The organism is Agromyces excoecariae (assembly GCF_051715505.1).
GTDB lineage: Bacteria > Actinomycetota > Actinomycetes > Actinomycetales > Microbacteriaceae > Agromyces.
Map to the genome: position 1 here is coordinate 508535 of NZ_JBPSLA010000001.1, position 56435 is coordinate 564969.

Genomic DNA, 56435 nt, shown 5'->3' on the forward strand with positions numbered 1-56435 from the left:
CTGCCGAAGTCGTGGCGCGAGATGCAGGGCTACGGCTCGCACACGTACCAGTGGACCAACGCCGATGGCGAGCACTTCTGGGTGAAGTACCACTTCCGCTCGCAGCAGGGCGACCTGCACCTCGACGCCGAGACCGCCGAGGCGATCGCCGGCGCCGACGCCGACTTCTACCGCCGCGACCTGTACGAGGCGATCGAGCGCGGCGACCACCCCAAGTGGGACCTCTTCGTGCAGGTCATGCCGTACGAGGACGCGAAGACGTACCGCTTCAACCCGTTCGACCTCACGAAGGTGTGGCCGCACGCCGACTACCCGCTCATCCCCGTGGGCACGCTGACGCTCGACCGGAACCCGCAGAACTTCTTCGCGGAGATCGAGCAGGCCGCGTTCTCGCCCGCGAACACGGTGCCCGGCATCGCGATCAGCCCCGACAAGATGCTCATGGCGCGCGTGTTCAGCTACCCCGACGCGCAGCGCTACCGGGTCGGCACGAACTACACCCAGCTGCCGGTGAACGCGCCGCACGCGGCCCCCGTGCACACCTACTCGCAGGACGGCGCCGCCCGGTACCACTTCAACGCGCCGACCGCGCCGGTCTACGCGCCGAACTCGGTCGGCGGCCCGGTGGCGTCGGCGGATGCCGCGGGCGAGGGCGGCTGGGAGTCCGACGGCTCGCTCGTCCGCACCGCCTACACGCTGCGCGCCGACGACTCCGACTTCGGCCAGGCCGGCTCGCTCTACCGCGACGTCTACTCGGCCGAGTCCAAGGCGCGCCTGCTCGAGACGCTCTCGGGCCAGGCGAACGCGATCACGGTCGACGACATCCGCGAGCGGTTCTTCCAGTACTGGACCAACGTCGACGCCGGGCTCGGCGCCTCGCTCCGCGAGGCGTACGCCGCGGGCGTGAACGCCGACGCACCGCAGCAGCCGGAGGCCGACGAGGCCGCGGCCTAGCCGCCGCGCCAGGATCGGCACCGCGTCCGGGTCGCGTGGAAGCGCGGCCCGGGCGCCGGCCGAACGGGTCGACGCCGTCATCGGCTCGCCCGGTTCGTGCACCGGTGCCGCGGTCGGCGAACCGGGTCGCTACACCGACGTCGCGTCGTCCTGAGCGAGCACGCCACGGGCGCGATCCGCGAGCCGGGCGAACTCGGCGCGTTCATGCGGGTCGTAGTCCGCGGCGGCGACGCTCGCCACCAGGCGATCGAGCTGGTCCTCGAGCACCCGTCGGTGCTCCGGCCGATTCGCGTGGCGCCCGACGTCGTCGACGAGTTCGAACAGCCGCGTCGCGACGTCGGGGTCGGCTGCGCCGTACCGCCTGACCTGCTGCACGCCCACCTCGACGAGCTCGGCGAACTCGTGCCGCACCGGGATGACGCGCGCGCGGCCGTCCGCGTCCGCATACGCCGCCGGAGCATCGGGGAGGTCCGCGAGCTCGCTCAGGACGGCGGCGATGTGGCTCAGCGCGTGCACGGCCGTCGTCGGATCGTTCACCCCGGGCGAGAGGGCCTTCGCCGCGATGTCGGCGAGCTGCCTCAGCCCGAAGCCGATGTCCTGCGGAGAGGTCCGCTCGTACCCCACCCGGTACGCCTCGACGACGGCGGACTCGAGTGCGGCTCGATCGGCGCGCGTGCCGTGGTCGACGGGGGCATCCGCCGCGGCCGCCGCGTCGCGCTCGGGCCACCACTCAGCGACCGGCGTGCCCTCGATGACGCTCGCGCCCACCTGACGGAGTTCGCGGACGACCGCCGCGTGGTCGCTCGCCGCCTCGACCAGCGCGTCGCGATCGATGCCGGTCACGAAGCCGGATCGACGCGCGAACACGGGCCGGGCGTCGGCGGGTCGTTCGGGCGCCGGCACCGTCGGCCGGTCGTCGGCGCCGACGAGCGCGATCGTCCGCGTCGTCTCGCGGTGCACGTCGCGCAGCATCGTCTCGACGCGCAGTCCACTCGCGAGGTGTGCGAGGAAGAGCACGAGCATGAGCACGCTCGCGAGGGTCAGCGCGTAGGCGATGGTCACCGCGATCCGCGGCACGAACTCGCCGGTGTCCGAGACCGTGCGGAGGACGGTGAGCGCGTACGCGAACGTGCCGAGGAACACCGCGAGCGTCGCGTGCACCATCCGGTCGGACGAGAAGGTGCGCAGCAGACGGGGCGAGGCCTGGTTGCTGGCGAGCTGCAGGGCGACGACGGTGAGCGAGAACGTCAGCGACGTCGCGGTGATCAGCGAGCCCGCGATGGTCGTCAGCACGGCTCGCGCGGCGTCGGTACCGCCGCTGAACAGGATCGCGCCGAGCCACGCCGGGAGGTGCGCGTCGACCGTTGCGTCGAGGATCGGCAACAGGATGCCGGCGAGGACGGCGGCGACGATCGCTCCGACCGGGAGCGGCCAGATCCGGGACGAGATCGACTCGGAGAAGGTGGCCCACCAGCGGCGGGTTCCGTCGGACGTCGGCATCGGCACCTCCCGGACGTCAGCCTACGGGAGGTGCGCGGGCGCCCTACGCCTCGACGAGGGTGCGGCGGATGACGCTCGTGAAGAAGCCGAGCCCGTCGACGCCGGAGCGCGTGGCGGCGGCGACCGTGGCCAGGGCGCGGTCGTCAGCCGGCCGTCGTAGCGTCCCCCGGACGGGGTCCTGCCGCTCGGAGGTGGCGTCGATAGGCTCGCCACCGTGCACGCGCGCTCTCGCGTGCCGTCCGCCGGAATCGCCGCGGGCGCGCTCATCTGCCTCTCCGCATGCACGGCATCCCCGGTCGACGTGGTGGTGCCGAGCAGTTCGGCCGTGCCGACGCCCGCTGCCGCGTGGTCGACGTTCACGACTGCCGACGGACTCGCCTCGTGGCAGCTCCCGGAGGACTGGACAGTGCTGCCGCCGCGCACCGACGCGCAAGGCCAGGTGGACTACGAGGTGCTCGACGCAGAAGGCGCGTCGCGACTGTACTACTCGCACAAGATCTGGGGCCTCGGTGGTCCAGGCTGCGTGCCGGGGTCGATGGAGACATATCCGTATGAACGTCTCGACGAGGTGCCGATGTCGATTCCGCCCGACCAGATCTCGGGGGCGGTTCCAACGGTCGCGTTCGAGGTGCTCGACGCAGGAGACCATGTGATCGCGGGCCTTGGCACGACGACCTCGCAGATCGCCGACGCCGAGACCTGCGAGGACTCTTTGAGCCACATCGTATTCGAGGGCGGCGATGTGGGCGCCGTCAGCTTCTCCGCGCACTCCGAAGACGGGCCGACGGCGCTCGTGATCGACTTCCCGAGCCCGGATGCCGCGCAGGCGTACCTCGAGACGCCCGAGTACCGCACCATCGTGCGCATCATCTCGTCGCTCTCATTCGACCCGGCGTCTGCGACTGGTCCGCGCGCGACGGCGGCGCCGGTCGCGGCGACCCCCGAGACGAGCCCGGTGCCGGACGGAGGGTACGAGATCCAGACGCACGCCGAGTGCGGCACCTTCCCGCTGAACGGACAGACGCTGAGCGTGTCGGGCGGCGACGCGAGCGTGACGACACCCGGGCAGGTGCTGCACGGCAGCCTCTCGCGCATCAGCCGGGCGTGGGAAGTGAACGTCGTCGCGGACGACGGCAACACCACGGTCGTGCTGGATGGCAACGTGCTCGACGGATACTTCCGCGGCGCCGGCGAGTACAGCGGCATCTTCCCCGGCGGTGACGTGGGCTGGACATGCCCGGTCGACGACTTCGTCGTCGTCCCGCTCGGAGGCCCGATCTCCTCCGGCGACATCAGCTGCAGCGCCGAGCAGCTCGATGCGGCGCGGGCGCTGTTCGGTGGAGCGGAGATCGACCGCGAGTTCCGCTACTGTGCGGGCGACTGGATGGCACTCGTGGTGCGTGGATCGGTCGACGCGGTCGCGGTGCATCGCGTCGACGGCGTGTGGCGGCAGGAGGACGTCGACGCCATCTGCGCGCCTCAGTACTTCCCGTCCTCGGATCCGGCCATCGGGCCGTGGCCCGAGGACACGTACACCGGCCCGCTCGATCCGCTGCTCGTATCCATGGTCTGCATCGGCCACTGACGTGCCCACGTCCCGCCGCGCGGTATCGCATCGCGACGCCGACGGTACTCGACCGGGCCGGCCGAGCGTTCCACCGAGTACTCGACGGGGCCGCCCGATCGCGCCCTACGCCTCGACGAGGGTGCGGCGGATGACGCTCGTGAAGAAGCCGAGCCCGTCGACTCCGGAGCGCATGGCGGCGGCGGTGTCGGGACCGAAGCCGGGCTCGACCGCGTGCTCGGGGTGGGGCATGAGGCCGACCACGTTGCCGGCGGCGTTGGTGATGCCCGCGATGTCGCGGAGCGACCCGTTGGGATTCACGCCCACGTAGCGGAACGCCACCCGTCCCTCACCCTCGAGGCGGTCGAGCGCCTCCTCCGAGGCGATGAACCCGCCCTCGCCGTTCTTCAGCGGGATGATGATCTCCTGCCCCGCCTCGAAGTCGGAGGTCCAGGCGGTCGACGCGTTCTCGACGCGGAGGACCTGGTCGCGGCAGATGAACGAGCCGTGGTCGTTGCGGATCAGGCCGCCCTCGAGCAGGTGCGCCTCGGCGAGCATCTGGAAGCCGTTGCAGATGCCGAGGACCGGCATGCCCCGGTTCGCGGCCTCGACGACCTCGGTCATGATCGGGCTGAGCGACGCGATCGCGCCGCAGCGCAGGTAGTCGCCGTAGCTGAACCCGCCGGGCAGGATCAGGGCGTCGACGCCCTCGAGGTCGTGCGAGCCGTGCCACAGCGCGACGGGCTCGCCTCCGGCGAGGCGCACCGCGCGCTGCGCGTCGCGGTCGTCGAGCGAGCCGGGGAAGGTGATGACGCCGATGCGCATGCCTGGAGCCCCCGGCCTCAGTGGGTCTCGCCCGCGGGGGCGTCGTAGCCGTCGTGGTGCTCGGCGGCCTCGCCGGCGAGCTCGGCGTTCGACTGCTCGTAGTGGATGCCGACGACGTCCTCGATGACGGAGTTGGACAGGACGTGCTCCGCGAGCGCCGCGACCTCGGCCCGGACCGCGTCGTCGATTGGGCCCTCGACGGTCAGCTCGAAGCGCTTGCCGACCCGGACCCCGCTGATCGATTCGTGCCCGGTGCGGGAGAGCGCGCCGGCGACGGCCTTCCCCTGCGGGTCGAGCAGTTCGGCCTTGGGCATCACTTCGACGACGATGGTGGGCACCGCGGTTCTCCGTTCGGTGTCGAGGGGTGGATGCCTCGATTCTATCCGCCGTCCGGACGCCGCTCGTCGCCCGACGTAGACTGCGGCCGTGGGCAGCCCCGCGGCACGACGCGAACGGCTCTCGGCCGCCGATGCGTCGAACATCGTGATCGACGCGCCCGATCAGGTCAACGCGTTCCTGATGGCCGGCGTGCTCGCGCCCGGCGGCCCGATCGGCCCCGGCGGCGAGGTGGATCTCCGGGCGCTCCGTGCGGCGCTCGGCGCACTGATCCCGTCGGCGCCGCGGCTCTCGCAGCGGGTCGTGCGCGACGGGCGGCGCCTCGCGTGGGAGCGCGTGCCGGTCGACCTGGAGGCGCATGTGCGACTCGCCGACCCCGTCGACGGGCTCCCCGGGTTGGAGTCGCTCTGCGCCCGCCTGATGGTGACCGCCATGCCCACGGACCGTCCGCTGTGGGAGCTCCTGCTCGTGCCCGGGGCGGGGCGGGACCGTCTGGGCGTCGTCCTGCGCATCCACCACGCGATGGCCGACGGGCTCGCCGCGGTCGGCCTCGTCGAGCTCCTGCTCGGTCCGACCGGAAGCTCGCCGGCGGCGGCGGATGTCGCCGCTCGCGGCGAGGGCGTCGAGCCGACCGCGACCGCGGAGTCCGTCGTGCCGGCGCGACGCGGCCTGCGGGCCCGGTTCCGCATGCTCGCCTCGGGCTGGGAGCGCACGGCCGCGGTGCTCCGTCCCGCCGTGCCGCGCACCATCCTCCTCGGCCCCATCGGCCCTCGGCGCGGCGTGGCGTTCGTCGACGTACCGCTCGAGGCCCTCGCCGCCGGCGCGAGCACGATCGGCGCCACCGTGAACGACGCCCTCCTCGCGGCGGCCGCCGCGGCCGCCGAAGACGCGCTCCGCTCCCGCGGCCGGCCGATCCCGCCCGTGCTCCCGGCGAGCGTGCCCGTCGCGCTCGGCGCGCGGGGCCGCTCGGGGAACGCGGTCGGCGTCATGCTCGTGCCGTTGCCGACGGGCGAGTCGGATGTCACGATGCGTCTCGCCCGGATCGCCGCGCTGACGCGGGCGCGCAAGGCCGACGCCCGTTCGCGCGGCCAGTTCGAGCTCACGCGGACTCGCACCGGCACCGCGCTCTTCCGTCGGCTCGTGCGATTCCAGCGGCTCATCGTCATGTTCGTCACGAACGTGCCGGGGCCGCGCCATCGGCTCGCGCTCGCCGGCGCCCCGCTGGAGCAGGTGTGGCCGGTCTCCGCGATCCAGGGCAACGTGCGGCTCAGCGTCGCCGCGCTGTCGTACGACGGCATGTTGCGGTGCGCGGTCCATTGCGATGCGGATGCCATCCCGGCGACGTCGTTCGCCGTCGTGCTCGGGCGGGAGCTCGAGCGGGTCGCGGCACTCGCCTGAACGCCGTCGCGCTAGGCGGGCTCCGGCATCCGCTCGGAGCGCCGGCGGCGCAGGACGAGGACGAGCAGGGCGGCGGCGGTCGCCTGCAGGAGGACGACGAGCCACACCAACGCGGCGAGCTGGGCGTAGAGCAGGCCGGCGACGGTCGCGCCGGCGAGTGCGCCGACGCCCTGGAAGACCGCGAACCAGCCGTACGCGGATCCGCGTTGGCCCGCCGGGACGAGGTCGGCGACGAGCGCCTTGACCGTCGAGTCCTGGATGCCGGTCGCGAGCCCCCAGACCGCCACGCCGGCCACGACGACGCCGACGCTGCCGCCGAGCGCCATGCCCGGCACGAACGCCGTGAGCACCGGCACCGAGAACAGGATGCCGGCGCCGATGCGGTCGTACGCCCATCCCGTCGCGACCGCACCGATCGCCGCGGTCGCCATGCCGACGGCGTAGACGAGCGGCACGCCCGCGATCGGCACGAGCTCGGCGGCGACGAGGTGGTACGACAGGACGCCGAAGCTCAGCAGGCCGAACGTCGTGAGCGCCGCGAACGTGGCGAAGAGGAGGAAGGTCGCGCGAACGTGGGCGGGGACCGCGCCGAGTCCGGCGAGGAGCGCACCGGGCGACCGGCGTGTTGCGGTCGCCGACGGAGGCGCAGGCGCCGACGGAGGCGCAGGCGCCGACGGAGCCGCGTAGACGCGTGTGTCCGGCACGCGTGCCCGCAGCCAGAACAGGAGCACCATGGCGGTGGCGGCCGGCACGGCGAGCGCCAGGAAGGCGGGCCACAGCTCACCGGTCGCCGCCGCGATGGCCGCGACGACGAGCGGCCCCGCGAACGCCCCGACCTGGTCGAGGAACTTGTGCACCCCGAACGCCCGGCCGCGACCGACCGCCTCCGCGGCATCCGCGAGCAGCACGGTCTTCGCCGGCCCTCGCACGCCCTTGCCGGTGCGCTCGGCCAGGATCAGCCCGCTCGCCGTCGCGAGGGCGGCGGCGCCCAGCGAGGGCGTCAGTGCGAGCAGTGGAACGCTCACGGCGCTCATCGCGTAGCCGGTGATCGAGAAGCCCCAGTACGCGCGGGTGCGGTCGGCCCACGGGCCCGTCACGAGCCGCAGCACCAGCGCCACGGCCGTCGCCGTCCCGGTGATGGCGCCGACGAGCGCCGCGGACGCCCCGAGCTGCTGCAGCAGGGCGCCGCCGACCGAGATGGCCCCATCGGAGACCATGTCGATGAACAGGCTCACGAAGCCGAGCCCGAGCACCATCGACCACGGGCGCAGCCCCGGTACGCGGGCTCGGTCCGTGCCTGTCATGCGCGCCGCTCGAGCTGCGGTGCCCGCGTCACGCCGACCTCAGTCGCGCGTGAGCGCCCGGACGATCGCACCTATGCCGACGAGGAGCGCCACGCCGGCCGCAGCCGCGAGTCCGAGAACCAGCGCCGGGTTCTCGCGGTACTTGTCCTGAATCCAGTCCGACGCGTCGTCGATGAACTCGCCCGCGTCGTCCACGGCGTCGGCGGCGAGCGCCTTCGCCTGGCTCGCGGCGTCGGCGGCCGCGGCGGTCGCCTTGCTCGCGGCCTCCGATGCCGCGGCCGTGGCCTTGCTCGCGGCCTCCGACGCCGCGGCCGTGGCCTTGCCGATCGCGTCGCTCGCGGCGTCCGCGAGGTCGTCGATCCGGTCGCCCGCGTCGTCCGCCGCCGCATCCGCCGCTGCCATCGCGTTCTCCACGGCCTCCTCGACGCGGTCGTCGAGGTCGGCGGTCTTCTTGTCGGTCGCATCCGTCATGGAACATCCCTTCCATCGGTGTCGCGTGTGGTGGGCCATGCTACGCGCGACGTGTTCCGGGCGCGTGAACGCGCCGGAGGGATTGCCGAGGGGTGCGTCGCGTGCTAGCCGCGCGAGGTCCCCGACCCGAGCCCCGCCCGCTCCGCGAGCACACTTCGCGGTCCACCTCGCGCGCGGCGTCGAGCTGGAGTGCACGTGGCCGACGCGCGCGCACGCGATGCCTCCGGTGTACCCCCATCGATGGGCGGGGATGACCCCGATGCGGGAGCCGCGGCCGCCGACGATGATCCGGCCATGAAACCCCTCGCACAGGTCCTCGCCGCCATCGAGGCGCTGACACTCCTGGTGATCGGCGTGCTCGAGACCTTCTTCCACCGCCGCCCCGAGTTGCATCCGATCTTCCTGATCGAGCCCGACGAATACGATGCCGTCGCGCTCTGGACGCGGAATGTCGGCGTGTACAACATGCTGATGGGCGTCGCGGTCGTCGCCGGACTCGTCCTGGTGAGCCGGGCGAGGGTCGGTGAGGGGCGTGCCATCATCCTCACGGTCTCCGCCATGCACGTGGTCCTCGGCGTCTCGCTCGTCATCACCGCGCCGGAGCTCTGGCTCTCTGCGGTGTTCGAGTCCGGACTCGCACTCGCCGTGATCCTCGCGATCGTGCTCGGCGAGCCCAGTCGTGCCGTTCCGGCGCCGACCGCCGCGTCCCCCGCTACCCCAGCCCCGCCCGCTCCGCGAGCACCTCGCGGAGCGCCTCGCGCGTGACGTCGAGCCCGCGGTGCACCTCCTCGAAGCTCGTCGACAGCGGCGCGAGGCCGATCCGCAGCCCGCCGACGTCGCGGTAGTCGGGGATCACGTCGCGCTGCCAGAGCCGGGCGGTGACCTCGCGCATGGCGTCGTGCTGGAGGATCACGTGCCCGCCGCGCTCCTCGGCCTCGCGCGGGGACCCGACCGTGACGCCGAGCGGAGCGAGCCACTCGTCGGCGAGCTCGATCGCGTACGCGGTGAGCGCGACCGACTTCGCGCGGATGGCCGGCATCCCGACGTCCTCGATCATGGCGAGCGTCTCCTGCATCGCGATCATCCCGGTGATCGGGGAGGTGCCGCTGACGAACCGGCGGATGCCGGACGCGGGCACGTACTCGGGGCCCATCGCGAACAGGTCGGCCGTGCCGAACCAGCCCTGGATCGGCTGGCGCAGCACCTGCTGCAGGTCGTCGCGCACGTACGCGAACGCGGGGGAGCCCGGCCCGCCGTTGAGGTACTTGTAGGTGCACCCGACGGCGAGGTCGAATTCCCAGTTGTCGGCGTGCACGGGCACGGAGCCGGCCGAGTGGCAGAGGTCCCAGAGGATGAGGGCGCCGGCGTCGTGCGCGATGCGCGTGAGTTCCTGCGCGTCGGCGAGGTAGGCGGACCGGTACGAGACGTGGTTCACGACGACGAGCGCCGTGTGCGGGCCGGCGACCTCGGCGAGCTGCTCGGGCGTGACGCCGCCCTCGAGGTCGACGTCGATCCAGCGGAGCCGGCAGCCGGTCTCGTGCGCGATGCCCTCGAGCACGTACCGGTCGGTCGGGAAGTTGTCGCGATCGACGACGATCTCGCGGCGCTGCGGGTCGCGAGCGATCTGCGCGTCGACGGCGGCGCGCGCGAGCTTGTAGAGCAGCACGGTCGTCGAGTCGCCGATGACGGTCTGGCCGGCCTTCGCCTCGATCACCGCGCGGCCGATGCGGTCGCCGATCTCGTAGGGCAGCTGGAGCCACGACTCGTCCCAGCCGCGGATCAGTCGTCCGCCCCACTCCTCGCGCAGGAAACGCTCGACGCGTTCGATCGCGGCGACCGGCGGGCGCCCGAGCGAGTTGCCGTCGAAGTAGACGAGGTCGGTGTCGGCGCCGACGAAGCGCTTGCGCAGGTGCGCGAGGCCGTCGGCGCGGTCCTGGCGGCGGGCGTAGGCGAGCAGCGAGTCCATGTTCAGCGGAGCTCCAGTTCCTCGGTGGGCACGAGGCGCGCGGTGGCGAGCCATCGTGCGACGGCGTCGGGGTCGACGAGGTCGTCGTCGGCGGGGGCGGGGTCGGGGACGAAGGTCGCGACGCCGGCGTCCGCCCAGCCGGGCGACGCGTCGGGCCACGGGTCGGCGAGGGCCGCGATGACGTCGGATGCCGCGAGCCCGGCCCGCACGAGCGCGGCGACCTCGGCGGGGTTCACGCCCGGTTCCAGTTCGCCGTTGCCCGCGTCGGTGCCGTAGAGCACGCGCCCACCGGCCGCGTGGAAGCGGCGGACGTTGTCGATGGCGGTCTCGGCGACGGAGGCGTCGTCGCGCACGTGGATCGCGAGCGTCGAGATCCACGCCTGGCCCGCGGCCACGGCGCGCGCGATCACGTCGTCGTCGAGCCGCTGGGTGAAGGGCGCGTGCACGAGCACCTCCGCGCCGGCGTCGATCGCGAGTTCGGCCATCCCCGCCCCTTCGGCGTGCACGGCGACCGGGAGTCCGGCGGCATGGGCCGCTGAGATGACCGCGTCGAGCGTCGCCCGGTCGAAGACGGGTCCGGTGGTCGAGTTCAGCGCGACCTTGACGACGGATGCCCCGAACCGCCGCTGCTCGTCGACCGCCGTCTCAACGGGGCTGCTGAGCGCGTGATGCCGCTGCTCGCGCTGGTCCTCGGCGTCTCCGGAGACGGGGTCGAGCTCGCGCACGCTTCCGCTCGGGGCCCACGGGCGCCCGGACGGGTAGCCGCCGCGGGCCGTGAGGAACGCGCCGGCGTATCGTACGCGGGGCAGCCCGTCGGCGCGGGCGATCGTCGCGACCGCGCCGGGGTCGGCGCCGAGGTCGACGACCGCCGCGATGCCGCGAGCGACGGCGGGCGCGGCATCCGACAGCTGCAGGTGAACGTGGTGGTCGATGAACGGCGGCAGCATCGTGCCGGTCTCGCCGGGGTGGGCGCCGTTCAGGGAGCGCCGGACGCGGCGTGCGAGCGGGCCGAGCGGCTCGGACGCGGTGGGGTTCGCGGCATCCGTCATCGCGCTCACCCGGGGATCTCGGTGCGCACCGCGTACAGCTCGGGGAAGAACGTCAGCTCGAGCGCGCGCTTGAGGAACGGCGCGCCGCTCGACCCGCCGGTGCCCGTCTTCGAGCCGATGATGCGCTCGACGGTCTTCAGGTGCCGGAAGCGCCAGAGCTGGAAGTTGTCCTCGAGGTCGACGAGCTCCTCGCACGTCTCGTATGCGGCCCAGTTGTGCTCGGGGTCGGCGTAGATCGCCGCGAACACCGGCACGAGGTCCTCGTGGAACGTCCAGGCCCTGGTCACGTCGCGCTCGAGCACGTCGGCGGGGATGTCGTACCCGGCCCGGGCGAGCAGGCGCAGGAACTCGTCGTACAGGCTCGGCGACTCCAGGGCGCGGCGCACGATCGCGCTCGCCGCGGCGTCGGCCTCGAAGACCTGCAGCATCTTGGCGTTCTTGTTGCCGAGCGTGAACTCGACCGCTCGGTACTGGTACGACTGGAAGCCGGACGCGTTGCCGAGCACGCCGCGGAACTGCGCGTACTCGCTCGGGGTGAGCGTCGCGAGCACCGACCACTGCTCGGTCAGCGTCTTCTGGATGTGCTTCACGCGTGCGATGCACTTCAGCGCCGGTGCGAGGTCGTCGGCGCGCATGAGCTCGCACGCGGTCTCGAGCTCGTGCAGCACGAGCTTCAGCCAGAGCTCGGTGGTTTGGTGCTGGATGATGAAGAGGAGCTCGTCGTGGTGCTCGGGTCGCGAGATCGGCCGCTGTGCGGCGAGCAGCGTGTCGAGGTCGAGGTACCCGCCGTAGCTCATGCGGTCGCTGAAGTCGGTGACGACGGATGCCTCGATGCGTCGGGTGTTCGCCTCGACGCCCTGCTCGTCGGCCTCGGTCGTCGGGTCGTCGTTCGGTGCTGCCACGCGGCCAGCCTAGCCATCGGGACCGTGCGGCCGTCAGGCCCGTCCTGCCCGCTGGGTCCGGGGACCCGGACGCGGACGGCGGGCCGTGAGCGCGGTCGCCGGGATCCGGCCGTCGGGGGTCGGGCGTAGGGTCGTGCCATGCCCGAGGAGTACCGGTTCACCGCGGTCGTGTACCGATGGGAGGAGCGCGCCGCCGACTCGTGGTTCTTCGTCGACGTTCCCGAGGAACTGTCCGAGGAGATCAGGGATCGCCCTCGGATGCCGCGCGGCTTCGGGTCGGTCCGGGTGTCGGCCACCATCGGCGCGACCACGTGGCGCACCTCGATCTTCCCCGGCCGGCAGCGGTACGCCCTGCCCCTGAAGCGAGCCGTCCGCGACGCGGAGCGCATCGGGGCGGGCGAGACGGTCGACGTGCACCTCGAGACGCTCGAATAGCGACTCGACGGCGTGGGAACGGGTGCGGCGGGCATCCCCCGGAGCAGGGCACCCACCCCGTGCCCGCCGCACCGACGCCCCTCCCCCGAGTGGGCGCGCGTCTCCCGCCTAGGGAAGCGGAGTCGACACTCCGTATCCTATTCGATCCGGAGAACCGCTGCCGTCACGAAGGCTTAGGTCCCGTCGTCCGTCGACCCGCCGGGCGTACGCTGGTGTCGTGACCACGACCGTGTCGTCCCGGCGGGACGCCCGCCGCAACCATGAGCGCCTGCTGGTCGAGGCGCGACGCCTCTTCGCCGAGCGCGGCATCGAGGCTCCGCTCGACGAGCTCGCCACGCGCGCCGAGGTCGGCGCAGGTACCGTGTACCGCCACTTCCCGACGCGCGACGCCTTGGTCCGCGAGCTCTACGACACCGGCGTCGACGACCTGCGGGCCTTCACCGCCGAGGTCGTCCAGGCCGAGAGCGGATGGCGAGCCATCGAGATCTGGCTCGAGGCCCTGTCGTCGTGGCTCATCGAGCGCCCGTACCTGCCGGCGGTCATGCGCCGCGTCGCCGAACTCGACCCCGAGCACCGCCCCGGCGCCGAGTTCCAGGCCGTCGCCGACAGCATCGTCGCGCGGGCGCAGGCCGAGGGCGCACTTCGCCCCGACGTGACATCCGTCGACATCAGCGTCGTCGTCGACATGCTCGGCTCGCTCGGCCAGTACGGCGGAACCTACCTGCCGTTCTGGCGTCGGCAGCTGGCCATCGTGCTCGACGGGTTGCGTGCTCGACCCGGTACGACCGAACTGCCCGGCGCCGCGCTCGACTTCGGCGAGTTCCACGACATGTCGCACCGGAAGCGTCCCGAGGACTGAGCTCGCTCGTCGCGCGCGCCGCTACTCCGCCGAGCGCACTTCGACGACGTTCGCCCACGGGTCGTCGAACGCGAGTGTCCGGCCGTCGTCGCGCGACGGAACGCGGAAGTGCGCCATCCGCTCGCCCAGCTCGCCGAGGTCGTCGGCGGTCGGCACCAGGATCTCGACCTTGCCCAGGCCGAGCGCGAGCTGCCGGCGCCCGGCGCCGAGGCTCTTCCACGTGTTCATCGCCATGTGGTGGTGGTAGCCGCCGGCGCTGACGAAGAGCGCCTGGTCGCCGTAGGTCGCGGTCTGGTCGAAGCCCAGGCGGTCGACGTAGAACTCGCGCGCGCTCGCGACGTCGCCGACCGACAGGTGGACGTGGCCGACGCCGGCGCTGCCGAGCCCGGTGCCTGCCGCCGCGGCATCCGCCCCTCGTTCGGTCAGGTGCTCGCGCAGGTAGCCGTTGGGGTCGAGGAAGATCGTGGCCATCTCGACCGTGCCGTGCGTCCAGCTCCACGTCGAGCGGTCGCGGTCGAAGTAGAGCTCGACGCCGTTGCCCTCGGGGTCGTCGAAGTAGAACGCCTCGCTCACGAGGTGGTCGGCGCTGCCCGTGAAGGTGCCCGGGTACTTCGACGCGACGGAGAGCAGGGCGGTGGCGAGCGCTTCGCGGGTGTCGAACAGGATGGCGGTGTGGAACAGCCCCGCGCTGCGGGGCGACGCGTGCCTCAGCTCGGGCGCGTGCTGGAGGATGACGGCGGGCAGGCCGCCGCGGCCGAGGACCGCCACGGGCCCGTCGTGGCTCAGGAGTTCGAGGGTGACGCCGTCGCGGTAGTACCGGATCATGGCGTCGAGGTCGGCGACGCGGAGGGTCACGGGCCCCATCGCGGTGTCGGCGGCGAGCCGGTCGGAGGCGGCGCCGGCTGCGGCACCAGAATCAGTTGTAGGCACAACTATTTCAACCACGTCCTCTCGGCGGCTATTCCCGCTCGCGGGAACGCGTCTCCGCCCGACCCGACCGCGCTACAGCCCGAGCGTCAGCCGCTCCACGAGCGCCCGGTAGCGTTCGGCCGTCTGCTCGACGATCTCGGACGGAAGGCTCGGCGGCGCCGACTGGGACGCCCGGTCCCAGTTCGCCGCGAGCCAGTCGCGGACGATCTGCTTGTCGAAGCTCGCCATGCGGATCTCGGGCGTCGCCCCGGTCAGGTACGCCTCCAGGTCCCAGTAGCGACTCGAGTCGCTCGTCAGCACCTCGTCGGCGAGCGTCACGATGCCGAGCTCCCGGTCGGCGCCGAACTCGAACTTCGTGTCCGCGAGGATCAGGCCGCGCTCCTCGGCGACCTCGGAGGCGTGCTGGAAGACCGAGAGCGAGATCGCGCGCAACTGCTCGGCGACGGTCTCGCCGACGAGTTCCACGGTGCGCTCGTACGAGATGTTCTCGTCGTGCTGGCCGAGGGGGGCCTTCCACGCCGGCGTGTACACCGGCTCGGGGAGCCGGTCGCCGTCCTGCAGCCCCTCGGGCAGCGGCAGCCCGCCGATCGCGCCCGTGGCCACGTACTCCGCGTAGCCGCTGCCGGTGAGGTAGCCGCGCACGACGCACTCGATCGGGAACATGTCGAGCGTCCGGCAGAGCATCGCGCGGTCGGCGACCGAGGCCGGGATCTCCGGCAGGTCGTGGTAGCGGTCGTCCTCGGCGTACGCGAGGTGGTTCGGCACCTCTGGCAGCCGGTCGAACCACCACCGCGTGAGCGAGGTGAGCAGCGCGCCCTTGCCCGGGATCTCGGGCTCAAGCACCTCGTCGAACGCGCTCACGCGATCGCTCGCGACGACGAGGACGACGGGTGAGAGCCCCATGGGGTCGCCGGTCCAGGTGTCGTCGTCGGTCATGAGGTCGGTGGGCACGTAGAGGTCGCGCACCTTGCCCGAGTAGACGAGGGTCCAGCCGGTGAGGTCGTTCACGTCGGTCATGTCCGTCTCCTTCGCGTCGCGGATGCCGTCGCCCGGCACGCTTCGCACCCGTTCAGTCCGCGACTCGCGCGGCGATGTCGGTGCGGTACTGGCCGCCGTCGAGGCGGAGCTGCCCGATGGCCTCGTACGCGCGTCGGCGCGCCTCGGCGAAGTCGTCGCCCAGGGCGACCACGTTGAGCACGCGGCCGCCCGTCGCGATGAGGTGCGGCTCGGCGTCGTCGCTGGTCGAGCCGACCGCCGTCGCCGCGTGGGCGAGGTGGACGCCCGGCACCGATGCCGCGGCGTCGAGGCCGTCGAGCCGGCGCCCGGTCTCGGGGGACTCGGGGTAGCCCTCGCTGGCGAGCACGACCGTGACGGCCGCGTCGGGCCGGAACTCCGGCCGCGGCAGCTCGCCGAGCCCGCCGGTGGCGGCCGCGTAGAGCAGACCGGAGAGCGGCGTCGCCAGCCGCGGCAGCACGACCTGCGTCTCGGGGTCGCCGAAGCGCGCGTTGAACTCGATGACGCGGATGCCGCGGCTCGTGAGGATCAGTCCGGCGTAGAGCAGCCCGATGAACGGCGTCTGCTCCTCGGCGAGCTGCTTCACCGTGGGCCGGGCGATCGTCTCGATGACCTCGTCGACGAACGCCTCCTCGCTGCCGAACCGCTCGTCGAGCCACGGCAGGGGCGAGTACGCGCCCATGCCGCCGGTGTTCGGACCCTCGTCGCCGTCGCGGAGCCGCTTGTAGTCCTGCGCGGGCGAGAGCGGCAGCACGTTCGTGCCGTCGGCGAGCAGGAAGAGCGAGACCTCCTGGCCGTCGAGGAACTCCTCGATGAGCACCGGGCCCTGCTGCAGGTAGTGCGCAGCGTGGGCGAGCGCCGCCTCGCGATCGTCGGTGACGAGCACGCCCTTGCCGGCGGCCAGGCCGTCGGCCTTCACGACGTAGGGCGCGCCGAACTCGTCGAGCACCGCGGTCACCTTCGGCAGCGAGTCGACGAGGCTCGCACGGCCGGTCGGCACGCCCGCCGCCTCCATGACGCGCTTGGCGAACGTCTTCGAGCCCTCGAGCGCGGCGGCGGCCTTGCCCGGACCGAACGCCGCGATGCCCCGCGTGCGCAGCGCGTCGGCGACGCCGGCGACGAGCGGCGCCTCGGGGCCGATGACGACGAGCTCGATGTCGTTGTCCATCGCGTAGTCGGCGACGATCACCGGGTCGGTCGGATCGAGCGCGATCGTCTCGACGCTGCCGCGCGCCGACGAAGTGGGGGACGCCGCGATGCCCGCGTTGCCGGGCGCCGCCACGATCTCGTGGCCGGCCTCCTCGTCGAGCAGGGCGAGGATGATGGCGTGCTCGCGCGCGCCCGAACCGAGGACGAGGATTCTCACCCGCTCAGGCTACCGGACCCCCTCCCGCCGGATCGGGCGCGTGACGGCGGCCGACTGGCCGCCGCCGGCCGCCGTGCGTGGGGGAGGATGGGAGCATGCCGCGCAGGATCGGAGACGTCGAGGGCCGCGACGCGGTCGCCGCGTTCATGAGGGCGGATGCCGCGGCATCCGTCGACCGGAGCACGCTCGCGCTGGCGGTGCGATACACGCTGCAGCTGCTCGCCGACCGCGCACCCGGCAGCACCGTCGAGGTGCGCGTGCCGCCGTTCGGGGCGGTCCAGTGCATCGAGGGCCCGCGGCACACGCGGGGCACACCGCCGAACGTCGTCGAGACGGATGCCGCGACCTGGCTGGGGCTCGCGACGGGTTCGCTCGCGTGGGTCGACGCCCGTGCCGCGGGGCGGGTGCACGCGTCGGGGCAACGCGCCGACCTCGAGGGCGTCGTGCCCGTGATCGACGCCGCACGCCTCGCCTGACGCGCTCGGGGCGCCGGCCGCATGCGGGAGAATGGACGGGTGAGCGATGCGAACCGTCCCGAGCCCGCCGATTCCGCAGAGTCGGGGCCAGTCGAGCCCGACGCATCCGTCGAGCCCGACGCATCCGTCGCTCCCGTCGACCGTGACGTCGCCGGCGACGCATCCGGCCCCAAGGTCGAGCGCATGGATGTCGACCCCGAGGCGGTCGAGCACCTCGAGACCGCGTTGACCAGCGATGCCGTGACCGTGCGGCGCTCGCCGCGATACGGCAGCTTCCTCCTGCTCGGCGCCGCGCTCGGGGTGCTGGTCGCGCTGGTCCTCACGTTCGCGTTCCCCGAGAACGAGCAGTTCGACCGCGGTCAGGTGTTCGGCTTCCTGCTGCTGTGGTGCGGTGCCGGAGGGCTCGCGCTCGGCGGCGTCGCCGCGCTCGTCATCGACCGGATGCTCGCGAGGCGGCGCGGCACGGCCGTCGCCGAGCACGAGTCGACGCGCTACGTCGACGACGACCCGACGTCCTGATCGCGCCGGCCGCGACCTCGCCGTCCGGCCGTCGCAGGGCCCCGGCAGGGCCGACCGTCAGCTGAGCTGGGTGCGCTCGACCCAGTCGAGGTACTCGGGCGTGACCGTGCCGGTCACGTACTCGCCGGTGAAGCACGACAGGTCGAGGCGGTCGATCGACGTCCCCTCGGTGATCGCGGCCTGGAGGTCCTCGACCTCCTGGTAGATCATGTGGTCGGCCCCGAGCTCGCGGGCGATCTCGGGGATCTTCCGGTCGTGCGCGACGAGCTCGGCACGGCTCGGCATGTTGATCCCGTAGACGTGGGGGAAGCGCACCGGCGGAGCGGCCGAGGTGAACGTGACCTTGTTCGCGCCCGCGGCGCGGGCCATCTCGACGATCTGCTTCGAGGTCGTGCCGCGCACGATCGAGTCGTCGACGATGAGCACGTTCTTGCCCTTGAACTCGGTGCCCATGGCGTTGAGCTTCTGCCGCACCGAGCGCTTGCGCGCGGCCTGGCCGGGCATGATGAACGTGCGACCGACGTATCGGTTCTTGTAGAAGCCCTCGCGGTACTCGATGCCGAGCTTCTGCGCGACCTGCATCGCGGCCGGGCGCGACGAGTCGGGGATCGGCATCACCACGTCGATGTCGCCCTGGTCCATGTGGGTCGCGATCGTGTTCGCGAGCCGGTCGCCCATGCGCAGGCGCGCCTCGTAGACCGAGATGCCGTTCATGATCGAGTCGGGGCGCGCGAGGTAGACGTACTCGAACGAGCACGGCACCAGCCGCGGGTTCGCGGCGCACTGTCGCGAGATCATCTCGCCGTCGAGGGTGATGAACACGGCCTCGCCGGGCTCGACGTCGCGCACGATCTCGTAGTCGCCGTTCTCGAGCACGAGCGACTCGGAGGCCACGATCCACTCGTCCTTGCCGGCGTCCGTGGTGCGCTTGCCGAGGATGAGGGGCCGGATGCCGAACGGGTCGCGGAACGCGAGCAGGCCGTAGCCCGCGATCATGGCGATGACGGCGTACGAGCCCTCGACGCGCTCGTGCACGTGCGAGACGGCCTGGAAGACCTGGTCGGGATCGAGGTCGAGTCCCGTGATCTGGCCCTGCAGCTCGGTCGCGAGCACGTTGAGCAGCATCTCGGTGTCGCTCGTCGAGTTGACGTGGCGTCGGTCGATGCGGAACAGGTCCTCCGAGAGCTCGCGCGTGTTCGTGAGGTTGCCGTTGTGGACGAGGATGATGCCGTACGGCGCGTTCACGTAGAACGGCTGGGCCTCCTCCTCGCGCTCGGCGGCGCCCTTGGTCGTGTAGCGCACGTGGCCGAGGCCCATGGATCCGAGCAGCGAGCGCATGTCGCGGGTGCGGAACGCCTCGCGCACCTGGCCGCGAGCCTTGTGGATGTGGAACACGGGGCCGTCGGCCGTCGCGATGCCCGTCGAGTCCTGCCCACGGTGCTGCAGGAGGAGGAGGCTGTCGTAGATCTGCTGGTTGACGGGCTCGGTGGAGACGATGCCGACGATGCCGCACATGCGAGCGATGGCTCCTCGGGAGGTGTGGTGAAGCGTCCGAGCTGGACGATACATCCTCGCATACGCGCGCGTGTGAGCCGGCTGAACGGATGCCGCTGCTCACGTGAGCGGCGGGGAGCCCGAGGGAGCGAGCGAAGCAAGCTCGGCGGTCGATGAGGGCCGCCGACGGCCAAACGATGAACCTATCCCGCGCGCCATCGTCCTGCGGGAGATTCCTCGGATCCCTCTGGCGAGTTGTCGATTTCCCCGAAGGATGCCTGCGGCTCTCCCCCCGAACGGGGGACGTGTGCCACGCTCTCCCGCATTCGCACATCTGCGGCGCGGCGACCTTTGGGGGGACCGCCGCCGCCTGCTCAGAAAGGGCTCACCATGAAGCTCACCTCCTTGCGCGCGGCGCTCGCCGGCGCCGCCCTCGTCGCCTGCGGGCTCCTCGCCGCGCCGACCGCCGCGTCGGCCGCGCCGCCCGCGGTGCCGCCGGGCGTCGACCAGCGCGCGGTGCCGGCGGCCGAGCGTGCGGCAGCCGCCGGGTACTGGACGGCCGAGCGCATGCGCTCGGCGACTCCGGCCGAGGCGCTGCTCGCCGGCAAGTCGGCGTCGACGCCGGCCGCCGACGTCGCCGCGGGCGCACCCGTGACGTACGGCAAGCCCGCGCCGACGCCCGAGGTCACCCCGATGGCGGCGAGCGAGTCGCCCGTGCCGAACATCGGCAAGGTGTTCTTCACGCTGAACGGCCGCAACTACGTGTGCTCCGGCAACTCGGTGAGCTCGGCGAACGGCAGCGTCGTCGCGACCGCCGCGCACTGCGTGCACGGCGGCAAGGGCAAGTACGCGACGAACTGGACCTTCGTGCCGGCCTACGAGAACGGCGCCGCGCCCTACGGCCAGTGGGTCGCGACGAAGCTCGCCGCGCCGCAGCAGTGGACCAAGGGCGGCGACATCACCTACGACACGGCCTTCGCCACGGTCGGCACGGTCGGCGGCAGGACGCTGCAGGCCACCGTCGGCGGCACCGCGATCTCGTTCAACCAGGCTCGCGGGCTCTCCTACGAGGCGTTCGGGTACCCGGCCGCCGCGCCCTTCAACGGCCAGACGCTGAAGTCGTGCGCCGGCACCGCGACCGCCGACCCGTACGGCCAGACGCAGTCGCAGGGCATTCCGTGCGACATGACGGGCGGCTCGTCGGGTGGTCCCTGGTTCCTCGGCAACGGCTCGCAGAACTCGCTGAACAGCTTCGGCTACAACAACATCCCGAACGTGATGTTCGGGCCGTACTACGGCTCGGTCGCCCAGTCGACGTACGCCACGGCGGCGGCATCCTGATCGCACGCAGAGGCCGCTGAGCGCGGCCGTCCGATCGCGGAGCGCCCCGCACCGAGGGACCGGTGCGGGGCGCTTCGTCGTCAGGAGCCCGCCTCCGCCGACTCCGCACGTGCGGACTCGAGATCGGTGAGGTGCCATGGGTCGTGGGTCGTCTCGACCTCGACACCGCACTGGGAGGCGTTCACCCAGACCGTGGCGCCCCACGTCGGGGTGCCATCGTCGGCGAAGCCGCTGTGCGAGCCGCTGGCCGCCTGGTCGAGGCCGGCGTTGACGGCGTGCACGGCACTGCCGTGCCACTCCCGCCAGTCGCTCTCCCCCGTCTCGACCGCGTGGAGCGAGGGGAGGATGCGCAGGTGCCCGGGCGCCGTCGTGCCGTGGATGTAGAGGAAGGCGTGGTCGGTGAAGCCGAACGGGGTGACAGGTGTCTCCTCGGTCCAGCGGTCGACGGCTCCGACGAGCCATCCGCCCTCGTCCATGCCGAAGACCCGGCCCCACCCGCCGCCGTCGAGGACGCCGAGTCCGACGACCTCGTCGTAGGACGGCCAGAACACCGGTTCGACGTGGCCGGTGTCGATGCTCCACCCCCACCATCCGTCGCCGGCAGCAGTCCGGTCGTCCTTGACCATCCGGGCGACGGCGTCGATGCCGACGCGAGGAAGGGGCGTGGTGCTGCCGTCGGCGTGCCAGACGACCGGGTTGTAGTCCGTCCAGTGAGGGTACTTCGGCTGCTTCCCCTTCGCCATGAAGCCGGAGCGGTCGCCGAGATTGTTGATGCCCCAGCCCTGGCTGGCGAAGGAGGATGCATCGAGGCGCACCGCGTCGCCGGTGAAGTGCTCCCAGCCGTACGCCCGCATGTTCCCCTTGGAGCCGACCCCCGGTGCGTCGCTTCCGACGACCGCCCCGGCGTCGTTGATCCGTCGCACCCACATCTCGCTGCCGTCACCGGCCGATCCCCGAGTCGTATCGATCAGCGCGACTGCGCCGGTCGCGAGGTCGATGACCCACGGCTTCGGGTTGCCACGGTCCGCGTCCTCGCTGACCCCGCTGATGAGGCCGGACTCCGTGAGTTCGAACGCGATGTCCGACCACGCCCCGAAACCCGGGTCCACCGGCTCCGGCCCACCCTCGAGCCCGCGCCACAGTGCGACCCGCTGGTGCTCCTCGCCGCTCTCGTCGCGGACGTGGTAGCTGCCGTAGTAGACGGTCTCGCCGTCCACGACCTCGATATCCATCACGCCCCCGTCGTATCCGCCCTCGGGCAGGGGGAGCTCCACGAGCCGGCACCCGTCCACCGTGGCGCTCAGGGGGTCGGCGCTCGCGCTGGTGGCCGCAGCCAGCCCTCCGCCGGCAACCACTGCCACGACGACCACCGCTCCGGACCGGAGCAATCGCATGCGTCTTCTCATCTGTCGCTCTCCTCGCGTCTGGCCCCGCCCCTGCGGCGGCGCTGATCCCAGCGTGGATGCGGGCGGTCGCGGCTCGGTCGCGACCTGGTCGCGGTGACGCGCGGGCGACGGGCGGTTCGCGATGCGGGTCGACTCACTCCTCGGGGCAGCTCGGCTGGAGCGGCCGATCCGGGACGATGACGGCCGCCTCCTCTGCCGTGAGGTTGCGCCCCGCGGCGGCGCACGCCGCGGCCACCCAATCGGACGGGTCCACCGAGACCTGCACCAGGTCGCCCTCCTCGAAGAACGCGCGGAGGCTCCGCCCGTCCTCCGAGAAGGTCAGCCACCCCCACGTGCGGTCGTCGGTGACGGGTTGGCCATACGGCCGCCAGGTCGAGGTGTCCCAGAGGATGATGTCGCCGTCGGAACCCATGCTCGCCAGCGTGCGGCCGTCCGGTGCCGTCTCGAGGTCGATCACCCATCCCCCGGTGATGAGCCGAGACGGCGCCACCGGTTCGAGCGTCGCGGCGGAGACGACGTGGAGCCGACCGTCGTCGGCCCCGGCCACGAGCGTGCGGGAATCGTTCGACCACGCGAGTGCCTGCACGAACTGGTCGTCGTCGCTGGCGACCGCCGCCCGGCGGACGACGTGCCCGTCCTCCATGCTGATGAGCACGATCTCGTCGTTGCGCGCGAGCGCCGCGAAACGGCCGTCCGGCGAGACCGCCGTCGCCGTGGTGCCGTCGATGCCCTCCGACTCCTCGAGCTCCGTCGGCCCGTAGGTCAGGGTCGCATCGGCGAGGTCGATCACGGCGAACCCGCCCCGACCGTTGACGACCGCGTGTCGTCCGTCCGGGGTGACGGCCACGCTGTGCACCATCCAGGGGACCTCGATCACGGAGAGCTGGTGCTGCGTCGCAGCGTCGAAGAGGACGACCGCCCCACGGTCCTCGAGATAGGCGAGGGCCGGCGTGTACGCGTTGACCCCGACGACCGCCACGTCGCCGTCCGGGGTGATGGCGACCGAGCCCGGCTCGAACCCGGTGTCGGGCGGCCATGCGCCGCCGGGTCCGCCGATGTCGGGGAGCAGTTCCCCGAGATTGGAGCCGGTACGCAGGTCGGTCACGTAGGCGAGGTGAGGGGTGCCCGTGAAGACGAGCTTGATGTGCGCACCTCGCTGTGCCGAGTGGCTCGAGGCGCCGAGGGAAGGGCTCAGGCCGACCGTGCTCGTCGCGATCGGCGTCGTCCGGCCCGAGAGGTCGAACCCGACCGACGTCCCGTCCCGTCCCGCGGTCCAGACCATCCGGCCGTCGAGTCCGGCGAACCGGGCGTCCAACACCGAACCGCTGTGCGCCACGGCGGTACGACCGAGCCGCATGGTCGCGACGTCGAGAACCTGGATTCCGCGTTCCGCGGTCAGGGCGACGAGCGTACCGTCGGATGACCACGGCGCTCCGCGAACGTAGCTCTCGACGCGCACCGTCGGCGTCTGCGCCTCGACGTCGCCGGTCGGGACGATCTCCACGTTCGACCCGGTGTCGTCGTGGTGGACCATGACGAGTCGTGAGCCATCCGGCGACACCGAGGTCGGGATCCCCGCGACCTGCACGGAACCGAGCTCCGGGCGGCGGAGGTCGAAGACCTCGCCCGTCGCCTCATCCTCGTCGGCGCGGCTCACCCGACCGTCCGGCCAGACGAGGAAGAAGTCGGTGAAGGGCGCCGCCTCGGGCCACGGAACCGCGTCGAGAAGCTCCCCGGTGGCGGCGTCGATCGTGAGGACATGGCTGCCGTTCGCCGCGAGGTACCGCCCGTCGCTCCGCATGCCGCCACCATCGATCTCCTCGACCGAGCCGGGGACCAGGGCGTCGACGCCACGGAGTTCCCAGTCGACCTCGCCCGTCTCCGCGTCGAGGCGGACGAGGCCCGGCTCATCGGAGAACTCCGGCACGATGACCCCGGCCCCGTCGGCGGTCACGGTCGGCTGGCCGGCCTGGCCGCGCTGCGGCATCTCGACGTTCCACAGCGTCTGACCGGTGTCGGCATCGATCGCGCGGATGAACGGGTGGTTCTCGGTGACGACGACGAAGCCGCCGTCCGGGCTCGCCGCGATGCGGAGGAACCGGTTCTCGGTGCGCACCCGGTGGGCGACGGCGGGCTGTCTGGCCAACAGGGTGAGCAGGGCGCCGTAGGTCTCCGGGCTCTGCTCGATCCTCGTCGACTCGACGGCGGCGAGCAGTGCCAGGTCCGGGTACTCGATGTTGAGCGCCGTGGCGGCCAGTCCCTTCGCCTCTGCCGAGAGCGAGGCGGCCTGGGCGCTCTGCTGGGCCCGCCACGCCGCGACGCCGGCCACGAGGGCCACGATCAGCACCAGTGCGATTCCGGCGACGAGTCGGCGCAGTCGGCGGTTCTGGCGGGTGCTCTGCCTGGCGCGTTCCTCGGTCGCTCGTCGGTCGGCGTCCAACGCGTCGTGCCCCGCTCGCAGGAAGTCGTGCTCGACCGGGGTCAGTTCCTCGGGGCGCGACTCGGCGATCTCGAGGCCGGAGGCGAGCCTGGTGCCGGACCACAGCGCGGACGGTTCCCGTCCCTCGGCCTCCCACTCGGCGGCGGCGACCGCGAGCCGGCGCTGGATCGCGCGCCCCGTGGCGTCCTCGACGAGCCACGTGCGCAACCGCGGCCACTCCCGGAACAGCGCCTCGTGGGCGACCTCGACGGTGCCGTCGGAGACCGTGAGGAGGCGACCTCGGGACATCGCCTCGACGGCCTCGCGCACGTCGGGGCGGGACAACGACTCCAGTTCGCTGATCGCGACGCGTCGGCGGGTCACCCCTGCTCCGTCGCCCGGACCGGTCAGCCGCATGAGCACGAGCCGGGCCGCATCCCGCTCGGAGTCGGTCATCGCGGTCCAGCACTCCTCGGCGAGGCTGGCGATGGAGCCGCTCAACCCACCCATCCGGACGTACGCGGCGTAGGTCAGGGCGCGCTCGTCCCTCTGCTCCCAGAGCTGGGCGAGGGTCACCGAGAGCAGCGGAAGCAGTCCGGGTTCCTCGCCGGCGTCGCTGACGACGGTGTCGACGAGGCCGTCGTCGAGGACGAGGCCGGCCGCGCGGGCGGGACGTTCGACGGCACGGTGCACCTCGGCTCGGGTCATCGGCCCGACGAGGACCGTCCCGTCGCGCACGAGGCCCCGCAGGGCCTCGTGCTCGGCCAATCTCCCCATGAAGTCCGCCCGCATCGCGAGGACGATGCTCACGTTGGAGCGGGCGTCGGTCGCGAGTTCGCTCACGGAGTCGAGGAACTGGCGCCGCTCGGACTCGTCGGTGCAGACCGTCCACACCTCCTCGAACTGGTCGATGACCACGACGACACGACTGAGGTCGTCGACCGCGGCGGTGACGAGGTGGGTGAGGAGCTCGCCGACCGACTCACGTCCTGCCTGCCCGAGTGCCTCGCGGGCGAGCTCGCGCATCGGGTGCTCGCCCGGCCGCAGTGCGACCACCCGCCATCCGGAGCTGCCGGGCAGGGCGTCCGCGCCGAGCGCAGCCAGCAGGCCCGCACGGAGCAGGGACGACTTGCCCGAGCCGGAACTGCCGACGAGGGCGAGCACTCGCGATGCCGCGAGGCTCGCGACGAGTTCGGCGACGAGGCGCTCGCGGCCGGCGAACCAGCGCGCGTCTCCGACGTCGTAGGCCTCGAGGCCGCGCCACGGACACCTGCCGGGGTCGGGAGCGCTGAGTGCGGACTGTGCCCCTTGCAGCACCTCGATGCCGTCGGCGAGCTCGGTCCGAACTCGCGAGAGCTCGGCGCCGGTGGAACCGAGGGCGCCGGCTGCGACCTCGACCCGGCGCATGGCGCGCTCGCGTGCGGCCTCGAGCGCCGCCGCGTGGATCGCGCCGGGCCAGCCGCCGCTTCGCTCGAGCACCTCGGCAGTGACCGAGGTCACCTCGTCGACGGCGACGTAGTCGGCGACGATCTGCCGCGTGTCCTGCGGTGAGAGCGGGCCGAGGTCGAGCACGTCCGCCCCCGCGGGCACCGGTCCGAGTCGCCCGGTCAACCGGATCGTCAACGTCGCAGGGAGGACGGCGTCGGTGTGGTCGGCGACGACCAGGACCGCGGCCCCGGGGACCGTGACGGCCGCGCCGTCGTCGCGGATCGATGAGGAGAGGTAGTGCACGGTCGCGCCGTCCCGGACGACCTCGGCGGCGAAGGTTGCGGCGAGCGCTCGTCCCCCGCTTCCTCGGGGACCGCGCACCACCACGATCCGAGAGGCCCCCCGGATCGCGTCGTCCCAGAGTCCGTGGAGACGGGCCAGCTCGGCCTCTCGCCCGACGAACCGACTCGGCGGCTGAAGGGCTGGAGGAAGTGCGGAGCGAAGGTTCGGCCGCCCGAGTGCCGGGTCGTGGGCGAGCACACGGGCGTGGACGGCCCTCAGGCCGGCATCGGGGTCCACTCCCAGTTCCTCGGCGAGGATGGCGCGGGCCCGATCGAAGGCTCCGAGCGCCTCGCCCTGACGGCCGCTGCGGTACAGCGCGGTCATGAGCATCTCCCAGAGCCGTTCCCGGAGGGGGTGCTCGAGAACCATGCGCTCGAGGTCCGGGATGGCACCGGACACCTCGCCGAGTGCGAGCTGGGCCGCGAGACGCACCTCGGTCGCCGTGATGCGCAACTCCTCGAGGGTGCGTGCCTCGGCCGCGATGGCCGGCGTCGACTCGAACCCGGCGTATGCGGGGCCGCGCCAGAGGTCGAGCGCTTCGCTCACGGCGGCGATGGCCCGCTCGGGGCGCGCGTCGGCCAACGCGCGCTCGCCCATCCGGGCGAGCCTGGTGAAGCGCTCGGCATCCACCCGGCCGGCGTCCACGGCGAGCCGATATCCGGGACCGTCGGTGAGCAGCAGCCGGGGACTGCCCTCGCGGTCCGGCTCGAGGGTGTTGCGCAGGCGCAGGACGAAGGTCTGCAGCGACTTGGCGGCCGACGTCGGCGGTTCCTCTCGCCAGAGGCTGTCGATCAGGTCGCTCGTGGGGATCACCCTGCCGCGCGCGGCGAGGAGCCGGGCGAGCAGGAGTCTCTCCTTGGCTCCCCGGATCTCGATCGCCCCGTCGGGCCCCTCCACCCGGAGGGGACCCAGTACACCGAAGTCCACGGTGTCACTGTAAGGTCTCCCGGCCGCGAGCATGCGTCCTCCTCGATGGCCGGTCGCACGTCCGCGGGTCCGGCTCGATCCGACCCTCCGCGATCCCGGTCGCGATCCGCTCGCGGTACGGTCGCGACCGTCGAACGGCGTCGCCTTCCCGACTACGGCCGTGCCCTACCGCGCGTGCAGCTCCACGAACCGCCGCAGCATCCGGCTCGGCTCCGACACGACCGCGCGCGCGGCGGCGGCCAGCGTGAGCTCGAGCTCGTCGGGCGCGAAGTAGCCGTAGCTCGCGTAGGCGCGGATGCGCACCTGGATGCCCTCGAGGTCGAGTTCGGGGTGGAACTGCGTCGCATAGACGTTGGCGCCGACGCGGAACACCTGCACCGGGCAGGTCGGCGACGATCCGAGCAGCGTCGCCGACGGGGGCAGCGCACGAATCGCCTCCTTGTGCCCGACGAACGCGTTGAACGTCCCCGGCATCCCGGCGAGCAGCGGGTCGTCGGCACCGGCCTCCGTCATCGTCACGGGGACCACGCCGATCTTCTCCGAGAAGTGGTCGTCGATCAGCGCGCCCTGGTGCGCGCCGAGCGTGCCGACGCCGTAGCAGGCGCCGAGGAACGGGAAGTCCCGGGCGACGACCTCGTCGAGCAGCGTCGCGAACTCGGCCTCGACGCGGCGCTGCACCGCCGACTTGCGCTCGGCGGGGTCGGACGCGTTGAACGGCCCGCCGCCGACGAAGATTCCCGACAGCGCATCGAGGTCGAGCCGCGGCATCGGCTCGGCCTCGAGCCGGACGCGGATGAGGTCGCGCTCGTCGAGCCCGGTGCCGCGGAGGAAGAGCGCGTACTCCTCGTCGGCGGGCTGGTCCTCTGCTCGGGTGGCGAGGAGCACGAACGGCTTCACGGCCCCACGATACGCGCGGCGCTCGCCGCGTGTCAGTACTGCGAGGGCGTGGGCAGCACGGCCATGGTGCAGCGCGACACGCACACGAGCCGCCCCTGCTCGTCGGTGATCCGGATGTCCCACACCTGCGTCGTGCGGCCGCGCGTGATCGGGCTCGCCTCCGCGTACACCCACCCCTCGGAGACCGGGCGGACGTGGTTCGCGTTGATCTCCATGCCGACGCAGTAGTTCTGCGCCGGATCGACCGTGAACGATGCGCCCCAGCTCGCGAGCGTCTCGGCGAGGGCGACGGATGCGCCGCCGTGCAGCACGCCCCCCGGCTGGCGGGTGCGGTGGTCGACGGGCATCCGCCCCTTCAACGAGCCGTCCGTGATCTCGGTCATCTCGATGCCGAGGGCGCGGATCAGGGCGTGCTCGCCGCGCGAGTTCGCCCACTCCAGTGAGGGCTCGCCGAACCAGATGCTCATGGGCATCGAGTCTGCCATGCGCCGATGCTGCGCCGGCGGCGACCGGGCGGCCATGATGGTGCCGTGGGAGACGACGACGACCTCCGCGCGCTGCATGTACCGGTGCGCGCTCCGGTGCCGGCCGCGTCGTCGGCGTCGCGCGATCCGGTCGTCGACCTCGCGCGGGTCGCCTGCATCCTCCTGGTCGTGGTGGCGCACCTGCTCATGGTCGGGGTCGGCCTCGATCCGTCGGGTCGCATCGTGCTGTCCCGCCCCGTCGAGGAGCAGCCCTGGTTCGTCCCGGCGACGTGGGTCGGGCAGATCATGCCGCTCTTCTTCGCGCTGGGCGGCTTCACCGCGGCGACCTCGTGGCGCCGTCGGCGGGCACTGGGCGACACCGCCGCCGACTTCGTCCGCTCGCGCACGCTGCGACTGGCGGCGCCGGCACTCCCGTTGTTCGCCGTCCTCGCGGCCGCCCTGCCGATCGCGACCTTCACCGGCGTCGACCCCGCACTGCTCGGCGCGATCGCCGCCGGCATCGGCGTGCCGCTCTGGTTCCTCGCCGCGTACCTCCTCGTGCAGTGCCTCGTCCCGTGGCTCCTCGCGCTGCACGAGCGCGCGCCGCGCGGCACGCTCATCGTGCTCACCGGAGCGGCCGCGCTCGTCGACCTCGCCCGGTTCGCGACGGGCAGTCGTGAGATCGGCCTGATCGACCTGCTCTTCGTCGGCGGCTTCGTGCAGCAACTCGGGTTCTGGTACGCCGACGGGTGGTTCGCGGGTCGCCGGCCCGTGCAGCTCGCGGCCATCGCGGTGGCGGCGTACGCGCTGGCCTGGCTCGGCGTCGCCGCCGGCTGGCATGCGCCGAACATGCTGACGAACCTCGACCCGCCGACGGTCTCGCTCATGCTGCTCGGCATCGCGCAGGTCAGCCTGCTGACGCTGTTCCACTCCGCGCTCGGGCGGCTCATGGCGTCACGGCCCGTTCGGGCCGTCGTGGGATTGGTGGCGAGCCGGGCGCTGACGCTCTACCTCTGGCACCTGCCGGTCATCGTGGTCATCTCGGCGACGTCGCTGCTCGTGCCGGCCCTCGCTCCCGCGCCGACGCAGGTCGCGTGGTGGATCGGACGACCCGCCGTGTTCGTCCTCGTGCTCGTCGTGGTGTGGCTCATCTCGTACCCGCTCGCGCGATTCGAGCGGTTCGCCCGGGCGGCCCGTCCCGGGTCCCGCCGGCCGTCGGCGACGACGATCGTGGTCGCGGCGGTGCTCGCGCTCATCCCGCTCCTCGCGGTGATTCTCCGGGGGCTCGACCTCGCGCTGGCCGCCGGGGGGACGGTGCTGCTCGCGGCCGCCGTCGCGCTCGACCGGGCACGCCCGGCCGCTTCGGCGTCGCCGGGGCCGCGCGAGGTCAGGCGAGCTCGGCGATGATCGGGTGGATGGCGTCGTCGAAGGCCGCTGCATCGGACCGCAGGGTGTCGGTCACGGCCACGGTCTTCTCGCCGATCCACCAGATGCCCGATGCCGCGAGCGGCAGCACCTCGACGTTGAGCTCGAACGAGTGCGCGCGCCGACCGACCTCGCGCTCGTGCTCGGCGATCGAGCCCGCGTAGGCGCGGTACGTGTCGCCCGAGCGGGCGGCCGAGGCCGTGCGATAGCGCTCGTGCGCCCAGTCGGCCCAGGCCAGCCCGGCCTCGGCATGCGGGCGGATGGCGGCCGCGAGGGCCTCCGCGCCGGAGACCGGAAGGGCGACGGCGGTGCCGAACTCCTCCACGAGTTCGAGCGGCACCGGCGAGGGGTGCGATTCGGGCTCGACGGTCATCGACCACCACGCGCGCCACTGCTTCTCGAGCGTGTCGTGCGCGTCGACGTCGCGCGACCCCTCGGGACCGATGCGGCCCACGTCGCGCAGCCGCGGGAGTTCGGCGGGCGACGCGACGCCCAGCACCTCTCGCAGGTAGAGGGCGAGGAGGGCTCCGGTGCTCGCGTTCTCGCGAATCACCCACGATGGCGTGGACCCCGCGTGCATGCACGGATTCTACCGCCGTCCCCCGACAGCCGGCCCGAGCGGCGCGCGCCGCGCGGGTACCCTTGACGGGTGAGCGCGAACTCGTCCTATGCCGCTGCCGGAGTCGACACCGCCGCCGGCGACCTCGCCGTCGAGCTGATGAAGGAAGCGGTCGCGAAGACGCACGGGCCGAACGTGCTCGGCGGCGTGGGCGGCTTCGCCGGTCTCTACGACTTCTCGTTCGCGAAGGACTACTCGCACCCCCTCCTCGCCACCTCGACGGACGGCGTCGGCACCAAGATCGCGATCGCGCAGGCGCTCGACATCCACGACACGATCGGCCAGGACCTCGTCGGCATGGTCGTCGACGACATCGTCGTGGTGGGCGCGACCCCGCTCTTCATGACGGACTACATCGCGTGCGGCAAGGTCGTGCCCGACCGCATCGCCGCGATCGTGACCGGCATCGCGCGCGCCTGCGCCGAGACCGGCACGGCGCTGGTCGGCGGCGAGACCGCCGAGCACCCCGGCCTCATGGGCGTCGACGACTACGACGTCGCAGGCGCCGCGGTGGGCGTCGTCGAGGCCGACCGCGCCCTCGGCGCCGAGCGCGTCCGAGACGGCGATGCCGTCATCGCGATCGAGTCGTCCGGCCTGCACTCCAACGGCTACTCCCTCGTCCGGCACATCCTCTCCAACGCGAAGCTCTCGTACGCGGATGCCTCGGCCGACCTCGGCACGACCTGGGGCGAGGCCCTCCTCGAGCCCACGCGGCTCTACTCCGGGCCGCTCGTGAAGCTGCTCGCCCACGACACGCTCGGCGGGGCGGTGCACTCGCTCTCGCACGTCACGGGCGGCGGCATCGCGGCGAACCTGGCACGCGTCCTCCCGCGCGGCTCGTGGGTCGAGGTCGACCGTTCAACCTGGTCGCCCCAGCCGGTGTTCCGCGTGCTCAACGACCTGGCGGGCACGACGCTCGAGTCCACCGAGGGCACCTGGAACCTCGGCATCGGCTTCTTCGCGGTCGTCGCAGCGGATGCCGCGGCATCCGTCATCGCCGAACTCGACCGGCTCGGCCTGCCCGCCTGGCAGGTCGGCACGGTCTCGACCGGCGAACGCGACGCGGCGGCATCCGGCTGGGAGCAGGGCGCCAAGGGCGTCGACGGCGGCGCGGTCCGCCTCGTCGGCGGCTACGCGAGCTGATCGGATGCGCGCCGCCGTCTCGATCGGGCTCCCGGGCACCACGGCCCCGGAGACGCTGCGGGCGCTCGCCCCGCGGCTCGAGCGCCTCGGCTTCGACGGGCTCTGGCTGAACGACGTCCCCGGCGGCGACTCGCTCGCCGGCCTCCGCGTCGTCGCCGAGACGACCGAGCGGCTCCGACTCGCGACGGGCGTGATCCCGGTCGACCGACGACCGGTCGCGAACCTCGACCTCGCCGGCATCCCGGCCGAGCGCACGACGTTCGGCATCGGCTCCGGCGGCGCGCACCACCCCGTCGGCACGATGGCCGACGCCGTCGCCGAGCTCCGAGGCCGCACCGATGCCGGCATCGCCGTCGGAGCCCTCGGTCCGCGCATGCGGCGACTCGCCGCCGAACTGGCCGATGCCGTCGTGCTGAACTGGCTGACCCCCGCCGCCGCGGCCGACGCCATGGACGACCTGCGACGCGACGCGGGCGATCGTTCCGGGGAGGTGCGCGGCGTCCTCTACGTCCGCACGATCTCCGACGGCGCGGCGCGCGCGGCGCTGCAGAGGGAGGCGGACCGATACGGGTCGTACGTGTCGTACGCGGCGAACTTCGCCCGGCTGGGCGTGGAGCCGATCGATGCGACGATCAATCGCGAGTCCGCTCTGCGCGCGTACGACGGCGTGGTCGACGAGGTCGTGCTCCGGGCGATCACCGCCGCGGGCACGCTCGACGAACTCGAGCGGTTCGCCGAGACCACGGCGGAGTGGCGCGCGGCGCATCCGGGCGACTGACTCGGCCGCCCGCGCCGACCCCTGGGCGACCGGCTGCGGCCCGCGCCGTCATCCCGGGGGACCATGGGCCGCGCCTCGCTGCGGTGCAGCGGCTAGCGTCGGCGCCGTGAGCGACCTCTCCCCGACACGATTCGAGACGGTGCCGGCGGTGCGCGGATTCCGCCTGGTCCGCTGGGTCGTCGGCACGGTCCTCGGCGAGGGCGTCGGGTTCCTGGTTCCGGTGACGGGCTTCGCGCTCGCCGACGCCGCCGGCCTCACCGCGTGGTCCGCCTGGCTCCTGCTCGTCGTCTTCGGCGCAGGGGAGGGCGCCCTGCTGGGACTCGGCCAATCGGTCGCGCTGCGCGGGGGACCGGTCGAGGTGTCGGTCGGCCGGTGGGTCGCGGCGACGGCGGGCGCGGCATCCGGCGCCTGGGCCATCGGGATGCTGCCCTCGACGCTCGCCGATCTCGGGGTCGCGATCGACTGGACGCTGCCGAGCACCTGGCTGGTGATCGGCGTCGCCGGCGTCGTGCTGCTCGCGAGCATCCCGCTCGCGCAGTGGCCGATGCTCGCCGCCGCCCACGTCCCGCGCGCATGGCGGTGGGTGCCGCTCGGCATGGCCGCCTGGCTCGCGGGCCTGCCGTTCACGTTCGCGCCGTCGCCGTTCGTCGACGTGGGCACGCCTGCACCGATCGTGTTCGCCCTCTTCGCGGCATCCGGCGTGCTGATGGCGGCCACCATGGCGCTCGTGACCGGCGCAGGCCTCAGGCGGATGCTCCGGGGCTGACCCGGCGCGAACCGACCCCCGCATCGCCGGGACGCGGTACTGGGGCGATCGCGCGGGCACGTGAAGAACCCGGCGCGGCGGCCCCTCGGGGTGCGCCGCTCAGCCGGGGATGATCAGGAGCGGTGGGACCCGTCGTCGTGGACGTAGGAGTCGTCGTCGGCGTATTCCGCCCACTTCGACATCTCTTCGTCGGTGTGGTCATGCGAAGCCGTGAGCTCGCGCTCGAGCGCGCTGTAGTCGGTGGCGGGGCTGAAGTACTTCAGCTCCCGAGCGACCTTGGTGTGCTTGGCTTTCTGACGGCCGCGCCCCATGCGTGACCCCCTTACGACGTCTGGCCGGATGGGATGGACGTCACCCGGCTCTTTGATATGAACAATCCCGGCTGGTAGTTTACCACCGCCTCGGGGGCCGATCGGATGCCACGGCGGCGCTGTGGAGGGCGTGAGGACGCCGTGACGTGGCCCGAAGCACCCCTTCCGACATGGTGGGATGGTGGGGTGGATGCGATCCCCGACCGCGTGAAGGTCGCGGTGATCGGTGCCGGACAGGCGGGGCTGTCTGTCGCCTTTTACCTGCGACGCTTCGAACTCGTCGCCGACGAGGACTTCGTCATGCTCGATCGCGCCCCCGGACCGGGTGGCGCGTGGCAGCATCGTTGGTCGTCCCTGCGCCTGGGCACCGCCCACAAGGTGAACGACCTGCCGGGCATGGGGGAGCTCGGCATCAGCTTCGAGACCGCCGACCGCTCGCTTCCGGCCAAGGAGGTCGTCGCGGACTACTACGGCCGGTTCGAGGAGCACTACCGGCTGAACGTGCACCGCCCGGTCGACGTCCGGCGGGTGACGAACGACGGCGTCGACCTGCGCATCGAATACGAGGACCTCAGCCCGCAACCCGTCGAGGAGCTGAGGAGCCGCGGCTTCTTCGGCCGGCGGCGCAAGACCTTCGAGGCGGCGCCGCCGCCGGGCGCTCCGCGCGGTGAACTGCGGGCCCAGTTCCTCGTCAACGCGACGGGAACGTGGGGGTCGCCGTTCGTTCCGTACTACCCGGGCATGGGCGAGTTCCGCGGCCGTCATCTCCACACCTCCGACTTCGGGACGGCCGAGGACTTCCGCGACCAGAACGTGATCGTCGTCGGCGGCGGAACCTCGGCGATCGGCTTCATGCTCGAGCTCGAGGGCGTGGCCTCCGGGCTCACCTGGGTGTCGCGCCGCCCGATCGACTGGCTCGATCGGCAGGAGCTCGACCTCGAGGGCGCATCGGCCGCGGTCTCGCGGCAGGACGAGGCGGCACGTGCGGGGCGCGCGCTGCCCTCCGTCGTGAGCGGTACCGGCGTACCCAAGAACCGGCGCATCGCGGCCGGCATCGATCGGGGCCTGCTGGTCGCCAAGCCCATGTTCGACCGCATCGAGGCCGACCGCGTGGTCTGGTCCGACGGCAGCGAGGCGAAGGCCGATGCCATCATCTGGGCGACCGGCTTCCGACCCGAGCTGCGTCACCTCGCTCCGCTGAAGCTCCGCGAGCGGGCCGGCGGCGTCACCGTCGGGCAGGGCGCCGCATGGCAGGATCCGCGGATCTTCCTCGCCGGCTACGGGCCGCAGGCCTCGACGATCGGTGCGAGCCGAGCCGGCCGCATGATCGCACGCCAGATCATGGCGATGATCTAGCGCGCGATCAGCGCACGAGCAGGTAGAGCCCGAGCGCGGCGCCGATGCCGAGCGCGAGCGTCACGAGCACGTTGAGGATCGCGGCGCGCCAGCGCCCGCCGTCGGCGAGCTCGATCGTCTCGACGCACCACGTGCTGAACGTCGTGAGCCCGCCGCAGAAGCCGGTGACGAGGACGAGCCGGAGGTCATCGGAGACGGCGGTGCGCTCGGCGAGCCCGATGACGGCCCCGGCCAGCGCCGACCCCACGACGTTGACGACGAGGATGCCGCCCGGCAGGTGCCCCGGGCGGACGGGATAGGCCTTCGAGAGCAGGTAGCGGATGACGGCGCCGACGGCGCCCGCGACGAGCACCGCCGCGACGACGAGCGCGCTCACAGGGTCGCCCCGTCGTCGGTGACCTCGGTCGGCATGGGCCGGTGCGCCAGCGACGACCCGAGCTTCAGACCGGCGGCGGCGAGCGCGAGGCCGGCGACGAGCGAGACGCCGAGGTAGAGCACGGCGACGGCCGTGGCACCCTCGCGGTCGAGGATCGCGATCGCGCCCATCACCGCGGAGAGCGTGGTGAACGAGCCGATGAGCCCCGAGCCGATGCCGGCCTTGAGCCAGGGCGGCGTCGACGGCCTCGTCCAGAGCCCGCCGGCGAGCCAGCCGAGTACGAACGTGCCGACGAGGTTCGCGATCAGGGTCGACCACGGGAAGCCGTCGTCCGCATGCGGCAGCACCGTGTCGAGCGCGAGGCGGAGTCCCGTGCCGGCGAGGCCGCCGACGAAGACCGCGAGGGAGGGGGGCACCCGACGAGGCTACGCCGTGCCCGGGTCGGAGGCGGGCAGCACCCACACGTTCGAGGCGAGCCACGTGCCCGCGGGGTACTCGAACTCCTCGACGCCCTCGAGCACGAACCCCGCGCCCCGGCAGAGCGCGTTCGACGGCGCGTTGTCGAGGCGCGGATACGCGGCGATCGGGCGGGACGGGTCGGCGGCGCGCGCCTCGTCGATCACGAGTGCGAGCGCGGCGCGCGCGAACCCGTGCCCCTGATGCGCTGCCTGGACGGTCCAGCCGACCTCGAACAGCGCCCGCCCGCCCTCGTCGCGAGGCCAGAAGCCGATCGCGCCGACGCCCTCGGGGTGCCCGGGTGTCACGATCGCGTACATCTGCGACGAACCGTCGTGCCATCCGCGCAGGTACCGATCGTGCCGCGAGACGACCTTCTCGTCGGACTCGGCGCCGCCGAGGTGCTCCATGAGCTCTGGCGCGTTGTTGCGCCGGAGCAGGTCGAGGTCGCCCTCGGACCATGGGCGAAGCGCGACATCCGTCATGCCCCCATGCAAGCCGATGCCGCCGACATCGGCGCTCGGGATCAGCGCTGGGCGAGCTCCCGGAGCACCTCGCTGCGCACGTCGGCGAGCCGCGTGCGCAGCAGCGACACCGTGTCGCTGTTCACACGGCCGCGGTTGGCCTGGTTCCGCAGTTCGAGCCGGATCTGCTGGCGGAACTCGGTGATGGCGAGGTCGGCCTCGTGCATCGCGCGCGTCGACTCCGCGGTCGGCTGGGGGGTCGCCGGCTCGGTGGTGGCGGCCTTGCGCGCATCGCGGGCGGCGCTCGCGAGTTCGGCCCTGAGCGTGCGCATGGCGGAGTCCACCTCGGCGCGCACGCCCTCGGCGAGGCGCCGGATCGAGTCGGTCACGTCCTCCTCGATGGCGTCGAGCTCGTGGCGACGCGACTCGAGTTCGGCCCGGCCTGCGTCGGTGATCTCGTACACCGACTTGCGGCCGTCGGTGCGCTTGGTCACGAGGCCCTCCTCCTCGAGCTTGGCGAGGCGCGGGTAGATCGTGCCGGCGCTCGGGGAGTACGTGCCGCCGAAGCGATCGGACAGGGCCTGGATCAGTTCGTACCCGTGACGGGGCTGCTCCTCGAGCAGGGCGAGCAGGTAGAGGCGCAGGTTGCCGTGGGCGAACACCGGCGGGGTCATGCGGATGCCTCGTCGGCGGGAGCGCCGGCCGACGCGGGCTGGCGACGGATCACCGAGATGTCACCCGACACGCTGTTGGCGCCGAGGTCGAGCCAGGTGCCCTCGAGCTCGCCAGTGACGCGCTCGAAGCCCTTGCCCAGGGTGCCCTTGATCTGCGTGTCGTCGAGCAGCAGCTTGCCGCTCACCGTGTTGACGCGGTAACGGGCGCCGCTGCCGGCGTCGAAGCGGAGCGTGAGGTCGCCCGACACGCTGTTCGTGTCGACCCGGCTCGGCGTGCCCTTCGCGTCGAGCACCATGTCGCCGGAGACCGTGTCGACGTTGAACGACCCGACCTCGCCGGTGACGGTCACGTCGCCCGAGACGGTGTGCGCGGTGACCTTGCCGGTGTGGTCGCCGACCGAGACCTCGCCCGAGACGCTCGAGCACTCGACATCGCCCGCGTGGTTGTCGATGACGAGGTCGCCCGAGACCGAGCTGAACTTGCCGTCGTTGTCGAAGCCCGACACGAGCGCGTCGCCCGAGACGACGCCCAGCTTCATGGCGACGTGTCGCGGCGCGAGGATCGACACCTCGGCCTTGGCGCTGCCGGTGAAGCCCTTGAAGACCTCGAGGAAGTTGTCCCACCGCAGTTGCGGGTGGTCGATCTCGAGCGAGTCGCCGTCGATCCGGATCATCAGGTCCTTGCCGGTGACGTTCGAGACCTCGACCCGGGCGCCGGGTTCGTCGTGCGCGATGACGTCGACCTTGCCGCCGATGAGGCTGACCTTGAGCTTGCGGACGAGTTCGAGGTCGATGACCCGGCTCTCCCCGGGGTTCACGACCCACTTCTCGATGGCCATGTGCGTGCTCCTTCTCAATCGATTCGAGATCACGATATATCGCGTTTGCGGACGAGTCAAGATATATCGCGTTTGTCGAATTCGGGCGTGCCCCCGACATCCGCTTGACCTTGACGCTACGTCAAGTTCTACCGTGGAACCACGACGATGGGCCGAGCACGGGAGGGGGCACGACGTGGACTGGTCGATCCAGGAGATCGCGAAGCTCGCCGGGACGACGAGCCGCACGCTGCGGCACTACGACGACCTCGGCCTGCTGCCGCCGAGCCGCATCGGCGGCAACGGCTACCGCTACTACGACCGACCCGCGCTGGTGCGGCTGCAGCGCATCCTGCTGCTGCGCGAGCTCGGCCTCGGACTGCCGGCGATCGCCGACGTGCTCGCCGGCCAGACCGGCGAGTCCCGCGCCCTCGAGGGTCACCTCGCGTGGCTCCGGCACGAACAGGACCGGCTGGCGCGCCAGGTCGCGTCGGTGGAACGGACGATCGAGGCATTGGAAGGAGGTGAGGAGATCATGGCGAAGGACATGCTGGACGGCTTCGACCACGCCCAGTACCGCGAGGAGGTCGAGGAGCGCTGGGGCCGCGACGCGTACGCCGCCGGCGACAGCTGGTGGAAGGGCCTCGGCGACGAGGGCCGCGCCGCGTGGAAGGCGCGGACGGCCGAGCTCGGCCGCGACTGGACTGCGGCGGCGGAGTCGGGCGTCGCGCCGGACTCCGCGGAGGCGCAGGCGCTCGCGAAGCGCCACGTCGAGTGGCTGACGGGCATCCCCGGGACGCCGGCGGGCACGCCCGGCGGCGACGTCCGGGCGTACGTCACCGGACTCGGCGAGATGTACGTCGCGGACCCGCGCTTCGCGGCCAACTACGGCGGCGAGCAGGGCGCGACGTTCGTGCGCGACGCGCTCCGCGTGTACGCGGAGGCGAATCTCTAGGCGCCGGTGCGCCGGGCCGACCGGTGAGCCTGCCGAACGACGGATGCCGCGGGGCGCGCGCCCCGCGGCATCCGCTCTTCGACCTCGCGCTGACGCCGCTCGCGCTCGCTCCCCGGCGAGGCGTCCATGCGGCATCGAGTGTCCACGGCCTGCGGATCGGTCGAGCGGGAATCCGCATCGATCGGACACTCGACGCCGGGCGCCGGGCGCAGGCACCGGCCCCCTCGCGAGGTCAGGCCTGCGCGGGCGCGGCGCCCGTCGCGGGGTGCGGGATGTCCCGTTCCCGCGCCCGGCGACGGCCGGCCGGCCCGCGGCGCACGGCGAACAGCGGGATCGTCCATCCGCACAGGGGGCCGATGAGCAGTGCGAAGGCGAGCGTGCCGATGCCGACGTTGCCGCCGAGGAGGAAGCCGGTGATGAGCACCGTGACCTCGATGCCGGTGCGGACGATCCAGATTTTCCACCCGTTCCGTCGGTGCAGGCCCGTCATGAGTCCGTCGCGCGGGCCGGGGCCGAAGTGGGCGCCGATGTAGAGGCCGGTCGCGGCGGCGAGCACGACGATGCCGCCGAAGAGCATGACGATGCGGAGCCAGAGGTCGAGTCCGGTCGGGATCATCCAGAGCGACAGGTCGGCGAACGGCCCGACGAGCAGCGCGTTCATGAGCGTGCCGAAGCCGGGCCGCTGCCGGATCGGGATCCACAGCAGCAGCACGATGCCGCTGGTGATGACGGTGATGAGGCCGAAGCCGAGGCCGGTCTGCTTCGCAATGCCCTGCGTCAGTACGTCCCACGGGGCGACGCCGAGCTCGCCGCGGACGATGAGCGCGATGCCGAGCCCGTAGAGGTACAGGCCGACGAAGAGCTGCACGAGGCGGCGCCCGAAAACGGGCGCGGAGTCGGTGGTTCGCGGGAGACGGAACGGCATGATGGCAATCCAATCCCCGAATTGGCCTTTCGGCAAGAAGCCAATTCGCCTAAAGTGGCCCGCACCATGGAAGCCACCCTCAGCGCCCGCGCCCTCGAGACCCTGCTCGGCGCCTGGCGCGGCGACGGCGGCAGCGCCTACCGGGCGCTCGCCGACCGCATCCGCCTCCTGATCCTCGACGGCCGGATCCCCGTCGACACCCGCCTGCCCGCCGAGCGCGACCTCGCCGAACGGCTCGGGCTCAGCCGCACGACCGTCACCGCCGCGTACCGCGAGCTCCGCGAGCAGCGGATGCTCCGCAGCATCCGCGGTTCGGGCAGTGTCGCGCGCCTGCCCGGCGCACCCGCCGTCCTCCCCGTGCCGCCCGCGGCCGACTATGTCGACTTCTCCAAGGCCGCGCTGCCCGCACTGCCGTGGCTCGCGGATGTCGCCCGCGACGCGGTCGACGACCTTCCCGCGCACCTCGGCGACTCGGGATTCGACCCGATCGGCATCCCGCGACTGCGGACCGCCATCGCTGATCGGTACTCGGCGCGCGGCCTGCCCACCGACCCCGAGCAGGTCATGGTGACCCTCGGCGCGCAGCACGCCATCGCGCTGCTCTCCCGTGCGCTCATCGGGCGCGGCGATCGCGCGCTCATCGAGGCCCCGACCTACCCGCATGCCTACGAGGCGCTCCGCGCGGCAGGCGCGAGGCTCGTCACCGTCGCGACCTCACCGCACGACGGTGGGCCCGACGGATTCGGCGCGGCCGACGAAGCGGGCGACCTCGTGCGCGCGATGGGCCACGCGAATCCCGTCGCCGCCTACCTCATGCCCGACTTCCACAACCCGACCGGGCGTTCGCTCGGCGTCGAGGCGCGCGAGCGCGTGCTCGACGCCGCCGCGCGCCAGGGCACGGTCGTCATCGCCGACGAGACCACGGCCGAGCTCGACATCGACCGCGGGCTCGAGCTCCGCCCGCTCGCCGCCTACGGCCCGGCGGTCATGGTCGGCTCGGTCGGCAAGACGGTCTGGGGCGGCATCCGCGTCGGGTGGATCCGGGCGGATCGACCCCTCATCAGGCGGCTCCTCGCGGTCCGCTCGCCGGGCGACCTCGGCACGCCGATCCTCGAGCAGCTGATGGTCGCGCAGCTGCTCGGCCGGATGGACGAGATCCTCGACCTGCGGCGCGAGCAGCTCCGCGCCGGCCGCGACCACCTCGAGCACCGGCTCGCCGAGGCCTTCCCGGGGTGGCACGTGCCGCACGTCGACGGCGGCATCGCCACGTGGGTCGGCCTCGGCGCCCCGGTCAGCTCGCAGCTCGCGCTCGCCGCGCGCACGGAGGGCCTCATCGTCGCGGCCGGGCCGCGCTTCGGCATCGACGGCGCCTTCGAACGGTTCCTGCGCCTGCCGATCTGCTACGACGCCGAGACGACGGATGCCGCGGTGCAGGCGCTCGCGCGGGCGTGGGGCTCGCTCGCCCGCACGCCCGTCCCCGACCAGAGCGTGCTCGCCGCCGTCGTGTAGTCGGGAGCGAACGTTCACCCTCCGGTAATCCGCGGTTCGCCGGCCACGGCCAGAGTGAGGCGCGTCCCGTCTCCTCCGACCGAAGGTGATCCATGTTCTCCTCCCGACCCCGTCTCCGGCGCGCGGCGGCGCCGATCCTCGTGGGCGCCATCGCCGCCGGCTGCCTCGCGGCGGTGCCGGCCGTCGCGCTGCCCATCCGCACCGCCATCGTCGATGCTCCCGTCGAGGTCGTCGCAGGCGACGCCGCGCTGACCCTGTCGCCCGTCGGCAGCTACGAGACCGGCGTGTTCGACGAGTCCGCCGCCGAGATCGTCGCGTCGTTCGACGGACGCCTCTACGTCGTCAACGCCCAGGCCGGGCTCGTCGACGTCATCGACGTGAAGAAGCCGTCCAAGCCGAAGAAGGTCGGCGAGGTGCAGGGCGGCGGCATCGCCAACTCGGTCGCGGTCCGCGCGGACGGCCTCGGCGTCGTCGCGATCGAGGACGCCGACGACAAGACGGCCCCGGGGCGCGTCGTGTTCTTCGACGCCACGAAGAAGAAGCCCCGCGTGCTCGGCTCGGTCGAGGTCGGCGCCCTGCCCGACATGGTCGCGCTCTCCGCCGACGGCACGCGCGCGGTCGTGGCCGACGAGGGCGAGCCGGCCGACGACTTCTCGAGCGATCCCGAGGGTTCGGTCGCGGTCATCGACCTGCCCGCCACGGTCTCGGCCGCGGCGCAGGCCGACGTCCGCATCGCGGACTTCCACGAGTTCGAGGAGGGCGGCTCGAAGACGCTGCCCGAGGGCGTGCGCGTCTTCGGCCCGACGCCCGAAGCCGACCTCCCCGTCTCGCGCAACCTCGAGCCCGAGTACGTCGCCGTCGACGGCGACACCGCATACGTCGCGCTGCAGGAGGCGAACGCGTTCGCGGTCGTCGACCTCGACTCGGCGACCGTCGAGGAGATCCTCCCGCTCGGATTCGTCGACCACTCGGCGGCCGGGCACGGCATCGACCCGTCGGACCGCGACCCCCGGGGTGCGCCGACCTTCGCCATCCGCACGTTCGACGGCGTGAAGGGCATGTACCAGCCCGACGGCCTCGCCGCGTACCGGGCGGCGGGCGAGACCTACCTGGTCTCGGCGAACGAGGGCGATGCGCGCGAGTGGGGCGACTACGTCGAACCGGCCCGCGTGAAGGACCTCGGCACGGGCGGCCTCGCGCCGATCTGCGCGTCGAGCCCGGCGGCGACCCTCACGGGCGACGCGGACCTGGGGCGCCTCAACGTCTCGACCGCGATGGGCCTCAGCGCCGACGGCAGCTGCTACGAGGAGCTGTACTCCTTCGGATCGCGGTCGTTCTCGATCTGGACGACGGACGGGGAGCAGGTCTTCGACTCGGGCGAGGACTTCGAGCGCATCACGCACGAGGCGGCTCCCGAGTTCTTCAACTCGAACCACTCCGAGTCGAACCTCGAGGGTCGCAGCGACGACAAGGGCCCGGAGCCGGAGGGCCTCGCGATCGGCGAGGTCGACGGCCGTACCTACGCGTTCATCGGCTTCGAGCGCGTCGGCGGCGTGATCGTCTACGACATCACCGACCCGGCGGCGGCCACGTTCGTCACGTATCTGGCCAACCGCGACTTCTCGATCTCGGTCGAGGCCGACGGTGTCGAACTGCTCTCGGAGGCGGGGGACCTGGGACCCGAGGGGCTGACGTTCATCCCCGCGGAGACGAGCCCCAGCGGTGAGCCGATGCTCGCCGTCGTGAACGAGGTGTCCGGCACGACGACGCTCTTCGCGATCGACGCGACCTCGTAGTCGACGCGTCGCGGGCGCGCGCAGGAGGTGAGGGGGCGGTGGGACGAGGTCCCACCGCCCCGTCACCGGATCAGCGTCGCTTCACAGGTTCCCGTTATCCGGACGCCCCCGTCCGCTGCGAGAATCGATGCCATGTCCCTCCTCGCCAGGCTCAGCATGCGCAACCGCGCCCTCATCGCGCTCGTCACCGTCGTCGTCGCGATCTTCGGCGGCATCGCGCTGAACGGGCTGAAGCAGGAGCTGGCGCCGTCGATCCAGCTGCCGCAGCTGTCGATCATCACGGCGTACCCGGGGGCATCCCCCGATGTCGTGAACGCGGATGTCTCGACCCCCATCGAGACCGCGATCCAGGGCATCACCGGGCTCGAGTCCACGTCGACCACGAGCTCGACCGGCGTCTCGCGCGTCGTCGCGAGCTTCACCTTCGGCACCGACCTCGCCTTCGCCGAGCAGAAGCTGCTCTCGTCGGTGAACCGCATCGCGCCCACGCTGCCCGACGACGTCGATCCGCAGGTCGTCGCCTTCAGCTTCGACGACCTCCCCGTGATGGCGGTCGCCGTGACGGGCGCCGAGGACGGGTCGACCCTCTCCGACGAGATCCGACGCACGACCCTCCCCGAAATCCGCGACATCGACGGCGTCAGCGACGCCACCCTCGTCGGCGACCGCGGCCGGCGCGTCGTGATCACCCCGGATGTCGCCGCGCTCGCGACGTACGGCCTGACGACCCAGTCGATCCGCGACGCGCTGCAGCAGAACGGCGTGCTGCTCCCGGCCGGCCAGATCACGGAGGGCGATTCCACCTTCGCGGTCCAGGCCGGCACGCGACTCGGCAGCGTCGACGACCTCAGCGCCCTGCCGCTCGTCGGCGCGACCGAACAGCAGCCGGTGCCCGACGGCACGCTTCCCGACGGCACGCTTCCCGACGGGACGCTTCCCGACGGGACCGGCACCGACACGGGGGTCGACGGCACCGGCGCGGATGGCACGGGCACGACCGACGGGACCGGCGCGGACGGCACGATCGCCACCATCACCGTGCCCGTCGCGCTCACGATCGGCGACGTGGCATCCGTCGAGCTCACCGAGAACCCCGAGACGAGCATCTCGCGCGTGAACGGCGAGCCGGCGCTCGCGATCTCCATCACGAAGCTGCCGTCCGCGAACACGGTCGAGGTCTCGAGCGCGGTCGCCGCAGCACTGCCCGACCTGCAGGCCTCGCTCGACACCACGAACCCGGGCACCGAGTTCACCGTCGTCTTCGACCAGGCGCCGTACATCGAGCGCTCGATCGAGTCGCTGGCGGTCGAGGGCCTGCTCGGCCTCGTCTTCGCGGTGCTCGTGATCCTCGTGTTCCTGATGTCGGTCCGGGCGACCCTCGTCACCGCGATCTCGATCCCGACGTCGGTGCTCATCACGCTCATCGGGCTGCAGGCCGCCGACTACACGCTGAACATCCTCACCCTCGGCGCGCTCACGATCTCGATCGGACGCGTCGTCGACGACTCGATCGTCGTCATCGAGAACATCAAGCGCCACCTCGTCGCGGGCGTCGACAAGGCGTCGACGATCGTGCACGCCGTTCGCGAGGTCGCGGGCGCCATCACCGCCTCGACGATCACCACGGTCGCGGTGTTCCTCCCGATCGCGCTCGTCGAGGGCGTCACGGGCGAGCTGTTCCGGCCGTTCTCGCTGACGGTGACGATCGCGCTGCTCGCGTCGCTGCTCGTCTCGCTCACGATCGTCCCCGTGCTGGCGTACTGGTTCCTGAAGCCCGCGAAGCCGCGCAAGGGCCAGACCGAAGCGGATGCCGCCGCCGCGGCGGCGTTCGTCGACGAGGTGCGGGTCGCACCGACCGGTGCCCCGTCCGCGCCCGTCGCCGGTGGCGCAGCGCCGGCCGCCGGGACGTCGTCGCTCCCCAGCGACGACGTCTGGCTGGCGCCCGAGCTGCGCGACGCCGACGGGTCGACCGGGCTCCACCCGACATCGGAGGCGCCGGTCGCCTCGGGCACGGCCGTCGCCGTCGCCGAGACGGAGGGCGGACCCATCGCGGGCACCGGCTCCACGCCGCCGCAGGACGAGTTGGAGCACCCCTCGCGCCTGCAGAAGGGCTTCCTGCCGATCCTGTCGTGGACGCTGAAGCACTCCGCCGTCACGATCATCGTCGCCGTGCTGATCCTCGGCGGCACCGTGGCGCTCGCGCCCTTCATGAAGACGAACTTCCTCGGCGACAGCGGGCAGAACACGTTCCGCGTGACGCAGGAGCTGCCGGTGGGCTCGAGCCTCGAGTACATGGCCGCGGCATCCGAGCCAGTCGAAGAGGCGATCCGCGGCGTCGACGGCGTCGAGACCGTGCAGACCTCGATCGGCAACTCGACCGGCGGCGGCGCGCTCGCCGCGTTCGGCGGCGGCGGGAACACGGTCGCCTACAACGTCACGACCGATGACGGCGCCGACCAGGTCGCCCTGCAGGAGGAGGTGCGGGCCGAGCTGGCCGACCTGGAGGACGTCGGCGAGATCACCCTCGCGGCGCAGAGCGGCTTCGGCGCATCGAACGACATCGAGGTCGACATCACGGCGGCGAACGAGGCCGACCTCCGCGATGCGACCGACGCCGTCGTCGAGGAGCTGTCGGGACTCGACTCGCTGTCGCAGGTGACCTCGAACCTGGAGGCCTCCCAGCCGTACGTCGCGATCGAGATCGACCGTGCCGCGGCCGCCGAGGCCGGCTACTCGGAGGTCGCGCTCGGCACGGTCGTGTCGGCGGCCATGCAGCCGCAATCGGCGGGCTCGATCGTCATCGACGAGCAGACCGTCACGATCTACCTCTCATCGGCCGAGCCGCCGACCTCGCTCGACGGACTCCGGGCGCTCGCGGTGCCCACGCCGACCGGCACCGTGCGCCTCGACGCGCTCGCCACGGTCGAGCAGGTCGAGGGGCCGTCGTCCGTCACGACCGTTCAGGGGCTGCGCAGCGCGACCGTCGCCGGCACCCCGGCCGGTGACGACCTCGGCACCGCGAGCGCCGACGTCCGTGCCGCGATCACGTCGGTCGACCTCCCCGACGGCACCTCGGCGTCGCTCGGCGGCGTCACGGCCGACCAGCAGGAGTCGTTCTCGCAGCTCGGCCTCGCGCTCCTCGCCGCGATCCTGATCGTCTACGTGGTCATGGTCGCGACATTCCGTTCGCTCCTGCAGCCGCTGCTGCTGCTGGTGTCGGTCCCGTTCGCGGCGACGGGCGCCATCCTGCTTCAGGTCGTCACGGGGATCCCGCTCGGCGTCGCCTCGCTCGTCGGCGTGCTGATGCTCGTCGGCATCGTCGTGACGAACGCGATCGTGCTCATCGACCTCGTGAACCAGTACCGAGATCGGGGCATGACCGTGCGAGACGCGCTCCTGCACGGCGCCTCCCGCCGTCTCCGACCGATCCTCATGACGGCGCTCGCGACCATCTTCGCGCTGCTGCCGCTCGCGCTCGGCATCACGGGCAGCGGCGGCTTCATCTCGCAGCCGCTCGCGCTCGTCGTGATCGGCGGCCTCCTGTCGTCGACCGTGCTCACCCTCCTCGTGCTGCCCTCGCTCTACGACCTCGTCGAGGGCGGGCGCGAGCGTCGGCGCGAGAAGCGCGCGGCGAAGCGGGCGGCGGCGGAGGACTCGGTCCTCGCGCCCGCGATGGCCGGGACGGCCCCGGCGATCGTCGGCGACCGCCCGGAGCGCGACGCCGACGCGGGAGGGGATGCCGGCCCGGGTGCCGCTGCCGGAGCGGACTCGGGCCCCGGCCGCGGTGCGGGCGCGGACGACGACGGCTCCGGCACGGACTCCGACTCGGGCAGCTCATCGGCGGACTCCGGCTCGGGGAGCGCATCCGCGGGCTCCGAGGCGGGCGCCGCATCCCCCGACTCGGACTCCGACTCCGGCTCGAGCTCGGACTCGGACTCGGACTCCGACTCCGGCTCGGACTCGGACTCGGACTCCGACTCCGGCTCGAGCTCGGACTCGGACTCCGACTCCGGCTCGAGCTCGGACTCGGACTCCGACCCGGGCTCGGGCTCGGGTGCGGGTGACGACCCCGCCGCCGGCCCGAAGCCCGTCAGCTGACGGGCCGACCCGGCGTCTCCGCGGGTGCCACCGGGTCGAGCCGCACGATGACCGCCTTCGAGACGGGCGTGTTGCTCTCCTCGGCCGCGCTCGCGAGCGGAACGAGCACGTTGGCCTCCGGGAAGTAGGCCGCGGCGCATCCGCGCGCCGTCGGGTAGGCGACGACCCGCTGGTTCGGCATGCGCCGGTCGGGTTCGCCCGGCCACTCGCTCACGACGTCGACGCGCTGGCCGTCGGCGATTCCGAGCTCGGCGAGGTCGTCGGGGTGCACGAACACCACGTCGCGGCCCTTGCGGATGCCGCGGTAGCGGTCGTTCAGGCTGTAGATCGTGGTGTTGAACTGATCGTGCGAGCGGAGCGTCTGCAGGATCAGCCGGCCCTCGGGTCGTTCGAGGTGCTCGAGCTCGTTGACCGTGATGATCGCCCGCCCGGTCGGGGTGTCGAAGCGTCGCTCGTCGCGTGGGCCGTTGGGCAGGACGAATCCGCCCTTCCGACGGACGTCGTCGTTGAACGACTCGAACCCGGGCACGACCCGAGCGATGCGGTCGCGGATCAGGTCGTAGTCGCGTTCGAAGTCGCGCCAGGGGATGCCATGACGGTCGCCGAGCGTGGCCTCGGCGAGTCGGCACACGATCGCGACCTCGGAGAGCAGCCCGTCGGCCACGGGCGGGATGGCCCCGTGGCTGGCGTGCACGGCGCACACGCTGTCCTCGACGGAGACGAACTGCGGTCGGCCGTCCTGGAGGTCGATCTCCGTCCGGCCGAGGGTCGGCAGGATGATCGCCTCCTCGCCCGTGACGACGTGGGATCGGTTGAGCTTGGTCGAGACCTGGACCGTGAGCTTCGCGCCGCGCATGGCCCGCTCCGCGGCATCCGTGTCGGAGATCGCACCGACGAAGTTGCCGCCCATCGCGATGAACACGTCGATGTCGCCGCGCTGGAGGCCCCGCACGGTCTGCAGCGAGTCGGCGCCGTGCTCGCGCGGCACGGCGAAGCCGAACTCGGCCTCGAGCGCCGCGAGGAACCGCTCGGGCATCTTCTCCCAGATGCCCATCGTGCGGTCGCCCTGCACGTTGCTGTGGCCGCGGATGGGCGACGCGCCGGCGCCCGGCCGGCCGATGTTGCCGCGTAGCAGCAGCAGGTTCACGATCTCGCGGATCGTCGCGACGGCCTTCCGCTGCTGGGTGAGGCCCATGGCCCACGTGATGATGACCCGGTCGGCGGCGAGGTAGTCGGCCGCGAGCGCGTCGATCTCGTCGGGGTCGAGTCCGGTCGCGGCGAGCACGGCGGCCTCGTCGAGGTCGGCGAGGTGCGCCCGGAACGCCTCGAGGCCGACCGTGTGCCGGTCGAGGAAGTCGTGGTCGAGGACGGTGCCGGGCGCGGCGTCCTCCGCGTCGAGCACGCGCCTCGAGACGGCCTGCAGCAACGCCATGTCGCCGCCGGAGCGGATCTGGAGGAAGCGGTCGGCGATCGCCGTGCCCTTCCCGATGATGCCCCGCACCTTCTGCGGGTTCCGGTAGCGGATGAGTCCGGCCTCCGGCAGAACGTTGACGCTCACCACGCGCCCGCCCGCCCGCTTGGTCTCCTCGAGCGCGGTGAGCATGCGCGGATGGTTCGTGCCGGGGTTCTGGCCCATGACGATGACGAGGTCGGCCGTCGCGAAGTCGTCGTAGTGCACGGTCGACTTGCCGATGCCGATCGTGGAGATGAGGGCCGTTCCGGTGGACTCGTGGCACATGTTCGAGCAGTCGGGCAGGTTGTTCGTGCCGAGGGCGCGGACGAACAGCTGGTAGAGGAACGCGGTCTCGTTCGCCGTGCGGCCGCTCGTGTAGAACGCGGCCCGGTCGGGCGTCTCGAGCGCGTTCAACCGGTCGGCGACGATCCGGAACGCGCCCTCCCACGAGATCGGCTCGTAGTGGTCGGACCCCGCCGGCTTGTGGACGGGCTCGACGAGTCGGCCCTGCTGGCCGAGCCAGTACTCGTCACGCCCCTCGAGCGACGTGAGCGAGTGCTCGCGCCAGAACGCGCGGGGCACGGTGATCGGGGTCGCCTCCCACGTCGTCGCCTTCATCCCGTTCTCGCAGAACTCGAGCACGTTGCGGTGGCTCGGGTCGGGCCACGCGCAGCTCATGCAGTCGAAGCCGTCCTTCTGGTTGATCGCCAACGCGAGACGGGCGGTCCGCGAGAGTCCCATGCGCGCGAGCGCGGGCTCCATGGAGTGCAGGATGCCGGGCACGCCCACGGCCCAGTCCTTCGGGTGCCCGACCTCGAGGTCGGGGTACGGCTCGTCCGCGCGCTCGCGGGCGTCGTCGTTCATCGGCCCGCCTCCGCCCGTCCTGCCGCGACGGCGTACGCCTCGGCGTCGGATGGCGCGACGAGGCGCTGCTCGCCCGCATAGACGACCATCGAGTCGCCGCGCAGGAACCCGACGAGGGTGAGGCCGGATGCCGCAGCGTGCTCGACCGCGAGCGACGACGGGGCCGAGACGGCCGCGAGCACCGGGATGCCGGCCATGGTCGCCTTCTGGGCGAGCTCGAAGCTCGCGCGGCCTGAGACCTGGAGGACGACGCCGCGGAGCGGCAGCAGGCCCTCGCGTGCCGCCCAGCCGACGACCTTGTCGACGGCGTTGTGGCGCCCCACGTCCTCGCGGAGCGCGAGCAGGTCGCCCGTGCGGCCGTCGAAGAGCGCGGCCGCGTGCAGTCCGCCCGTGCGCTCGAAGATCGCCTGCCCGGCTCGGAGCCGGTCGGGGAAGCGCGCGAGACAGGCCGGGTCGAGCCGGAGGTCGTCGCCCGCGACGTCGTACGCCGACCGCGTCCGGACGGAGTCGATGCTCGCCTTACCGCACACGCCGCACGAGCTCGTCACCGTGAAGTTGCGTTCGGTCGAGGCATCCGGTGCCGGCACCCCCGGCGCGAGGCCGAGGTCGAGCACGTTGTAGGTGTTCTCGCCCGGGGTGCCGCAGTGGATCGCGGCGGCGACCTGGTCGCCTCGTGAGACGACCCCCTCGGAGACGAGGAAGCCCGTGGCGAGGTCGACGTCGTGCCCGGGCGTGCGCATCGTGACGGCGAGCCGCCGCCCGCCGACGCGGATCTCGAGCGGTTCCTCGACCGCGAGGTGGTCCTCGCGCCGGGAGGCCGCACCCCCGACGGTGATCCGTGTGACCCGCGTCCTCGCGGTGATCCTGCCCATGCCCCCCTGCCTATCACGAGCCGCGCGCGGACGCGCGATCTACAGTGAAGCCGTGGGCCTGGTCGATGCGGTGATCCTGATGGGCGGTCGCGCCGAGCGGCTCGGCGGCATCGCGAAGGGCGACCTGCGTGTCGACGGGACGACGCTGCTCGAGCGCGTCGTGGCCGCGGCCGGGATGGCGCGGCATCGCGTGGTCGTCGGCGATGCAGGCGCGTCCGACCTGCCGGGCGACGTGATCGTGGTGCGCGAGGAGCCGCCGTTCTCCGGACCGGCGGCCGCGGTCGCGGCAGGCGTGAGCGCGCTGCCGACGCGGACCGGCCCCGCCGGGGTGAAGGGCGTCGCGGGCGAGGAGGTCGCCGCCGACGCCGTGCTGCTCCTCGCCGGCGACCTCCCGTTCGTCGCCGAGGCGATCCCGCCGCTGCTCGCCGCGTTGGAGGGGGCGGATGCCGACCGTGCGGACGGCGCGATGATCGTCGACGGGGCCGGGCGTGGGCAGTATCTGACCGCCGTCGTCCGGCGCGCCGCGCTCGACGACGCGATCGCGGCGGCCGGCCCGCTCGAGGGCACGTCGATGCGCCGATTGGTCGCCGCATTGCGCCTCGTCGACGTCGCGCTGCCCGGACGCGCGACGATGGACGTGGACACCTGGGCCGACGCGCGCGCCGCCGGCGCGACCGCGGGCGAGGTCGGCAGTGCGGATCGCGGTTCGCGCAGCGCGACCGACGCGCCGGGCCCGCCGACGGAAGGAGCAGCGACATGAGCGATCAGGACGACCTGCACCGGGTGCTGGCCGACTGGGCCGACCGCGTGCGCGCCGAGCTCGACATCGCCGGCGCACCGCTCGACCTCGACCTCGTGCTCGGTGTCGCCGGTGTCGCCGCGCACGCGGTGGTCCGCCCCGCTGCTCCCGTGACGACGTACCTCGCCGGCTACGCCGCGGGCCTCGCCGCGGCCGCCGGTGCTGATCCGGATGCCGCCGCGACCGATGCGCTGGAGCGGGCGCGTCGGCTCGCCGGCTCGTGAGCAGGCCGGTCGCGTGGAGCGAGGCGCGCGCGCTCGCGCGGTCGGCCGCGCCGGCGCCGACGACCGAGCGCGTGCCGCTCGCCGAGGCGCTCGGGCGCGTGCTCGCCGAGCCGCTGGTCACCGCCATCCCCCTGCCGCACTTCGCTTCCGCGGCGATGGACGGCTGGGCGGTGTGCGGCCCGCCGCCGTGGCGTCTGCGCGCTGATGCCGTCGACGCCGACGCCGGGCACGCATCCGTCATCCAGGGCGGCGCGTCGACGGCCCGAATCGAGACCGGCGAGGCCGTCCCGATCGTCACGGGCGCGCCGGTGCCGACCGGTGCCGAGGCGGTGCTCCGGGTCGAAGCCGGACGGGTGGGCGGCGGCATCCTCGAACCCGTCGACGAGACCGGTCGCCACGACGTCGAGGGTCGGCGGCACATCCGTCCGGTCGGCGACGAGGCCGCGGCCGGCGATCGCCTGCTCGATGCCGGCGCGGTCCTGACGCCGCCGCGTATCGCGCTCGCCGCTGCGACCGGCGCCGACGACGTCGCCGTGCGACGCAGGCCGCGCGTGGCGGTCGTCCTCACCGGTGACGAGGTCGTCGAGTCCGGCGTTCCCGCGACCGGTCAGGTGCGCGACAGCTTCGGCATCGCACTCCCGGCCGCCCTGAGCGCGCTCGGGGGCGAGGTCGTCGCGATCCATCGCGTCGGCGACGACGACTCGACGACCCGCGTCGCCCTCGCGGCCGACGACGTCGACCTCGTCGTGACGACCGGCGGCACGGGGCGCTCGAGCGCCGACCACGTCCGGACGGCGCTCGCCGCAGACGGCGCGACGTTCGTGGTGCCCGGCCTCGCGACGCGACCCGGCGGGCCGACGCTGCTCGCCCGGCTTCCCGGCGCGCAGGGTCGCCTCGTGCTCGGCCTACCGGGCAACCCCCTCGCCGCACTGCTCGGCCTCGTCGCGCTCGGCGCGCCGCTCCTCGGCGCGTGGACCGGGACGGAGGTCGCCCCTCGCACGGTCGCCGCGGCACGTTCGCTGCCCGGCCGCGCGCACTCGACCGGATTGGTGCCGGCTGCCGTCGTCGGCGCGGAGGCGACCCCGGTCGCGCACGTCGGCTCGGGGATGCTCCGCGGCCTGGCCGCCGCCGACGTCGTGCTCGTCATCCCTCCGGGCGGCGTCGCGGCGGGCGGGTCCGTCGAGGCGCTTCCGCTTCCCTGGTCGGGCTGAACACCCGGCCGCCGGACGGGCGGTCGGATCGGCCCGTCCGCGCGTCGGCGGCGAGTGGCCATGCGTCTTAGCTCGGGCGGGTGACGGTCGGCGGGCGGGTCGTCGCTCGAGCGGTTCGTCCGCGGTTCACCGAAGCTTCACCCTCCCGTCGCATCGTGCCCACCCCGAGGCATGCGCCGACTCCGTACGGTCGATGCATGTCAACCGAGGTGCCGCTCCACGAGCGGGTGCACGACACCCTGCGCGAGCGCATCGGTCGGGGCGACTGGTCTGCGGGCATGCGGCTGCCGAGCGAGGCGGCGCTGTGCCGCGAGTTCGGCACGAGTCGGGGGCCGGTGCGCCGCGCGCTCGCCGTGCTGCGCGAGGAGGGCTACGTCGTCGGGGGTCGTGGGCGGCCGCCGCTCGTCGGACGTGTCGTGCCGACGCAGCCGTTCTCGACGTTCACCTCGTTCACCGAGTGGGCGCGGGCGATCGGCCGGCAGCCCGGGCAGCGGACGCTCGAGGCGGGCACGCGCCCCGCGCCGTCGACCGTCGCCGGGTTCCTCGGGCTCGACGAGGGCGCCACGGTGACCCAGGTCGTGCGGGTCCGGCTGCTCGACGGCGTGCCGACGATGGTCGAGCGCAGCTCCTTCCCGCCCGAGATCGGCGCCTTGCTCGATGACCTCGACAGCGATCGCGGGTCGCTGCACGCGCACCTCGTCGCGCGCGGCGTCGACCTCCGTCGAGCGCGGCACACGATCGACGCGGTCGCCGCCAACCCGCTCGATTCCGAGGTGCTCGAGGTCGACGCCGGAAGCCCGCTCCTCCGCGAACGCCGGATCACGTTCGACTCGGCCCGCCGCCCGCTCGCGTACGCCGACGATCGCTACCGGCCCGAGCTGGCGACGTTCACCATCGAGAACGAGGTCGACCGCCGCACGCCGCTCACGCGATCGCACCCGACCGAGGCGGTGCGATGATCACCCTGGCCGTGCTGGCGTTCGAAGGTGCGGTGGTCCGGCGATCGACGGATGCCTCGGCGCCGCCGCTGCTCGTCAAGGGCGTCGAGTCGTCGCTCGCCGAGCTGCGCCGGCGGGGCGTTCGCGTCGTGTTCGTCTGCGAGGGGCGCCACCGCGACGCGGGCGCCGCCCTGGCGGGTCTCGGCTGGTCGGTGTCGGGAGACCTGCGCGCACCGCGCACGGTCGACGCCGTCGTGGCCGTCGACGACGTGGCATCCGCCCCGCCCGCGCCCTTCGCCGTGCACCACGCCATGGAGCTCGCCGGCACGCTCGACGTGCGCCAGGTGCTCGTCGCCGGCGACTCGATCGCGATGCTCGAAGCAGGCAGGGCAGCCGGGGCCGGGTGGGTCGTCGGGGTGCTGAGCGGCGCCGCACGTCGGCCGGAGCTCGCGTCGGTGCTGCATGACGCGATCCTCTCCGACGTCAACGACCTCGTCGCGCTCGCGGTGCCCGCGGCACCGGCACGCTGAACCGGACCGACCCGCTCACCCCACGCGCGGTCCGAGGGGCGTGCCCTGGTGGAACAGCATCCGGGGGCGGTCGCCGGTGATCTGCCAGAGCGAGCTCCGACGACTGCGCATGCCGTCGGCGTCGAGCGTGTAGGTCAGCAGCGCGAGGTCGGGCGCGACGAGCTCGACGTGCTCCCCGGTGACGACGGCCGTCTGCACGTCGACCGCGTCGGGCCCGGTCATGACGTCGATGAGCTCGTCCCGCGTCCACAGCCGCCCGCTGCGGCCGATCTCGCGGAAGGACTCGTGGAGCAGGTCCTCGAGTGCCGCCGAGTCGCGGCGGGTCTCGGGCTCGAGCAGTCGGCGCTCCGCCCCGGTCACGAGGACGGCGATGGACTCGTCTTCCATGCCGCGAGCCTACGCCGTCGACGCGGGGCCGGTTCCGACGCGCGGCCGGCTCCGATCCCGGCGCTGCGACGGTCGGGTCGTTCGACCGTTGCGCCCCGCTCGGGCGCCTGCCCACGATGGAGACATGGCGACCCCCCGCGACTTCGATCCGGCCTGCGAGGATCCGGACGAGGTCGCCCGGCGGCTGGGCGTCGATCCCGAGACCGGGCTCGACGCGGCCGAGGCGGAGGAGCGGCTGCGCACCCACGGGCCGAACGAGCTCAGGCCGGCCGCGCGCGTGCCGCTCTGGCGACGGGCCACCGCGCAGCTCGCGGACCCGCTGATCCTGCTCCTCCTCGCCGCGGTCGTCGTCTCGGTCGTCGCCTGGCTCGTCGAAGGAGCCCGCGGCTGGCCGATCGACGCCATCGTGATCCTCGCGATCATCGTGCTGAACGCCGCCCTCGGCCTCGTGCAGGAATCACGTGCCGAGCGGGCGGTCGCAGCGCTGGCCGTGCTGACGCGCGCCCATTCGACGGTGCTGCGCGGCGGCGAACTCCGGACCGTCGCGAGCGACGCGCTGGTGCCCGGAGACGTGCTGGTCCTCGCCGAGGGCGACCGGGTGGGGGCCGACGCTCGCCTGGTGCGCGCGAACGCGCTGCGCGTGGCCGAGGCATCCCTCACCGGCGAGAGCGAGCCCGTCGAGAAGGACCCGGCCACGCTCGATGACCGGGTACCGCTCGGCGACCGGCGCGACATGGTGTTCGCCGGCACCGCCGTCAGTCGGGGCACCGGGCGCGCGATCGTGACGGGGACCGGCATGGCGACCGAGATGGGCGCGATCGCGACCATGCTCGACGAGACGGTCGAGGAGCCGACGCCGCTGCAGGTCGAGATCGCGCACCTCGGCCGCCTGCTCGGCCGGATCGTCGTGGCGATCGCGATCGTCGTGATGCTCACGGTGACGATCGTCCAGGGCGTCGACACTGCTTCCGGGTTCGTGACCGTGCTGCTGCTCGGGGTCTCGCTCGCCGTGGCGGCCGTGCCCGAGGGCCTCCCGGCGATCATGTCCCTCGTGCTCGCGCTCGGCGTGCAGCGCATGGCGCGCCGGAACGCCGTCGTCAAGAAGCTCTCGAGCGTGGAGACGCTCGGATCGGCATCCGTGGTCTGCACCGACAAGACCGGCACGCTGACGACGAACCAGATGACCATCCAGCGCGTCGTGTCGGCCTCGGGCGTCGTCGACCTCGGCGGCGTCGGCTATGCGCCGGTGGGCGCCGCGACGACGAAGGGCCGGGAGCTCGCCGAGGGACCGCTCCGCACCGAGGCCCGGCTCGTGCTCGGCGCGGGGTCGCTCGTCAACGATGCGCAGCTCGCCGAGCACGACGGGATGTGGGAGATCGAGGGCGACCCGACCGAGGCGGCGTTCCTCGTCGCGGCGCGGAAGATCGAGGGCACGACCGAGGAGGCCGCCCGGTACGGCCGGGTGGGCGAGGTGCCGTTCAGCTCCGAGCGCAAGATGATGTCGACCGCGCACCGCCACGAGGGCGGCGACGTCGTCGTGCTCAGCAAGGGCGCGCCCGACGTGCTGCTGCAGCACTGCACGCGCCTGCAGGTCGGCGACCGGATCGTGCCGCTCGATCCGGTGCGTCGCGCCCACGCGCTCGCCGAGATCGAGATGCTCTCCGAGGAGGCCTTCCGCACGCTCGCGGTCGCGTACCGGCCGGCGCCCGAGCTCGCGGCCGGGCTCGCGGCCGACACGGGTCGGGCGGATGCCGCGGGGCCCGACGAGATCGCCGAGGAGGACCTCGTCTACGCGGGGGTCGTGGGCATCATCGATCCGCCGCGCCCCGAGGTGCGACCCGCCATCGCGGAGGCGCGGGCGGCCGGCATCCGCGTGGTCATGATCACCGGCGACCATCCGGCGACCGCGGCGCGCATCGCGCGCGACCTCGGCATCATCGGCGAGGACGGCATCGCCCTCCCGGGCGCGCGCCTCGACGGCATGGACGACCGGCAGCTCCGCGACGCGGTGCGGACGGTGTCGGTGTTCGCCCGGGTCGCGCCCGAGCACAAGCTCCGCATCGTCGACGCGCTGCAGGCCGAGGGCCTCGTCGTCGCGATGA

The 56435-nt window shown here is 72.8% G+C and carries 52 protein-coding genes (2 of these 52 running past the window's edge); 24 read left to right on the forward strand and 28 right to left on the reverse strand.

The annotated features are described in order from the left end of the window. Positions 1–954 carry the 3' portion of a catalase gene (locus ACSJD1_RS02370; RefSeq protein ID WP_438853709.1) on the forward strand. The gene continues 558 nt to the left of window position 1, outside the view, so only the last 954 of its 1512 coding nucleotides appear in the window; the start codon falls outside the window, past its left edge; the stop codon is at positions 952–954. A gap of 129 nt (positions 955–1083) precedes the next feature. Here ACSJD1_RS02370 and ACSJD1_RS02375 read toward each other — a convergent pair whose 3' ends face one another. Together ACSJD1_RS02375 and ACSJD1_RS02380 are read right to left on the reverse strand one after the other, a co-directional pair. Further along, entirely contained in the window at positions 1084–2454 is a 1371-nt protein-coding gene (locus ACSJD1_RS02375; RefSeq protein WP_438853710.1) for a DUF2254 domain-containing protein, read from the reverse strand. Between the two features lie 43 nt (positions 2455–2497). Then, positions 2498–2674, reverse strand: coding sequence for a hypothetical protein (locus ACSJD1_RS02380; RefSeq protein WP_438853711.1), 177 nt, complete (start codon positions 2672–2674; stop codon positions 2498–2500). On the opposite strand from ACSJD1_RS02380, the gene ACSJD1_RS02385 reads away from it, so the two are divergent. Beyond that, entirely contained in the window at positions 2669–4039 is a 1371-nt protein-coding gene (locus ACSJD1_RS02385) for a hypothetical protein (protein WP_438853712.1), read from the forward strand. The two genes, ACSJD1_RS02380 and ACSJD1_RS02385, sit on opposite strands and share 6 nt — an antisense overlap. A gap of 105 nt (positions 4040–4144) precedes the next feature. Here the strand turns inward: ACSJD1_RS02385 and purQ are convergent, their stop codons facing one another. Further along, positions 4145–4843 (reverse strand): phosphoribosylformylglycinamidine synthase subunit PurQ, encoded by a 699-nt coding sequence (gene purQ, locus ACSJD1_RS02390; RefSeq protein WP_438853713.1) that lies wholly within the window; start codon positions 4841–4843, stop codon positions 4145–4147. A 17-nt stretch (positions 4844–4860) separates the two neighbouring features. Continuing rightward, positions 4861–5181, reverse strand: a complete 321-nt coding sequence (purS, locus tag ACSJD1_RS02395) for a phosphoribosylformylglycinamidine synthase subunit PurS (RefSeq protein ID WP_438853714.1) — start codon at positions 5179–5181, stop codon at positions 4861–4863. 88 nt (positions 5182–5269) lie between these two features. Between purS and ACSJD1_RS02400 the strand changes: the two genes are divergently transcribed. Then, positions 5270–6577: a wax ester/triacylglycerol synthase domain-containing protein gene (locus tag ACSJD1_RS02400; protein WP_438853715.1), complete on the forward strand. Its 1308-nt coding sequence runs from the start codon at positions 5270–5272 to the stop codon at positions 6575–6577. Positions 6578–6588: 11 nt separating this feature from the next. On the opposite strand, the gene ACSJD1_RS02405 is transcribed toward ACSJD1_RS02400, so the two are convergent. Both ACSJD1_RS02405 and ACSJD1_RS02410 read right to left on the reverse strand, forming a co-directional pair. Then, positions 6589–7881, reverse strand: a complete 1293-nt coding sequence (locus ACSJD1_RS02405; protein ID WP_438853716.1) for an MFS transporter — start codon at positions 7879–7881, stop codon at positions 6589–6591. Between the two features lie 39 nt (positions 7882–7920). Then, positions 7921–8352: a hypothetical protein gene (locus ACSJD1_RS02410; RefSeq protein WP_438853717.1), complete on the reverse strand. Its 432-nt coding sequence runs from the start codon at positions 8350–8352 to the stop codon at positions 7921–7923. 294 nt (positions 8353–8646) lie between these two features. Between ACSJD1_RS02410 and ACSJD1_RS02415 the strand changes: the two genes are divergently transcribed. After that, the gene (locus tag ACSJD1_RS02415) at positions 8647–9117 is read left to right on the forward strand and encodes a DUF1304 family protein (protein ID WP_438853718.1); all 471 of its coding nucleotides are present in this window, start codon (positions 8647–8649) and stop codon (positions 9115–9117) included. Here ACSJD1_RS02415 and ACSJD1_RS02420 read toward each other — a convergent pair. From ACSJD1_RS02420 to kynA, 3 genes are read right to left on the reverse strand one after another with little or no spacing between them, the layout of a single operon-like run. Further along, complete coding sequence (locus ACSJD1_RS02420; RefSeq protein ID WP_438853719.1) at positions 9065–10318, reverse strand: kynureninase; 1254 nt, start codon at positions 10316–10318, stop codon at positions 9065–9067. The two genes, ACSJD1_RS02415 and ACSJD1_RS02420, sit on opposite strands and share 53 nt — an antisense overlap. A gap of 2 nt (positions 10319–10320) precedes the next feature. Further along, entirely contained in the window at positions 10321–11367 is a 1047-nt protein-coding gene (locus ACSJD1_RS02425; RefSeq protein WP_438854109.1) for an amidohydrolase family protein, read from the reverse strand. A 5-nt stretch (positions 11368–11372) separates the two neighbouring features. Beyond that, positions 11373–12269, reverse strand: a complete 897-nt coding sequence (gene kynA, locus ACSJD1_RS02430) for a tryptophan 2,3-dioxygenase (RefSeq protein ID WP_438853720.1) — start codon at positions 12267–12269, stop codon at positions 11373–11375. A 138-nt stretch (positions 12270–12407) separates the two neighbouring features. On the opposite strand from kynA, the gene ACSJD1_RS02435 reads away from it, so the two are divergent. After that, positions 12408–12704: a DUF1905 domain-containing protein gene (locus ACSJD1_RS02435; RefSeq protein ID WP_438853721.1), complete on the forward strand. Its 297-nt coding sequence runs from the start codon at positions 12408–12410 to the stop codon at positions 12702–12704. Positions 12705–12921: 217 nt separating this feature from the next. After that, entirely contained in the window at positions 12922–13563 is a 642-nt protein-coding gene (locus tag ACSJD1_RS02440) for a TetR/AcrR family transcriptional regulator (protein ID WP_438853722.1), read from the forward strand. Positions 13564–13584: 21 nt separating this feature from the next. Here ACSJD1_RS02440 and ACSJD1_RS02445 read toward each other — a convergent pair whose 3' ends face one another. The 3 genes from ACSJD1_RS02445 to purD all read right to left on the reverse strand — a co-directional run bounded on the left by ACSJD1_RS02445 (position 13585) and on the right by purD (position 16873). Further along, a complete protein-coding gene (locus ACSJD1_RS02445) occupies positions 13585–14427 on the reverse strand; it encodes a VOC family protein (RefSeq protein ID WP_438854110.1) in 843 nt (280 codons plus the stop codon). A 138-nt stretch (positions 14428–14565) separates the two neighbouring features. After that, positions 14566–15510 (reverse strand): phosphoribosylaminoimidazolesuccinocarboxamide synthase, encoded by a 945-nt coding sequence (locus tag ACSJD1_RS02450; RefSeq protein WP_438853723.1) that lies wholly within the window; start codon positions 15508–15510, stop codon positions 14566–14568. A 52-nt stretch (positions 15511–15562) separates the two neighbouring features. After that, positions 15563–16873 carry a phosphoribosylamine--glycine ligase gene (purD, locus tag ACSJD1_RS02455; RefSeq protein WP_438853724.1) on the reverse strand — a complete coding sequence of 437 codons (1311 nt, stop codon included), beginning with the start codon at positions 16871–16873 and terminating at the stop codon, positions 15563–15565. A 95-nt stretch (positions 16874–16968) separates the two neighbouring features. On the opposite strand from purD, the gene ACSJD1_RS02460 reads away from it, so the two are divergent. Together ACSJD1_RS02460 and ACSJD1_RS02465 are read left to right on the forward strand one after the other, a co-directional pair. After that, positions 16969–17349, forward strand: a complete 381-nt coding sequence (locus ACSJD1_RS02460) for a sterol carrier family protein (RefSeq protein WP_438853725.1) — start codon at positions 16969–16971, stop codon at positions 17347–17349. Between the two features lie 39 nt (positions 17350–17388). Beyond that, positions 17389–17868, forward strand: coding sequence for a hypothetical protein (locus tag ACSJD1_RS02465; RefSeq protein ID WP_438853726.1), 480 nt, complete (start codon positions 17389–17391; stop codon positions 17866–17868). Positions 17869–17925: 57 nt separating this feature from the next. On the opposite strand, the gene purF is transcribed toward ACSJD1_RS02465, so the two are convergent. Next, the gene (gene purF / locus ACSJD1_RS02470; protein WP_438853727.1) at positions 17926–19383 is read right to left on the reverse strand and encodes an amidophosphoribosyltransferase; all 1458 of its coding nucleotides are present in this window, start codon (positions 19381–19383) and stop codon (positions 17926–17928) included. Positions 19384–19752: 369 nt separating this feature from the next. Here purF and ACSJD1_RS02475 point away from each other — a divergent pair, with 369 nt between their 5' ends. Beyond that, on the forward strand, positions 19753–20703 hold the full coding sequence (locus tag ACSJD1_RS02475; RefSeq protein ID WP_438853728.1) for a trypsin-like serine peptidase: 951 nt from the start codon (positions 19753–19755) through the stop codon (positions 20701–20703). A gap of 80 nt (positions 20704–20783) precedes the next feature. Here ACSJD1_RS02475 and ACSJD1_RS02480 read toward each other — a convergent pair whose 3' ends face one another. The 4 genes from ACSJD1_RS02480 to ACSJD1_RS02495 all read right to left on the reverse strand — a co-directional run bounded on the left by ACSJD1_RS02480 (position 20784) and on the right by ACSJD1_RS02495 (position 28607). After that, complete coding sequence (locus ACSJD1_RS02480; protein ID WP_438853729.1) at positions 20784–22097, reverse strand: hypothetical protein; 1314 nt, start codon at positions 22095–22097, stop codon at positions 20784–20786. Between the two features lie 145 nt (positions 22098–22242). Next, positions 22243–27225, reverse strand: a complete 4983-nt coding sequence (locus ACSJD1_RS02485) for an nSTAND1 domain-containing NTPase (RefSeq protein ID WP_438853730.1) — start codon at positions 27223–27225, stop codon at positions 22243–22245. Positions 27226–27390: 165 nt separating this feature from the next. Continuing rightward, a complete protein-coding gene (locus ACSJD1_RS02490; protein WP_438853731.1) occupies positions 27391–28122 on the reverse strand; it encodes a glutamine amidotransferase in 732 nt (243 codons plus the stop codon). A gap of 32 nt (positions 28123–28154) precedes the next feature. Then, positions 28155–28607, reverse strand: coding sequence for a hotdog fold thioesterase (locus ACSJD1_RS02495; protein ID WP_438853732.1), 453 nt, complete (start codon positions 28605–28607; stop codon positions 28155–28157). Positions 28608–28652: 45 nt separating this feature from the next. On the opposite strand from ACSJD1_RS02495, the gene ACSJD1_RS02500 reads away from it, so the two are divergent. Continuing rightward, positions 28653–29993, forward strand: a complete 1341-nt coding sequence (locus ACSJD1_RS02500) for an acyltransferase family protein (protein ID WP_438853733.1) — start codon at positions 28653–28655, stop codon at positions 29991–29993. Here ACSJD1_RS02500 and ACSJD1_RS02505 read toward each other — a convergent pair. After that, positions 29974–30591: a zinc-binding alcohol dehydrogenase gene (locus tag ACSJD1_RS02505; protein WP_438853734.1), complete on the reverse strand. Its 618-nt coding sequence runs from the start codon at positions 30589–30591 to the stop codon at positions 29974–29976. The genes ACSJD1_RS02500 and ACSJD1_RS02505 overlap by 20 nt on opposite strands. A 69-nt stretch (positions 30592–30660) precedes the next feature. On the opposite strand from ACSJD1_RS02505, the gene purM reads away from it, so the two are divergent. From purM to ACSJD1_RS02520, 3 genes are all read left to right on the forward strand, one after another. Continuing rightward, on the forward strand, positions 30661–31773 hold the full coding sequence (gene purM, locus ACSJD1_RS02510) for a phosphoribosylformylglycinamidine cyclo-ligase (RefSeq protein WP_438853735.1): 1113 nt from the start codon (positions 30661–30663) through the stop codon (positions 31771–31773). A 4-nt stretch (positions 31774–31777) separates the two neighbouring features. Continuing rightward, positions 31778–32551, forward strand: coding sequence for an LLM class flavin-dependent oxidoreductase (locus ACSJD1_RS02515; protein WP_438853736.1), 774 nt, complete (start codon positions 31778–31780; stop codon positions 32549–32551). Positions 32552–32657: 106 nt separating this feature from the next. Continuing rightward, complete coding sequence (locus ACSJD1_RS02520) at positions 32658–33317, forward strand: hypothetical protein (RefSeq protein WP_438853737.1); 660 nt, start codon at positions 32658–32660, stop codon at positions 33315–33317. Positions 33318–33430: 113 nt separating this feature from the next. On the opposite strand, the gene ACSJD1_RS02525 is transcribed toward ACSJD1_RS02520, so the two are convergent. Then, positions 33431–33628, reverse strand: coding sequence for a DUF3073 domain-containing protein (locus ACSJD1_RS02525; protein ID WP_155050705.1), 198 nt, complete (start codon positions 33626–33628; stop codon positions 33431–33433). 186 nt (positions 33629–33814) lie between these two features. On the opposite strand from ACSJD1_RS02525, the gene ACSJD1_RS02530 reads away from it, so the two are divergent. Further along, positions 33815–34984: an NAD(P)-binding domain-containing protein gene (locus ACSJD1_RS02530; protein WP_438853738.1), complete on the forward strand. Its 1170-nt coding sequence runs from the start codon at positions 33815–33817 to the stop codon at positions 34982–34984. Between the two features lie 7 nt (positions 34985–34991). Here ACSJD1_RS02530 and crcB read toward each other — a convergent pair whose 3' ends face one another. Genes crcB through ACSJD1_RS02555 form a run of 5 tightly spaced genes read right to left on the reverse strand, consistent with a single transcriptional unit; the run spans position 34992 to position 37793 of the window. After that, positions 34992–35360, reverse strand: a complete 369-nt coding sequence (gene crcB, locus ACSJD1_RS02535; RefSeq protein WP_438853739.1) for a fluoride efflux transporter CrcB — start codon at positions 35358–35360, stop codon at positions 34992–34994. Then, the gene (locus ACSJD1_RS02540) at positions 35357–35776 is read right to left on the reverse strand and encodes a FluC/FEX family fluoride channel (protein WP_438853740.1); all 420 of its coding nucleotides are present in this window, start codon (positions 35774–35776) and stop codon (positions 35357–35359) included. The genes crcB and ACSJD1_RS02540 overlap by 4 nt, the downstream gene beginning before the upstream one ends. A 9-nt stretch (positions 35777–35785) precedes the next feature. After that, positions 35786–36301, reverse strand: coding sequence for a GNAT family N-acetyltransferase (locus tag ACSJD1_RS02545; protein WP_438853741.1), 516 nt, complete (start codon positions 36299–36301; stop codon positions 35786–35788). A gap of 41 nt (positions 36302–36342) precedes the next feature. After that, the gene (locus ACSJD1_RS02550; RefSeq protein ID WP_438853742.1) at positions 36343–36954 is read right to left on the reverse strand and encodes a PadR family transcriptional regulator; all 612 of its coding nucleotides are present in this window, start codon (positions 36952–36954) and stop codon (positions 36343–36345) included. Beyond that, complete coding sequence (locus tag ACSJD1_RS02555; protein WP_438853743.1) at positions 36951–37793, reverse strand: DUF4097 family beta strand repeat-containing protein; 843 nt, start codon at positions 37791–37793, stop codon at positions 36951–36953. Before ACSJD1_RS02555 ends, ACSJD1_RS02550 begins: the two co-directional genes overlap by 4 nt. A 175-nt stretch (positions 37794–37968) precedes the next feature. On the opposite strand from ACSJD1_RS02555, the gene ACSJD1_RS02560 reads away from it, so the two are divergent. Then, positions 37969–38727, forward strand: a complete 759-nt coding sequence (locus ACSJD1_RS02560; protein ID WP_438853744.1) for a MerR family transcriptional regulator — start codon at positions 37969–37971, stop codon at positions 38725–38727. A gap of 232 nt (positions 38728–38959) precedes the next feature. On the opposite strand, the gene yczE is transcribed toward ACSJD1_RS02560, so the two are convergent. Then, complete coding sequence (gene yczE / locus ACSJD1_RS02565) at positions 38960–39652, reverse strand: membrane protein YczE (RefSeq protein ID WP_438853745.1); 693 nt, start codon at positions 39650–39652, stop codon at positions 38960–38962. A gap of 66 nt (positions 39653–39718) precedes the next feature. On the opposite strand from yczE, the gene yczR reads away from it, so the two are divergent. The 3 genes from yczR to ACSJD1_RS02580 all read left to right on the forward strand — a co-directional run bounded on the left by yczR (position 39719) and on the right by ACSJD1_RS02580 (position 47055). Then, entirely contained in the window at positions 39719–41161 is a 1443-nt protein-coding gene (gene yczR / locus ACSJD1_RS02570; protein WP_438853746.1) for a MocR-like transcription factor YczR, read from the forward strand. Positions 41162–41253: 92 nt separating this feature from the next. After that, the gene (locus ACSJD1_RS02575; protein WP_438853747.1) at positions 41254–42957 is read left to right on the forward strand and encodes a choice-of-anchor I family protein; all 1704 of its coding nucleotides are present in this window, start codon (positions 41254–41256) and stop codon (positions 42955–42957) included. Between the two features lie 132 nt (positions 42958–43089). Next, positions 43090–47055, forward strand: coding sequence for an efflux RND transporter permease subunit (locus tag ACSJD1_RS02580; protein WP_438853748.1), 3966 nt, complete (start codon positions 43090–43092; stop codon positions 47053–47055). Here the strand turns inward: ACSJD1_RS02580 and ACSJD1_RS02585 are convergent. Together ACSJD1_RS02585 and fdhD are read right to left on the reverse strand one after the other, a co-directional pair. After that, a complete protein-coding gene (locus tag ACSJD1_RS02585) occupies positions 47048–49372 on the reverse strand; it encodes an FdhF/YdeP family oxidoreductase (protein ID WP_438853749.1) in 2325 nt (774 codons plus the stop codon). The genes ACSJD1_RS02580 and ACSJD1_RS02585 overlap by 8 nt on opposite strands. Then, a complete protein-coding gene (fdhD, locus tag ACSJD1_RS02590) occupies positions 49369–50244 on the reverse strand; it encodes a formate dehydrogenase accessory sulfurtransferase FdhD (RefSeq protein WP_438853750.1) in 876 nt (291 codons plus the stop codon). The genes ACSJD1_RS02585 and fdhD overlap by 4 nt, the downstream gene beginning before the upstream one ends. 52 nt (positions 50245–50296) lie before the next feature. On the opposite strand from fdhD, the gene mobA reads away from it, so the two are divergent. The 5 genes from mobA (at position 50297) to ACSJD1_RS02615 (ending at position 53946) form a co-directional block, all read left to right on the forward strand. Beyond that, positions 50297–51004: a molybdenum cofactor guanylyltransferase gene (mobA, locus tag ACSJD1_RS02595; protein ID WP_438853751.1), complete on the forward strand. Its 708-nt coding sequence runs from the start codon at positions 50297–50299 to the stop codon at positions 51002–51004. Continuing rightward, positions 51001–51267, forward strand: a complete 267-nt coding sequence (locus ACSJD1_RS02600; protein ID WP_438853752.1) for a DUF6457 domain-containing protein — start codon at positions 51001–51003, stop codon at positions 51265–51267. Before mobA ends, ACSJD1_RS02600 begins: the two co-directional genes overlap by 4 nt. Next, on the forward strand, positions 51264–52478 hold the full coding sequence (locus tag ACSJD1_RS02605; RefSeq protein WP_438853753.1) for a molybdopterin molybdotransferase MoeA: 1215 nt from the start codon (positions 51264–51266) through the stop codon (positions 52476–52478). Before ACSJD1_RS02600 ends, ACSJD1_RS02605 begins: the two co-directional genes overlap by 4 nt. 197 nt (positions 52479–52675) lie before the next feature. Further along, positions 52676–53437 carry a GntR family transcriptional regulator gene (locus tag ACSJD1_RS02610; RefSeq protein WP_438853754.1) on the forward strand — a complete coding sequence of 254 codons (762 nt, stop codon included), beginning with the start codon at positions 52676–52678 and terminating at the stop codon, positions 53435–53437. Further along, complete coding sequence (locus ACSJD1_RS02615) at positions 53434–53946, forward strand: HAD family hydrolase (protein WP_438853755.1); 513 nt, start codon at positions 53434–53436, stop codon at positions 53944–53946. Before ACSJD1_RS02610 ends, ACSJD1_RS02615 begins: the two co-directional genes overlap by 4 nt. Before the next feature lie 15 nt (positions 53947–53961). On the opposite strand, the gene ACSJD1_RS02620 is transcribed toward ACSJD1_RS02615, so the two are convergent. Continuing rightward, entirely contained in the window at positions 53962–54333 is a 372-nt protein-coding gene (locus ACSJD1_RS02620) for a nuclear transport factor 2 family protein (protein WP_438853756.1), read from the reverse strand. Positions 54334–54457: 124 nt separating this feature from the next. Between ACSJD1_RS02620 and ACSJD1_RS02625 the strand changes: the two genes are divergently transcribed. Further along, positions 54458–56435, forward strand: the 5' portion of a protein-coding gene (locus ACSJD1_RS02625) for a cation-translocating P-type ATPase (protein WP_438853757.1). Its footprint extends 929 nt past the window's final position; the window shows 1978 of its 2907 coding nt (coding positions 1–1978); the start codon lies at positions 54458–54460; its stop codon lies off the right edge, out of view.

What these genes read in the sequence shown, in the direction of transcription:
- ACSJD1_RS02610 (WP_438853754.1), top strand. Translation starts at nt 52,676, where the DNA reads ATGTCAACCGAGGTGCCGCTCCACGAGCGGGTGCACGACACCCTGCGC.
- ACSJD1_RS02460 (WP_438853725.1), top strand. Translation starts at nt 16,969, where the DNA reads ATGCCGCGCAGGATCGGAGACGTCGAGGGCCGCGACGCGGTCGCCGCG.
- ACSJD1_RS02405 (WP_438853716.1), bottom strand. Translation starts at nt 7,881, where the DNA reads ATGACAGGCACGGACCGAGCCCGCGTACCGGGGCTGCGCCCGTGGTCG.
- ACSJD1_RS02415 (WP_438853718.1), top strand. Translation starts at nt 8,647, where the DNA reads ATGAAACCCCTCGCACAGGTCCTCGCCGCCATCGAGGCGCTGACACTC.
- ACSJD1_RS02580 (WP_438853748.1), top strand. Translation starts at nt 43,090, where the DNA reads ATGTCCCTCCTCGCCAGGCTCAGCATGCGCAACCGCGCCCTCATCGCG.
- ACSJD1_RS02410 (WP_438853717.1), bottom strand. Translation starts at nt 8,352, where the DNA reads ATGACGGATGCGACCGACAAGAAGACCGCCGACCTCGACGACCGCGTC.
- ACSJD1_RS02555 (WP_438853743.1), bottom strand. Translation starts at nt 37,793, where the DNA reads ATGGCCATCGAGAAGTGGGTCGTGAACCCCGGGGAGAGCCGGGTCATC.
- yczE (WP_438853745.1), bottom strand. Translation starts at nt 39,652, where the DNA reads ATGCCGTTCCGTCTCCCGCGAACCACCGACTCCGCGCCCGTTTTCGGG.
- purF (WP_438853727.1), bottom strand. Translation starts at nt 19,383, where the DNA reads ATGTGCGGCATCGTCGGCATCGTCTCCACCGAGCCCGTCAACCAGCAG.
- ACSJD1_RS02600 (WP_438853752.1), top strand. Translation starts at nt 51,001, where the DNA reads ATGAGCGATCAGGACGACCTGCACCGGGTGCTGGCCGACTGGGCCGAC.
- ACSJD1_RS02515 (WP_438853736.1), top strand. Translation starts at nt 31,778, where the DNA reads ATGCGCGCCGCCGTCTCGATCGGGCTCCCGGGCACCACGGCCCCGGAG.
- fdhD (WP_438853750.1), bottom strand. Translation starts at nt 50,244, where the DNA reads ATGGGCAGGATCACCGCGAGGACGCGGGTCACACGGATCACCGTCGGG.
- ACSJD1_RS02425 (WP_438854109.1), bottom strand. Translation starts at nt 11,367, where the DNA reads ATGACGGATGCCGCGAACCCCACCGCGTCCGAGCCGCTCGGCCCGCTC.
- ACSJD1_RS02545 (WP_438853741.1), bottom strand. Translation starts at nt 36,301, where the DNA reads ATGACGGATGTCGCGCTTCGCCCATGGTCCGAGGGCGACCTCGACCTG.
- ACSJD1_RS02450 (WP_438853723.1), bottom strand. Translation starts at nt 15,510, where the DNA reads ATGACCGACGTGAACGACCTCACCGGCTGGACCCTCGTCTACTCGGGC.
- ACSJD1_RS02480 (WP_438853729.1), bottom strand. Translation starts at nt 22,097, where the DNA reads ATGCGATTGCTCCGGTCCGGAGCGGTGGTCGTCGTGGCAGTGGTTGCC.
- ACSJD1_RS02620 (WP_438853756.1), bottom strand. Translation starts at nt 54,333, where the DNA reads ATGGAAGACGAGTCCATCGCCGTCCTCGTGACCGGGGCGGAGCGCCGA.
- ACSJD1_RS02475 (WP_438853728.1), top strand. Translation starts at nt 19,753, where the DNA reads ATGAAGCTCACCTCCTTGCGCGCGGCGCTCGCCGGCGCCGCCCTCGTC.
- ACSJD1_RS02575 (WP_438853747.1), top strand. Translation starts at nt 41,254, where the DNA reads ATGTTCTCCTCCCGACCCCGTCTCCGGCGCGCGGCGGCGCCGATCCTC.
- ACSJD1_RS02495 (WP_438853732.1), bottom strand. Translation starts at nt 28,607, where the DNA reads ATGGCAGACTCGATGCCCATGAGCATCTGGTTCGGCGAGCCCTCACTG.
- ACSJD1_RS02550 (WP_438853742.1), bottom strand. Translation starts at nt 36,954, where the DNA reads ATGACCCCGCCGGTGTTCGCCCACGGCAACCTGCGCCTCTACCTGCTC.
- ACSJD1_RS02525 (WP_155050705.1), bottom strand. Translation starts at nt 33,628, where the DNA reads ATGGGGCGCGGCCGTCAGAAAGCCAAGCACACCAAGGTCGCTCGGGAG.
- yczR (WP_438853746.1), top strand. Translation starts at nt 39,719, where the DNA reads ATGGAAGCCACCCTCAGCGCCCGCGCCCTCGAGACCCTGCTCGGCGCC.
- ACSJD1_RS02505 (WP_438853734.1), bottom strand. Translation starts at nt 30,591, where the DNA reads ATGCACGCGGGGTCCACGCCATCGTGGGTGATTCGCGAGAACGCGAGC.
- ACSJD1_RS02375 (WP_438853710.1), bottom strand. Translation starts at nt 2,454, where the DNA reads ATGCCGACGTCCGACGGAACCCGCCGCTGGTGGGCCACCTTCTCCGAG.
- ACSJD1_RS02420 (WP_438853719.1), bottom strand. Translation starts at nt 10,318, where the DNA reads ATGGACTCGCTGCTCGCCTACGCCCGCCGCCAGGACCGCGCCGACGGC.
- purQ (WP_438853713.1), bottom strand. Translation starts at nt 4,843, where the DNA reads ATGCGCATCGGCGTCATCACCTTCCCCGGCTCGCTCGACGACCGCGAC.
- ACSJD1_RS02615 (WP_438853755.1), top strand. Translation starts at nt 53,434, where the DNA reads ATGATCACCCTGGCCGTGCTGGCGTTCGAAGGTGCGGTGGTCCGGCGA.
- ACSJD1_RS02435 (WP_438853721.1), top strand. Translation starts at nt 12,408, where the DNA reads ATGCCCGAGGAGTACCGGTTCACCGCGGTCGTGTACCGATGGGAGGAG.
- ACSJD1_RS02445 (WP_438854110.1), bottom strand. Translation starts at nt 14,427, where the DNA reads ATGGGGCCCGTGACCCTCCGCGTCGCCGACCTCGACGCCATGATCCGG.
- ACSJD1_RS02585 (WP_438853749.1), bottom strand. Translation starts at nt 49,372, where the DNA reads ATGAACGACGACGCCCGCGAGCGCGCGGACGAGCCGTACCCCGACCTC.